This window comes from Litoreibacter albidus (assembly GCF_900107015.1).
Classification (GTDB): Bacteria; Pseudomonadota; Alphaproteobacteria; order Rhodobacterales; family Rhodobacteraceae; genus Litoreibacter; species Litoreibacter albidus.
This window is the reverse complement of sequence record NZ_FNOI01000005.1, coordinates 168,209-223,494: the sequence shown is the minus strand read 5'-3', so window position 1 is coordinate 223,494 and position 55,286 is coordinate 168,209. Positions and strand designations below refer to the sequence as shown.

At 61.7% G+C, this 55,286-nt stretch carries 58 protein-coding genes and 1 tRNA gene (2 of these 59 running past the window's edge); 37 read left to right on the top strand and 22 right to left on the bottom strand.

Translation table 11 applies throughout. The annotated features are described in order from the left end of the window. The 4 genes from BLW66_RS13255 to panB all read right to left on the bottom strand — a co-directional run. Window positions 1-610 carry the 5' portion of an aminodeoxychorismate synthase component I gene (locus tag BLW66_RS13255; RefSeq protein ID WP_089947637.1) on the bottom strand. It extends 509 nt beyond the left edge of the window, so only the first 610 of its 1,119 coding nucleotides appear in the window; it begins with the start codon at window positions 608-610; the stop codon falls past the left edge of the window. Between the two features lie 5 nt (window positions 611-615). Next, entirely contained in the window at window positions 616-909 is a 294-nt protein-coding gene (locus BLW66_RS13250; RefSeq protein ID WP_089947636.1) for a Dabb family protein, read from the bottom strand. Between the two features lie 109 nt (window positions 910-1,018). Further along, the gene (panC, locus tag BLW66_RS13245; RefSeq protein WP_089947635.1) at window positions 1,019-1,864 is read right to left on the bottom strand and encodes a pantoate--beta-alanine ligase; all 846 of its coding nucleotides are present in this window, start codon (window positions 1,862-1,864) and stop codon (window positions 1,019-1,021) included. Then, window positions 1,861-2,694 (bottom strand): 3-methyl-2-oxobutanoate hydroxymethyltransferase, encoded by an 834-nt coding sequence (panB, locus tag BLW66_RS13240; protein ID WP_089947634.1) that lies wholly within the window; start codon window positions 2,692-2,694, stop codon window positions 1,861-1,863. Before panB ends, panC begins: the two co-directional genes overlap by 4 nt. 159 nt (window positions 2,695-2,853) lie before the next feature. On the opposite strand from panB, the gene BLW66_RS13235 reads away from it, so the two are divergent. From BLW66_RS13235 to BLW66_RS13180, 12 genes are all read left to right on the top strand, one after another. Further along, window positions 2,854-4,326 carry an ABC transporter substrate-binding protein gene (locus tag BLW66_RS13235; RefSeq protein ID WP_089947633.1) on the top strand — a complete coding sequence of 491 codons (1,473 nt, stop codon included), beginning with the start codon at window positions 2,854-2,856 and terminating at the stop codon, window positions 4,324-4,326. A gap of 22 nt (window positions 4,327-4,348) precedes the next feature. Next, on the top strand, window positions 4,349-5,293 hold the full coding sequence (locus BLW66_RS13230; RefSeq protein WP_089947632.1) for an ABC transporter permease: 945 nt from the start codon (window positions 4,349-4,351) through the stop codon (window positions 5,291-5,293). Further along, window positions 5,290-6,099 carry an ABC transporter permease gene (locus tag BLW66_RS13225; protein WP_089947631.1) on the top strand — a complete coding sequence of 270 codons (810 nt, stop codon included), beginning with the start codon at window positions 5,290-5,292 and terminating at the stop codon, window positions 6,097-6,099. The genes BLW66_RS13230 and BLW66_RS13225 overlap by 4 nt, the downstream gene beginning before the upstream one ends. Continuing rightward, window positions 6,096-7,649 (top strand): ABC transporter ATP-binding protein, encoded by a 1,554-nt coding sequence (locus BLW66_RS13220; RefSeq protein WP_089947630.1) that lies wholly within the window; start codon window positions 6,096-6,098, stop codon window positions 7,647-7,649. Before BLW66_RS13225 ends, BLW66_RS13220 begins: the two co-directional genes overlap by 4 nt. A gap of 12 nt (window positions 7,650-7,661) precedes the next feature. Next, window positions 7,662-9,116, top strand: a complete 1,455-nt coding sequence (locus tag BLW66_RS13215) for an aldehyde dehydrogenase family protein (RefSeq protein ID WP_089947629.1) — start codon at window positions 7,662-7,664, stop codon at window positions 9,114-9,116. Window positions 9,117-9,145: 29 nt separating this feature from the next. Beyond that, complete coding sequence (locus tag BLW66_RS13210; protein ID WP_089947628.1) at window positions 9,146-9,886, top strand: SDR family oxidoreductase; 741 nt, start codon at window positions 9,146-9,148, stop codon at window positions 9,884-9,886. After that, a complete protein-coding gene (locus tag BLW66_RS13205; RefSeq protein ID WP_089947627.1) occupies window positions 9,886-10,857 on the top strand; it encodes a P1 family peptidase in 972 nt (323 codons plus the stop codon). The genes BLW66_RS13210 and BLW66_RS13205 overlap by 1 nt, the downstream gene beginning before the upstream one ends. Window positions 10,858-10,909: 52 nt before the next feature. Beyond that, entirely contained in the window at window positions 10,910-11,671 is a 762-nt protein-coding gene (locus tag BLW66_RS13200) for an SDR family oxidoreductase (protein WP_089947626.1), read from the top strand. Further along, window positions 11,672-12,169: a gluconokinase gene (locus tag BLW66_RS13195; RefSeq protein ID WP_244508647.1), complete on the top strand. Its 498-nt coding sequence runs from the start codon at window positions 11,672-11,674 to the stop codon at window positions 12,167-12,169. It abuts the gene before it with no gap. Between the two features lie 83 nt (window positions 12,170-12,252). Continuing rightward, window positions 12,253-12,924, top strand: coding sequence for a CDP-diacylglycerol--glycerol-3-phosphate 3-phosphatidyltransferase (pgsA, locus tag BLW66_RS13190; protein WP_089947625.1), 672 nt, complete (start codon window positions 12,253-12,255; stop codon window positions 12,922-12,924). Continuing rightward, a complete protein-coding gene (gene moaD, locus BLW66_RS13185; protein WP_170833478.1) occupies window positions 12,921-13,169 on the top strand; it encodes a molybdopterin converting factor subunit 1 in 249 nt (82 codons plus the stop codon). Before pgsA ends, moaD begins: the two co-directional genes overlap by 4 nt. 2 nt (window positions 13,170-13,171) lie before the next feature. Further along, on the top strand, window positions 13,172-13,615 hold the full coding sequence (locus BLW66_RS13180; protein WP_089947624.1) for a molybdenum cofactor biosynthesis protein MoaE: 444 nt from the start codon (window positions 13,172-13,174) through the stop codon (window positions 13,613-13,615). Here BLW66_RS13180 and BLW66_RS13175 read toward each other — a convergent pair. The 3 genes from BLW66_RS13175 to ubiA form a co-directional block, all read right to left on the bottom strand. Continuing rightward, the gene (locus BLW66_RS13175; protein WP_089947623.1) at window positions 13,612-13,941 is read right to left on the bottom strand and encodes a hypothetical protein; all 330 of its coding nucleotides are present in this window, start codon (window positions 13,939-13,941) and stop codon (window positions 13,612-13,614) included. The two genes, BLW66_RS13180 and BLW66_RS13175, sit on opposite strands and share 4 nt — an antisense overlap. Further along, on the bottom strand, window positions 13,934-15,796 hold the full coding sequence (locus tag BLW66_RS13170) for an OmpA family protein (RefSeq protein WP_089947622.1): 1,863 nt from the start codon (window positions 15,794-15,796) through the stop codon (window positions 13,934-13,936). The genes BLW66_RS13175 and BLW66_RS13170 overlap by 8 nt, the downstream gene beginning before the upstream one ends. 71 nt (window positions 15,797-15,867) lie before the next feature. Continuing rightward, the gene (gene ubiA / locus BLW66_RS13165; RefSeq protein WP_089947621.1) at window positions 15,868-16,833 is read right to left on the bottom strand and encodes a 4-hydroxybenzoate octaprenyltransferase; all 966 of its coding nucleotides are present in this window, start codon (window positions 16,831-16,833) and stop codon (window positions 15,868-15,870) included. A gap of 12 nt (window positions 16,834-16,845) precedes the next feature. Between ubiA and BLW66_RS13160 the strand changes: the two genes are divergently transcribed. Genes BLW66_RS13160 through BLW66_RS13150 form a run of 3 tightly spaced genes read left to right on the top strand, consistent with a single transcriptional unit; the run spans window position 16,846 to window position 19,521 of the window. Further along, window positions 16,846-17,571, top strand: a complete 726-nt coding sequence (locus BLW66_RS13160; protein WP_089947657.1) for a 16S rRNA (uracil(1498)-N(3))-methyltransferase — start codon at window positions 16,846-16,848, stop codon at window positions 17,569-17,571. Next, window positions 17,568-18,092 carry a hypothetical protein gene (locus tag BLW66_RS13155; protein ID WP_089947620.1) on the top strand — a complete coding sequence of 175 codons (525 nt, stop codon included), beginning with the start codon at window positions 17,568-17,570 and terminating at the stop codon, window positions 18,090-18,092. The genes BLW66_RS13160 and BLW66_RS13155 overlap by 4 nt, the downstream gene beginning before the upstream one ends. A 58-nt stretch (window positions 18,093-18,150) precedes the next feature. Further along, entirely contained in the window at window positions 18,151-19,521 is a 1,371-nt protein-coding gene (locus BLW66_RS13150) for a glutamate--cysteine ligase (RefSeq protein ID WP_089947619.1), read from the top strand. On the opposite strand, the gene BLW66_RS13145 is transcribed toward BLW66_RS13150, so the two are convergent. From BLW66_RS13145 to BLW66_RS13125, 5 genes are all read right to left on the bottom strand, one after another. After that, entirely contained in the window at window positions 19,518-19,946 is a 429-nt protein-coding gene (locus BLW66_RS13145) for a DUF805 domain-containing protein (RefSeq protein WP_089947618.1), read from the bottom strand. The genes BLW66_RS13150 and BLW66_RS13145 overlap by 4 nt on opposite strands. Window positions 19,947-19,951: 5 nt before the next feature. Continuing rightward, entirely contained in the window at window positions 19,952-20,563 is a 612-nt protein-coding gene (gene plsY, locus BLW66_RS13140) for a glycerol-3-phosphate 1-O-acyltransferase PlsY (RefSeq protein ID WP_244508646.1), read from the bottom strand. Continuing rightward, a complete protein-coding gene (gene pyrC, locus BLW66_RS13135; RefSeq protein ID WP_089947616.1) occupies window positions 20,556-21,851 on the bottom strand; it encodes a dihydroorotase in 1,296 nt (431 codons plus the stop codon). The genes plsY and pyrC overlap by 8 nt, the downstream gene beginning before the upstream one ends. After that, window positions 21,844-22,386, bottom strand: coding sequence for a hypothetical protein (locus BLW66_RS13130; protein WP_089947615.1), 543 nt, complete (start codon window positions 22,384-22,386; stop codon window positions 21,844-21,846). Before BLW66_RS13130 ends, pyrC begins: the two co-directional genes overlap by 8 nt. Before the next feature lie 104 nt (window positions 22,387-22,490). Further along, on the bottom strand, window positions 22,491-23,447 hold the full coding sequence (locus BLW66_RS13125; RefSeq protein ID WP_089947614.1) for an aspartate carbamoyltransferase catalytic subunit: 957 nt from the start codon (window positions 23,445-23,447) through the stop codon (window positions 22,491-22,493). Window positions 23,448-23,560: 113 nt separating this feature from the next. On the opposite strand from BLW66_RS13125, the gene BLW66_RS13120 reads away from it, so the two are divergent. The 4 genes from BLW66_RS13120 (at window position 23,561) to BLW66_RS13105 (ending at window position 29,838) form a co-directional block, all read left to right on the top strand. Beyond that, window positions 23,561-24,334, top strand: coding sequence for a uracil-DNA glycosylase (locus tag BLW66_RS13120; protein WP_089947613.1), 774 nt, complete (start codon window positions 23,561-23,563; stop codon window positions 24,332-24,334). A gap of 28 nt (window positions 24,335-24,362) precedes the next feature. Continuing rightward, a complete protein-coding gene (gene moaB, locus BLW66_RS13115; RefSeq protein WP_089947612.1) occupies window positions 24,363-24,905 on the top strand; it encodes a molybdenum cofactor biosynthesis protein B in 543 nt (180 codons plus the stop codon). 88 nt (window positions 24,906-24,993) lie between these two features. Next, window positions 24,994-26,448 carry an efflux RND transporter periplasmic adaptor subunit gene (locus tag BLW66_RS13110; protein WP_089947611.1) on the top strand — a complete coding sequence of 485 codons (1,455 nt, stop codon included), beginning with the start codon at window positions 24,994-24,996 and terminating at the stop codon, window positions 26,446-26,448. A gap of 3 nt (window positions 26,449-26,451) precedes the next feature. Next, a complete protein-coding gene (locus BLW66_RS13105) occupies window positions 26,452-29,838 on the top strand; it encodes an efflux RND transporter permease subunit (protein ID WP_089947610.1) in 3,387 nt (1,128 codons plus the stop codon). Here the strand turns inward: BLW66_RS13105 and BLW66_RS13100 are convergent. After that, entirely contained in the window at window positions 29,835-30,659 is an 825-nt protein-coding gene (locus tag BLW66_RS13100; protein ID WP_170833477.1) for a protein-disulfide reductase DsbD domain-containing protein, read from the bottom strand. The genes BLW66_RS13105 and BLW66_RS13100 overlap by 4 nt on opposite strands. Before the next feature lie 124 nt (window positions 30,660-30,783). Here BLW66_RS13100 and BLW66_RS13095 point away from each other — a divergent pair, with 124 nt between their 5' ends. Then, window positions 30,784-31,353 (top strand): YqgE/AlgH family protein, encoded by a 570-nt coding sequence (locus tag BLW66_RS13095; protein ID WP_089947656.1) that lies wholly within the window; start codon window positions 30,784-30,786, stop codon window positions 31,351-31,353. Here BLW66_RS13095 and BLW66_RS13090 read toward each other — a convergent pair. Further along, a complete protein-coding gene (locus BLW66_RS13090; protein WP_089947608.1) occupies window positions 31,330-32,286 on the bottom strand; it encodes an L-threonylcarbamoyladenylate synthase in 957 nt (318 codons plus the stop codon). The genes BLW66_RS13095 and BLW66_RS13090 overlap by 24 nt on opposite strands. Before the next feature lie 142 nt (window positions 32,287-32,428). Between BLW66_RS13090 and BLW66_RS13085 the strand changes: the two genes are divergently transcribed. The 5 genes from BLW66_RS13085 (at window position 32,429) to BLW66_RS13065 (ending at window position 36,454) form a co-directional block, all read left to right on the top strand. Continuing rightward, window positions 32,429-34,135: an acyl-CoA dehydrogenase gene (locus BLW66_RS13085; protein ID WP_089947607.1), complete on the top strand. Its 1,707-nt coding sequence runs from the start codon at window positions 32,429-32,431 to the stop codon at window positions 34,133-34,135. Further along, on the top strand, window positions 34,132-35,163 hold the full coding sequence (locus tag BLW66_RS13080) for an MBL fold metallo-hydrolase (protein ID WP_244508645.1): 1,032 nt from the start codon (window positions 34,132-34,134) through the stop codon (window positions 35,161-35,163). Before BLW66_RS13085 ends, BLW66_RS13080 begins: the two co-directional genes overlap by 4 nt. Before the next feature lie 3 nt (window positions 35,164-35,166). Beyond that, complete coding sequence (locus tag BLW66_RS13075) at window positions 35,167-35,625, top strand: DUF6173 family protein (protein WP_089947606.1); 459 nt, start codon at window positions 35,167-35,169, stop codon at window positions 35,623-35,625. A gap of 88 nt (window positions 35,626-35,713) precedes the next feature. Next, window positions 35,714-35,848, top strand: a complete 135-nt coding sequence (locus tag BLW66_RS13070; RefSeq protein WP_089947605.1) for an aa3-type cytochrome c oxidase subunit IV — start codon at window positions 35,714-35,716, stop codon at window positions 35,846-35,848. Between the two features lie 12 nt (window positions 35,849-35,860). Beyond that, the gene (locus tag BLW66_RS13065) at window positions 35,861-36,454 is read left to right on the top strand and encodes a hypothetical protein (RefSeq protein ID WP_089947604.1); all 594 of its coding nucleotides are present in this window, start codon (window positions 35,861-35,863) and stop codon (window positions 36,452-36,454) included. Between the two features lie 290 nt (window positions 36,455-36,744). Here BLW66_RS13065 and rpsU read toward each other — a convergent pair whose 3' ends face one another. Next, window positions 36,745-36,951 carry a 30S ribosomal protein S21 gene (gene rpsU / locus BLW66_RS13060; RefSeq protein WP_073145071.1) on the bottom strand — a complete coding sequence of 69 codons (207 nt, stop codon included), beginning with the start codon at window positions 36,949-36,951 and terminating at the stop codon, window positions 36,745-36,747. 111 nt (window positions 36,952-37,062) lie between these two features. Between rpsU and BLW66_RS13055 the strand changes: the two genes are divergently transcribed. Together BLW66_RS13055 and BLW66_RS13050 are read left to right on the top strand one after the other, a co-directional pair. Further along, window positions 37,063-37,746: a COQ9 family protein gene (locus BLW66_RS13055; protein WP_089947603.1), complete on the top strand. Its 684-nt coding sequence runs from the start codon at window positions 37,063-37,065 to the stop codon at window positions 37,744-37,746. A gap of 9 nt (window positions 37,747-37,755) precedes the next feature. Continuing rightward, window positions 37,756-38,745, top strand: a complete 990-nt coding sequence (locus BLW66_RS13050) for an NAD(P)H-quinone oxidoreductase (protein ID WP_244508644.1) — start codon at window positions 37,756-37,758, stop codon at window positions 38,743-38,745. Between the two features lie 290 nt (window positions 38,746-39,035). Here the strand turns inward: BLW66_RS13050 and BLW66_RS13045 are convergent, their stop codons facing one another. Further along, a complete protein-coding gene (locus BLW66_RS13045) occupies window positions 39,036-39,668 on the bottom strand; it encodes a ribonuclease T2 family protein (RefSeq protein WP_089947602.1) in 633 nt (210 codons plus the stop codon). Between the two features lie 140 nt (window positions 39,669-39,808). Between BLW66_RS13045 and BLW66_RS13040 the strand changes: the two genes are divergently transcribed. Further along, window positions 39,809-40,564 carry a DUF1013 domain-containing protein gene (locus tag BLW66_RS13040; protein WP_089947601.1) on the top strand — a complete coding sequence of 252 codons (756 nt, stop codon included), beginning with the start codon at window positions 39,809-39,811 and terminating at the stop codon, window positions 40,562-40,564. A gap of 158 nt (window positions 40,565-40,722) precedes the next feature. Next, window positions 40,723-42,681 (top strand): bifunctional 2',3'-cyclic-nucleotide 2'-phosphodiesterase/3'-nucleotidase, encoded by a 1,959-nt coding sequence (locus BLW66_RS13035; protein WP_089947600.1) that lies wholly within the window; start codon window positions 40,723-40,725, stop codon window positions 42,679-42,681. A gap of 9 nt (window positions 42,682-42,690) precedes the next feature. Here the strand turns inward: BLW66_RS13035 and BLW66_RS13030 are convergent, their stop codons facing one another. The 3 genes from BLW66_RS13030 to clpS are packed head-to-tail and all read right to left on the bottom strand — an operon-like array spanning window position 42,691 to window position 44,890. Further along, window positions 42,691-43,497, bottom strand: a complete 807-nt coding sequence (locus tag BLW66_RS13030; protein ID WP_089947599.1) for an SDR family NAD(P)-dependent oxidoreductase — start codon at window positions 43,495-43,497, stop codon at window positions 42,691-42,693. Window positions 43,498-43,536: 39 nt separating this feature from the next. Continuing rightward, window positions 43,537-44,547, bottom strand: coding sequence for a class I SAM-dependent methyltransferase (locus BLW66_RS13025; protein WP_089947598.1), 1,011 nt, complete (start codon window positions 44,545-44,547; stop codon window positions 43,537-43,539). Window positions 44,548-44,569: 22 nt separating this feature from the next. Continuing rightward, window positions 44,570-44,890 carry an ATP-dependent Clp protease adapter ClpS gene (gene clpS, locus BLW66_RS13020; protein ID WP_089947653.1) on the bottom strand — a complete coding sequence of 107 codons (321 nt, stop codon included), beginning with the start codon at window positions 44,888-44,890 and terminating at the stop codon, window positions 44,570-44,572. A gap of 113 nt (window positions 44,891-45,003) precedes the next feature. Between clpS and BLW66_RS13015 the strand changes: the two genes are divergently transcribed. Continuing rightward, window positions 45,004-45,705: an HAD family hydrolase gene (locus tag BLW66_RS13015; RefSeq protein WP_089947597.1), complete on the top strand. Its 702-nt coding sequence runs from the start codon at window positions 45,004-45,006 to the stop codon at window positions 45,703-45,705. On the opposite strand, the gene BLW66_RS13010 is transcribed toward BLW66_RS13015, so the two are convergent. Next, a complete protein-coding gene (locus tag BLW66_RS13010; protein ID WP_089947596.1) occupies window positions 45,702-47,108 on the bottom strand; it encodes an FAD-binding oxidoreductase in 1,407 nt (468 codons plus the stop codon). The two genes, BLW66_RS13015 and BLW66_RS13010, sit on opposite strands and share 4 nt — an antisense overlap. Window positions 47,109-47,219: 111 nt before the next feature. Here BLW66_RS13010 and BLW66_RS13005 point away from each other — a divergent pair. Next, window positions 47,220-47,296, top strand: a tRNA-Met gene (locus BLW66_RS13005). Window positions 47,297-47,344: 48 nt separating this feature from the next. Here the strand turns inward: BLW66_RS13005 and BLW66_RS13000 are convergent. Together BLW66_RS13000 and BLW66_RS12995 are read right to left on the bottom strand one after the other, a co-directional pair. After that, window positions 47,345-48,205, bottom strand: a complete 861-nt coding sequence (locus BLW66_RS13000) for an SMP-30/gluconolactonase/LRE family protein (protein WP_089947595.1) — start codon at window positions 48,203-48,205, stop codon at window positions 47,345-47,347. 44 nt (window positions 48,206-48,249) lie between these two features. Next, on the bottom strand, window positions 48,250-49,161 hold the full coding sequence (locus BLW66_RS12995) for a 2-dehydro-3-deoxygalactonokinase (RefSeq protein WP_089947594.1): 912 nt from the start codon (window positions 49,159-49,161) through the stop codon (window positions 48,250-48,252). 155 nt (window positions 49,162-49,316) lie between these two features. Here BLW66_RS12995 and BLW66_RS12990 point away from each other — a divergent pair, with 155 nt between their 5' ends. The 6 genes from BLW66_RS12990 to BLW66_RS12965 all read left to right on the top strand — a co-directional run. Further along, window positions 49,317-50,303, top strand: a complete 987-nt coding sequence (locus BLW66_RS12990; RefSeq protein WP_244508643.1) for an aldose epimerase family protein — start codon at window positions 49,317-49,319, stop codon at window positions 50,301-50,303. 6 nt (window positions 50,304-50,309) lie between these two features. Further along, the gene (locus BLW66_RS12985) at window positions 50,310-51,752 is read left to right on the top strand and encodes an NAD-dependent succinate-semialdehyde dehydrogenase (RefSeq protein ID WP_089947592.1); all 1,443 of its coding nucleotides are present in this window, start codon (window positions 50,310-50,312) and stop codon (window positions 51,750-51,752) included. A gap of 51 nt (window positions 51,753-51,803) precedes the next feature. Beyond that, window positions 51,804-52,355, top strand: coding sequence for a hypothetical protein (locus BLW66_RS12980; RefSeq protein ID WP_089947591.1), 552 nt, complete (start codon window positions 51,804-51,806; stop codon window positions 52,353-52,355). Window positions 52,356-52,472: 117 nt separating this feature from the next. Then, on the top strand, window positions 52,473-53,780 hold the full coding sequence (hisD, locus tag BLW66_RS12975; RefSeq protein ID WP_089947590.1) for a histidinol dehydrogenase: 1,308 nt from the start codon (window positions 52,473-52,475) through the stop codon (window positions 53,778-53,780). 191 nt (window positions 53,781-53,971) lie between these two features. Continuing rightward, window positions 53,972-54,760 (top strand): CDP-alcohol phosphatidyltransferase family protein, encoded by a 789-nt coding sequence (locus BLW66_RS12970; RefSeq protein WP_089947589.1) that lies wholly within the window; start codon window positions 53,972-53,974, stop codon window positions 54,758-54,760. Between the two features lie 68 nt (window positions 54,761-54,828). Further along, on the top strand, window positions 54,829-55,286 hold the 5' portion of the coding sequence (locus tag BLW66_RS12965; RefSeq protein ID WP_170833476.1) for a phosphatidylserine decarboxylase. Its footprint extends 235 nt past the window's final position; only the first 458 of its 693 coding nucleotides appear in the window; the start codon lies at window positions 54,829-54,831; the stop codon falls past the right edge of the window.

Sequence of the window (55,286 nt, the reverse complement as noted above, 5' to 3'; positions counted from 1 at the left end):
GTGTGGCCCCGCGCGGCGCGGTGCCTTTCATCGGGCGGGCGGTCAACTCACCCGTGGAGGACAGCGCGAAGAACATCTCTGGGGAGCGAGACAGCAACGCCGTCTCCCCCAAGTGCACCAACGCGCCGTAAGGCACGCTTTGGCGGGCAGATAACGCGGCATAAAGCGCCTCTGGCGGGCCACTTAGCTGTGCGTGCAGTGGGAACGTCAGGTTCGCCTGATAGATGTCGCCCGCCTTGATGAACTCATGCACCACGCCAAACGCTTGCGCATAGCGCGCGCGATCCCATGCGGGTTTGGGCGGTGTTAGGGTCGAATTTTCCGTGTTTAGCGCGCGGGCAGGGGTCGGGGCGTCAAACACACCGAACTGCAATAACGGCAACTGCCGCGCATCTGGAAGCAACCCGTGCAGCTTGCGCGACATCAGGTAGCCCAACTCGTAAGACGCAAAGCCTGCCAGCCAATGCCCTTGCGATTGTGCCTCCTGAAGCGCCGCAAAGGCGCGAGGCACATCGTCCGGCGTCAGGGCGGTGATAACATCGCGCGCGTTTTCAAACGCTGTGCCTGTGCCCAGCGGTCCGTGGTCAAAACGCACCATGGGGGCGGTCATTGGGACTAGAAGTCCGCAGCGATCCGTAACTCGCGCAGGGGGCGAACCACGGCAATTGCATCTTGGTAAAGCTGGTGCGACTTATACGCCCGCAGCGCGTCGTCGCTTTCAAACTCGGCGTAGACGACCACATCAACCTCACCCGACAACGCGTCGACGTTCTTGTTCTCTACAACCTCGAAGGTCTGCGAATGAGGGATGTCGCGCAGCATGCTCAGCCCGTCACGGATGCGGGCGATGTCCCCTTTGTCCTTCGCGCTGAAGAAGACAACGTGGCGAATGAATGATCGGTCGGTCAAGCGGTGTCCTATCACGGTAGTGGGCGTTTGATCTGCGTCTGAGACGCCTTTTAGCGACTCATTGCAACTCACAATGGTGCGAAATCCGGCATTTTAGAGCAGGTTTCAACTACCCCACGGCTATATTGTCGATCAACCGGACGCCAGCCAGCCATGCGGCGGCCAATAGTCGCGCGGGTCGGCTTGGGGTCTCCAGTAACTCCAGCGTGTCGCAGGCCCGAAGGTCCAGATACTCCACCTCGGTAAAGCCTGCCCGTTCGATCTGCGCGACGGCCTTTGCCCGCAACGTGGCCATGTCGCCGCCCGCCAGCAGCCCTTCGGCCATTTCTTCCATCGCGGTGTTCAGCGCAGGGGCCCAGACCCGCGCGCGGTCCGACAGCAGCAGGTTACGCGATGACATGGCCAACCCGTCTTCCTCGCGGATCGTCGGGCAGCCGACCACCTTGATCGGGATGTCCAGATCGGCGGCCAGCCGCGTGACCACCTGCAACTGCTGAAAGTCCTTTTCGCCGAAATAGGCGCGGTCGGCCTGCGTTTGCAAAAACAGCTTGCTGACGACCGTGGCAACCCCGTCAAAATGCCCCGGACGGTGCGCGCCACACAGCACATCCGTCAGCCCGCCGACCGACACATTTGTGGCAAAGCCATCAGGGTACATTGTCGGCCCGTCCGGCACATAAACCGCGTCCACGCCAAAGGGCGCCAACTTGCGGGCGTCTTCCTCTTCGGTGCGCGGGTAGTTGTCGTAGTCGGCGGGGTTGTTGAACTGCTTGGGGTTAATGAAGATCGTCACGATCACACGGTCACAACCGTCTTTTGCGGCTCTAACAAGGCTTAGGTGGCCCTGATGCAGCGCCCCCATCGTCGGCACCACGCCCACGGTCTCGCCGCTTTGCTTCCATCCCGACACCATGGCGCGAAGCTCGCTTAGCCCGCGAACAATTGGCGCGCTCATTTGGAGGGCTCCGGCGCGGTTTGGGCGAATGTGTGCTCCGCCGCGGGGAAGCTGCGGGACTGCACTTCGCCCGCGTAAGCCTGAATTGCGGCGCGGGCATCGTCGCCCAGATGGGCGAAGCGTTTGACGAATTTCGCCTTGAACGCGGTGAACAACCCCAGCATGTCGTCGACCACCAAAATCTGCCCGTCGCAATTCGCCGACGCCCCGATGCCAATCGTCGGGATGGCCACGTTTGCGGTAATCTCATCGGCCAGCGCGGCGGGCACCTTTTCCAGCACCACGGCAAACGCGCCTGCATCTGCCACCGCTTTGGCGTCCGCCATCAACGCCGCCGCCTCCGCGCCGCGCCCTTGCACCTTGTAGCCGCCCAGCGTGTTGATGGATTGCGGCGTCAGGCCAATATGCGCCATCACCGGAATGCCCCGCGCCACAAGGAAGTTGATGGTGTCGGCCATGCCGACCCCGCCTTCCAGCTTCACCGCACCCGCGCCGGTTTCGGCCATCATGCGGGCGGCGTTGCGGAACGCCTGTTCGCGGCTTTCCTCGTAGGATCCGAACGGCATATCCATCACCAGCATTGAGGTTGTCAGCCCGCGCCGCACGGCTTGTCCGTGCAGGATCATCATCTCCATCGTGACGCCCACAGTCGACGGCAGCCCGTGCAGCACCATCCCAACGGAGTCGCCGACCAGCACAAAATCGCAGATGCCATCCATCATTTCGGCCATGGGCGTGGTGTAGGCGGTCAGGCTGACCAGCGGTGTGCCACCTTTGCGCGCAAGGATATCTTGCGGCATGGGGGCGGTTTTACGGGCAGTGGCGCTCATCAGCGTGGGACCTTCTCGCAATAAAGTTGCGCAGGGATTACCAATTTAGCGACAGCGTTACCAGTGGCCCCCGCGTCTTGGGCTTGCTTACGTTACGATTCCGTTTCAGACTTCAAGGTGACGGTGCGGCAACCGCGCCACTCAGACGGAGGATACCCAATGACCCGCTGGATACTAGGTTCCGTGGCCGCGACCGCGCTGCTCACGGGCGCTGCAATCGCTAAAACAGATGTCACCATCGGCCTGCAGCTAGAGCCGCCGCACCTTGACCCGACATCCGCCGCCGCTGGCGCGATTGACCAAGTGCTATACGCCAATGTGTTCGAGGGGCTGATGCGCTTCGCCTCCGATGGCTCCGTGGTGAACGGGTTGGCGAAGGATTGGGACATCTCCGAGGACGGCAAAACCTACACCTTCACCTTGCACGAGGGCGTGAAATTCCACGACGGTACCGATCTGGATGCCAGCGACGTTGTCTTCTCGCTGGATCGCGCCCGCGCAGAGGACTCGGTGAACGCGCAAAAGGCGCTTTTCGCCAATATAGACACTGTGGAGGCCGTTGATCCCACCACCGTCAAGGTCACGCTGGCGGCCCCTCAGGGCAGCTTTTTGTTCAATATGGCGTGGGGTGACGCGGTGATCGTGGCCCCCGAAAGTATCGACGACATCAAGTCCATGCCCATTGGCACCGGCGCGTTCAAATTCGATGACTGGAAGCAAGGCGACAGCATCACCCTTGTGCGCAACCCCGACTATTGGGGCGACGCCGCGACGCTGGAGAAAGCCACCTTCAAGTTCATCTCCGAACCAACAGCCGCGTTCGGCGCGATGATGGCCGAGGATGTGGATGCGTTCTACAGCTACCCCGCGCCGGAAAATCTGGCACAGTTCGAGGCCGACCCACGCTTTACCGTGCTGGCTGGCAACACGGAGGGCGAGACGATCCTCGCCATGAACAACAAGCAACCGCCGTTCGACAACAAGCTGGTGCGCCAAGCCGTGAGCCACGCAATCAGTCGCCAAGCGGTGATTGACGGCGCGATGTTTGGCTACGGCACGCCCATCGGGTCCCACTTCGCGCCGCACAATCCGGCCTATGTCGACCTCACCGGAAACTCCGATTACGATCCCGAAAAAGCCAAGGCCCTTCTGGCCGAGGCTGGCCTGCCCGACGGCTTTAAAACGACCCTAAAGCTGCCGCCGCCGTCCTATGCGCGGCGCGGCGGGGAGATCATCGCAGCCCAATTGCGCGACGTCGGAATAGAGACAGAGATCAGCAATCTGGAATGGGCACAGTGGTTGGAACAGGCCTTCCGTGGCAAGGATTTCGGTCTGACAATCGTGTCCCATACCGAGCCGATGGACATCGGCATCTATGCCCGCCCCGACTACTACTTCCAGTACGACAACGCGGAGTTGCAAAAGCTGATGGCCGACTTCGATGTCGAGGCCGACGGCGAGACGCGCAACCAGATGCTGCAAACCGCGCAAACGATAATTTCCGAGGATTACGTCAACGCGTATCTATTCCAGCTTGCCCTCACCTCCGTGGTAAATGCCAAGCTGCAAGGCATCTGGGCCGACGCCCCGACCCAAGCAATTGATCTGACCGGCGTAAGCTGGTCCGAGTAGAAACGGGGCATAGCGAACCAATATGCTACGCTATGCCATCAAACGGTTAGGCTCGCTCGTGATCTCGCTGATCGTGGCGAGCCTTGTCATTTTCGCCTGTATAGAGGTGATCCCCGGTGACCCCGCGTCCTTCATGCTGGGCATCAACGCGCAACCGGATACGGTGGCCGCCCTGCGCGAAGAACTGGGGCTGAACGCATCACTCTCCGCGCGCTACCTGTCGTGGGTCACGGGCATGATGTCGGGCGACTTCGGCACGTCCTACACTTACCGGACCCCCGTTGCGGAGATCATCGGCGAACGCCTCTGGCTGTCTCTGCCGCTGGCCCTCATCGCGCTGGGGCTGACGGTTTTGGTCGCATTCCCCGTTGGCATCCTCGCCGCCACCAAGCGCGGATCGTGGGCGGATATGTCCGTGATGGGGGCCACCCAGCTTGGCATCGCGGTGCCCAACTTCTGGTTCGCTATGCTGATGGTCGTGTTGTTCGCCATCAACTTGCGCTGGTTTTCCGCAGGCGGCTTTCCAGGTTGGGAAAACCCCGCCGCCGCGCTCAAGGCGCTGACCCTTCCGGCCATCGCGCTGGCGTTGCCGCAAGCCTCCATTCTCGCGCGGGTCATGCGCTCCGCCCTGCTTGATACCCTGTCGGAGGATTACATCCGAACCAGCCGCGCAAAGGGTCTAACAAGGCGTCAATCGCTCTGGCGACATGCCTTGCGCAACGCGATGATCCCCGTTCTCACGATCATCGGGTTGCAATTCTCGTTCCTCCTCGCGGGGGCCATCATCATCGAAAACGTCTTCTACTTACCCGGCCTCGGGCGGCTGGTTTTTCAAGCCATTTCGCAACGTGATTTGATCATGGTGGAAAGCGTCGTGTTCCTGCTCGTCTTCGCGGTGATCATGGTCAATTTTGCCGTCGATCTGGCCTACGCATGGGTCGACCCACGCCTTCGGGGCCGCGCATGAGGAACCTGATTTTCGGCCTCACGCTGACCGCCATTTTCGCGCTGGGTGCCGCGCTGTCGTTCTTGTGGACGCCCTATGACGTCACAGTGCTGGACATCGCCAACAAGCTAAAGACACCGACCGCCGACCACTGGTTTGGCACTGACCATTTCGGGCGCGATATCTTCTCGATGATCATGGTTGGCGCACGCACGTCCATCGCCGTGGCGATCGTGGCGGTGGTCATCGGTATGGGGCTCGGCGTGCCGCTTGGCCTCACCGCCGCCGCGCGCAAAGGCTCGCTGCTGGATGAGGTCATCATGCGTGGCAACGACCTGATCTTTGCCTTTCCCTCGCTGCTCATCGCGATCCTGATCACCGCCATTTTCGGCCCCTCTGCCATCAACGCGATCATCGCCATCGGCATCTTCAACATCCCCGTTTTCGCCCGCCTCACACGCGGCGCCGCGCTGTCTCTGTGGACGCGCGATTACGTGCTTGCCGCGCGGGTTGCGGGCAAGGGTGCGGTGCGTATCTCGGCGGAGCATATCTTGCCAAACCTTGCCAACCTGCTGATCGTGCAAGGCACGATCCAGTTCTCCTTGGGCATTCTGGCAGAGGCGGCCTTGTCCTACGTCGGCCTCGGTGCGCAGCCGCCCACGCCCTCATGGGGCCGCATGTTGGCAGACGCCCAAACGCTCATCGCATTGGCCCCGCATGTGGCCCTGTTTCCGGGCTTCGCGATCCTCTTCACCGTCTTGGGGCTGAACATGGCAGGGGACGGCATTCGCGACGTATTAGACCCTAAACTGCGGGTGGAGCGATGACTCTCCTCTCTATCGAACAGCTGAATCTATCAATCGGCGACCTGCCGATCCTGCGCGATGTGTCGCTATCTGTCGGCGCGGGAGAGGTCGTGGGCGTCATCGGAGAAAGTGGCTCCGGCAAGTCGCTCACCGCGTTTTCAGTCATGCAACTTCTGCCGCGCGGTGCGTCGTGTCAGGGACGGATTTCGCTGCTGGGGCGGGACGTTTTGACAATGACGGAACCGGCGCTCTGCGCCATGCGCGGGCGCGATGTCGGGATGGTGTTCCAAGAACCTATGACCGCGCTTAATCCGGTTCAGACTATCGGTGCCCAAGTGGCTGAAACGATCCTGATACATGAGCCGAAAACCAGTAAATCGGAAGCCCTTGAGCGCGCAAAACAGGCTCTAACACGCTGCGAATTGCCCGCTGACAAATTTCCGCTTAGCCGCTATCCGCACGAACTCTCAGGCGGCCAGCGCCAGCGCGTTGTGATTGCGATGGCGATTGCCTTGCAGCCGAAGCTGTTGATCGCGGATGAGCCGACAACGGCCCTTGATGTCACCACGCAGGCAGAAATCCTCGCCCTTCTTGCCAGACTGGTGCGCGAGGACGGGATGGGCCTTTTGCTCATCTCGCATGACTTGGCAGTGGTCAGCGACATGGCGGACCGCATCGTCATCATGAAAGACGGCGCGGTGGTCGAGACTGGTGCGGCGGACCTTCACCGCACGATGACCCACCCCTACACCAAAGCTCTGTTCGCGGCATCCGGCCACCAACCCGTCAGATCGGCAGAGCCGCAGGAAATCCCATTATTGCAGGTGCAAAATGCCACAAGGGATTACACCCTTCCGCGTCGGTCCCTGTTCGGTCCCGTGGATACGTTCCGCGCGGTAGATGGCGTCAGTTTTGAGATCAAACGCGGCGAAAGCCTAGGCCTCGTCGGTGAAAGCGGGTGCGGAAAATCGACCCTAACACGGGCCATTCTGGGCCTTGATCCTTTGCAGGGCGGCAAAATTCTGTTGGACGGCGAACCCGTGGGCCCCGCCGTGCGCCGCAAAATGCAGGTGGTGTTCCAAGACCCATACGGCAGCTTCAACCCGCGCCACAAAGTCGGGCGCTTGGTGGCGGAGCCGTTTCACCTGCTCAACCGCAAAGCCACCGCCGAAGAGGTCGACGCCGCTCTCATTTCTGTGGGTTTGACCCCGCCCGACAAGCATAAATTTATCCACGAGTTCTCCGGCGGCCAGCGGCAGCGCATCGCCATCGCACGGGCGCTGATAATCAAACCAGACCTTATCGTGTTGGACGAAGCCGTGTCCGCGTTAGACGTGTCTATTCGCGCCCAAATCCTTGATCTGCTCGCGGATTTGTCGGATCAGTTCGGCCTGACCTACCTGTTTATTTCCCACGATCTGTCCGTCGTGCGCGCCATCACTGACCGCTGTTTGGTGATGAAGGCCGGAAAGATCGTAGAGGAAGGCGCGACGGAGACCTTGTTTACCGCGCCCTCCCATCCCTACACTCGCACTCTGATCGCAGCCGCCCCCCAACTTCCCGCCGCATAGAAAGGCCACCGTATGAGCACAGAAGACATTTGGTTTGATCCCTCCCTTTGCTTTATCGGTGGCGCGTGGGTCGACCCCGTTGCGGGGCAAACGCTGGACCTTGGCAACCCGTCCGACGGCACGGTGATCTGCCAGATTGCACGCGGCGGGCAGGAGGATGTCGACCACGCCGTTGCCGCCGCCGAAGAGGCATTGCACGGGCCGTGGGCCCGCATGACCGCGCCGGAGCGGGGGCGCATTCTGGCAAAGATCGGCCAGCTGGTTTTGGACAACGCCGACACGCTGGCCCGCCTCGAAGCGATGGACGTCGGAAAGCCTCTAAAGCAGGCAAAAGCCGACGCTTTGGCCTTGGCGCGCTACATGGAATTTTACGGCGGCGCGGCGGATAAATTGCACGGCCACACTATCCCCTATCTGGACGGCTACACCGTCTACACCCTGCGCGAACCGCACGGCGTTACCGGCCACATCATCCCGTGGAATTATCCGATGCAGATCATCGGCCGCTCCGTCGGGGCGGCCTTGGCGATGGGCAACGCAGCCGTCCTGAAACCTGCGGAGGAAGCCTGCCTGACCGCGCTCGCCTTCGCCGATCTGGCCCGACAGGCGGGGCTGCCGGAAGGCGTGTTGAACGTGGTCCCCGGTCTTGGTGCGGAGGCGGGCGCGGCCCTGTCCGCCCACGCGGGTGTTAACCACGTGTCATTCACCGGCTCCGTCGGGGTCGGCAAATTGATCCAGCGGCAGGCGTCGGAAAACATCGTGCCCGTCACGTTGGAGCTGGGCGGTAAATCCCCGCAACTGGTGTTCGATGACGCCGACATTGACGCCGCCTTGCCGTTCTTGGTGAACGCTGGCGTGCAGAACGCGGGGCAAACCTGCTCCGCGTCATCGCGTATCTTGGTGCAACGCGGCGTTTTTGACGAGGTGCTGGACCGCATGGCCGCCCGCTACGGCGACCTGCAAGTCGGCCCCGCAATGGCAGATCTGGACGTGGGGCCGCTGATCTCCGCTCGCCAGAAGGACATCGTCGAAGGCTTCATCGCCCAAGGCGCATCGCTTGAAAAAGCCGCGCAGGGGCAGGTGGTCACCGACGCGCCGGACGGCGGCCACTACGTCGCCCCCACGCTGTTTGCGGGCGTAAGTCCGGGGCATGTTCTGGCTCAAGAAGAAATCTTCGGCCCCGTTCAGGTGGTCATCCCCTTCGACGATGAGGCCGAAGCGCTCTCCATCGCGAACGGCACGCAGTTCGGCTTGGTGGCCTCCGTCTGGTCGCGCGAGGGCGCGCGGCAAATGCGGCTCGCCAAGGCGTTACGCGCGGGGCAGGTGTTCTTGAACAACTACGGCGCGGGTGGCGGGGTCGAGCTGCCATTCGGCGGCACGGGCCTATCCGGTCACGGGCGCGAAAAGGGCTTCGAGGCCCTCTACGGCTTCTCCACATTAAAGACCGTCGCAGCACTTCATGGCTGACCAGAATTCACATCAAAGGGAGGCCGCACATGCGTCTTGAGGGAAAAACAGCAATCGTCACGGGTGGCGCGTCAGGGTTCGGTGCAGGCATCGCGCGCAAGTTCGTGGCAGAGGGCGCGAACGTCATGATCGCGGACCTGAATTTGGCCGAAGATCTGGCGATAGAATTGGGCAGTAGCGCCCGCGCAGTGATCACCAACGTCGCGCAAGGTGCGAGCGTTAAATCAATGATTGAGGCCACGTTAGAGTCTTTTGGCAGCATCGACATCCTGATTAACAACGCCGGAACAACCCACCTTCCAGCCGCGATGGAGGACGTCAGCGAAGAGGACTTCGACAAGGTCTTCGCGGTGAACTGCAAGTCGGTTTATTACACCGCGAAACACCTTGTCCCGCTGTTCAAAAAGCAAGGCTCCGGCGCGATCTTGAACGTGGCGTCCACCGCAGGCGTTAGCCCGCGCCCGCGTCTGAACTGGTACAATGCCTCCAAGGGCTGGATGAACACCGCGACCAAGGCGATGGCGGTGGAGCTGGCCCCTGACGGCATCCGCGTGAACGCGATCAACCCCGTCGCGGGCGACACCCCGCTGCTCAAAAGCTTCATGGGCGAAGATACCCCAGAGGTTCGTGCGAAGTTTCTATCGACCATCCCGCTGGGCCGCTTTTCCACGCCGGAGGATATGGCAAACGCCGCCTGCTTCCTCTGCTCGGACGAGGCGTCAATGATCACCGGCGTTTGTATGGAAGTCGACGGCGGGCGGTGCATTTGATGAAAGCTGGTCCCCGCAATTCGATCACGGACATCTCAGCCCTGCGGGTCGGCCACGCGCAGGATGATGCGCTGAAATCTGGCGCGACTGTTCTGACCGCCGATGCGCCGTTCATAGCGTCCGTGCACATCATGGGCGGCGCCCCCGGAACCCGCGAAATCGCCTTGTTAGACCCTGATAAATCCGTGGAGGGCGTCGATGCGCTGGTGTTGTCCGGCGGCTCCGCCTTCGGGCTGGACGCGGCATCTGGCGTGCTGTCGGGCCTGCGGGCCCAAGGGCGCGGCTTTGCCGTCGGGGATATGCGCGTGCCGATTGTGCCCGCTGCAATCATCTTCGATCTGCTCAATGGCGGTCAGAAGGATTGGGGTGATAACCCCTATGCCGCCCTTGGTCGCGCGGCGCTGGATGCGGCGGGCGAAGACGTCACCGAAGGCTCCGTCGGGGCGGGCACAGGGGCAACGACCGCGACGCACAAAGGCGGGCTTGGCACCGCGTCCGTGGTGCTGGACGACGGGGTCACCGTCGCGGCCCTTGTTGTTGCAAACCCGATCGGCACCGTTGTCACCCCCGCCGGAAAGTTCTGGGCGGCCCAGTCCGAGTTTGGCGAGGAATTCGGCGGCCTAGGCGGCGATCCCGCCTCCTACGGCGCGACGCGGCTCCCGCTCAAAACCGACGTGGGGGAGGGGGCGAACACCACAATCGCCATCGTCGCCACTGACGCCAAGCTGACCAAGGCACAGGCCAAACGCATGGCCGTCGCGGCGCATGACGGCATGGCGCGCGCGATTGTTCCGTCGCACACGCCGATGGACGGCGATCTGGTGTTTGCGGTGTCCGCGGGCGACAAGCAGGGTGATCCGCTAATGGTCGGCCATGCCGCCGCCACCTGTCTGGCCCGCGCCATTGCCCGCGCCGTGTTCATGGCGACGCCCGCAGATGGTGATGTGCTGCCGTGCTTTCGCGCGCTATGAAACCGTGCCAATATGATCCCTCTAACAGTTCACTAAATTTAAGGATGTCACCATGACCAAGGGCGCTGCTCTATTCGACCTCACCGGCAAGCGCGCACTTGTCACGGGCTCCTCGCAAGGGATCGGCTACGCGCTGGCGAAAGGCCTGCAAGAGGCAGGCGCAGAGGTGGTCTTAAATGGCCGCGATCAGGCCAAGCTCTCCGCCGCTGCAAAGGCTCTAAACACGCCTCATACGCTTGCTTTTGACGCGACAGACCACGACGCCGTGCGCAAGGCGGTGGATGATTTCGAGGCCAACGTCGGCCCCATCGACATCTTGATCAACAACGCTGGCATGCAGCACCGCACGGAGCTGGAAAACTTCCCGGCCGATGCGTTCGAGAAGCTGTTGCAAACCAACGTGGCGTCCGTCTTTCACGTGGGCCAAGCCGTCGCCCGCCACATGATCGCACGCGGGGCGGGCAAGATCATCAACATTGCCTCCGTGCAGACGGCTTTGGCGCGGCCTGGTATTGCGCCCTATACCGCCACGAAAGGCGCGGTGGGCAACCTGACCAAAGGCATGGCCACGGATTGGGCCAAACACGGGCTTCAGTGCAATTCCATCGCGCCGGGTTATTTTGACACACCGCTAAACGCGGCACTGGTGGCGGATGATGAATTCTCCGCTTGGCTGGAAAAGCGCACGCCAGCGGGCCGTTGGGGCAACGTCGATGAACTCGTCGGTGCGGCGGTGTTCTTGGCGTCGCCAGCCTCCAGCTTTGTGAACGGCCACACGCTCTATGTGGACGGCGGCATCACGGCGTCCCTCTAGGTGTTGAAAGCGATTGTCATGGGGGTCGCAGGCTCCGGCAAGTCTTCCGTCGGGCTTGCCGTGGCGGAGCAGTTGGGCGCTGTCTATCTGGACGGTGACGACCTGCACCCGCAAAGCAACATCGACAAGATGGCGGCGGGTCGGCCCTTGCAAGACGACGACCGCGCCCCGTGGCTGGATAAGGTCGGCGATGTGCTGGCACATGCGGCGGTGCCAACGCTCATCGGCTGCTCTGCGCTAAAGCGCAGCTACCGCGACCGGATCAGGCAGGCCTGCCCGCGGGTGGTCTGCGCACATCTGGTAGGGGCCCGCAGCGTGATAGAGGCCCGCATGGCCGCGCGGACGGGCCATTTCATGCCCGTGAGCCTGCTCGACAGCCAGTTCGCCACCCTGCAACCCCTAGAGCCCGACGAGGCTGGCGTCGCCGTCGACATCGCGCAAGACTTGGACGCCGTCGTGGCAGAGCTGGTCGCGCGTCTGACCGCACAGCACCTATAGCGCCCGCACCGCTGTAGTTTAGGCGACAACCCCGCCTAAAGTCCTCACTTCCCACTGGGGCAGGGCTCCGCTACACATGGCGCATGACGTGGAATATTCCCAATATCCTGACGCTGTTGCGTCTGTTGGCGGCCCCGGGTGTGGCGGTCATGTTTTTGTATTTTCAGCGGCCTTGGGCCGACTGGTTTGCGCTGATCCTTTTCGTGGTCGCGGCGCTGACGGATTGGATCGACGGCTACCTTGCCCGCGCATGGAAGCAGGAAAGCAAATTCGGCGCGATGCTGGACCCGATTGCCGATAAGGCGATGGTCATCATCGCGCTGCTGGTGATCACCGGATTTTCCGGCATGAACCCTTGGGTCCTGCTGCCCTCCACCTTGATCCTGTTTCGGGAGGTCTTCGTGTCGGGCTTGCGTGAATTCTTGGGCGATACCGCAGGTTTGTTGAAGGTCACGAAGTTGGCCAAATGGAAAACCACCGCGCAGATGACGGCTATTGCGGTGCTTTTCGCCACCGGCTTGTTTGAACATGAGTTCATCGACCGCACCTCCGGCATGGACGACCTTATGGTGGAGGCCATCGTGTCCGGTGCGTCAGATGATCCGCTGGGCCTGAACGGGCTGGCAACCGCCGCGAATGTGACGTTCAAGCTGGGCGTTGTCCTGCTGTGGGTCGCGGCGCTGCTGACGCTCATGACGGGCTGGGACTACCTGCGCAAAGCGATGCCCTTCCTGCGTGAGGAGGCAAAGCCGTGATCAACGTCTTGTACTTCGCATGGGTCCGCGAACGCATCGGCCTGCCGAAAGAGCAGGTTGAAACCGCCGCCACCACCGTCATGGATCTGGTGGAGGAGCTGCGCGCCCGCGAGGAACGCTACGCTTTGGCGTTCTCCGACCTCAGCGCGTTGCGCGTGGCGCTGGATCAAGACCTGTCCGACTTCGACGCCAGCTTGGACGGTGTGCGCGAGGTCGCGTTCTTCCCGCCAATGACGGGCGGCTAGGGATGCGGGTTGTCGTTCAAGAGGCCCCCTTTGACGCGGGTGCAGAGCTGAACGCCTTCGCCAAGGGCGATACCGACATCGGCGCGGTCGTCAGCTTTACCGGCGTGACGCGCGATGTGTCCGGCGGGCTGGCCCGCATGCAGATAGAACACTACCCCGGCATGACCGAACGCGCGCTGACGCAAATCTGCGAAGAGGCATGCGCGCGCTGGGCGCTCGCCGATGTGCTGGTGATCCACCGCTTCGGCACCATGGAGCCGGGCGACAACATCATGATGGTCGCCACCGCGTCGCGTCACCGCGCGGATGCCTTTGCAGCAGCAGATTTCTTGATGGATTATCTAAAGTCGCGCGCGCCCTTCTGGAAGAAGGAAGTCACCGCAGACGGCGCCGATTGGGTCGCCGCAAAAGACAGCGACGAAGACGCGTTGGACCGCTGGTCCTAGGCGCCTTGGTTGGCGCGCTCGATGTAGCCGCGCAGCTCTTCCGCCTCGTGACGCGCATCACGCAACCCGTCCATTGCAGCCCGCAACTCGGCCTCTGTCTGGGATAGTTGGTTGGTCAGTTCGGCTTCGCGTTGTTGCAGGTAAGTGATGGCCTGATCGCGGGTTTCTTCCGCGTCGTGCAGGGCCTTCGCCATTTCATCAAGCTCCGCCACATCCGCTGTCGTTACGCGGCTGAACCGCTGAACCAGCCAGCAGGCGAACCAGCCAGCGCAAAACGCCAGAAAAAGGATAAATGCGGTGGCGATGATGAATTCGGATCTATTCACTAGGTGTCTCGGTTTCTGCTTCGGGCTTGTCTGTGGCTGCCGCACGCGCGTCTGTCAACAGCTTGAACTCGATACGTCGGTTTGCCTCGCGGCCCTCAGCGGTATCATTGTCGGCAATCGGGTCGGTTTCGCCGTAGCCCTTGGCGGTAATGCTGCCCGTTAGAACGCGGCGTCCCTGCAAGGCGGCGCGCACCGCGTCGGCACGTTTCTGGCTCAGCGCGGCGTTCATTTCTTCGCGCCCTTGGCTGTCCGTGTAGCCGCCGATCTCCATGCGAACCCGTTCGCATTGCTTGGCGATCTCGGCGATTTTGTCGATGGTGCGCCCTGCGTCTTCCGTGATCTCGGAAGAGGACGGCTCGAACACAATTTTCGATGCGTTCAGGATCTGGTTGATCCGCGATACGCATTCTTCCGGCGTCGGAATGTTCAACGTGGTGTCCAGCATCACGTCGTAGCGCACGTTGACCTCGAAGTTTTCCGCTTCGCCCAGCTTGTCGGCCAGTGTTCTGGAAATCGTGTCGGATGCGGTTTTCTCACCGCTCACGCCGCGGATTTCCACGTAGTCCTTTTGCACGACCGCGCTGCCGCTTTCTAGGCTGCCCAAAGCTTCCAGCGCCGCCAGCACCCGTACCGACCAGTTTTGCGGCAGGGAGGAATCGTCGCGGGTCGCCAGATAAACGTTGGCCGTGCCAAATTGCGCGCGGGCAAATGATCCGACGATCTGCTCCGTGCTGTCATCGGGAAGGCGGCCGCGGAGTTGCACCAAGCCCTCTGGGCTGCGCGTGGCGACGAACTCAATCGCGGCCTCCGCGCCAGTGCCGTCTACGACGACTTTCTCCGGCAAAACCGCATGCATGGAAAACACATCCGGCAGCGCCGCGTCCACTTCCCCGACCACGCGGTCAAAGGTGCCTTGGCTGGTGGTGTCCAGCGCGACCATGGTGATGTCCGCGTCCGAGAAGGTGAGGGAGCCGCCGCCCATGTCCTTCAATCCCGCCATCGCGACTTCCACCGCTTTGGTCCAGTTCGGCGATGGGACGCCCAGACCGATTGCGCAGTCGGGGCTTTCAATCGTGCCGGTCAGGCTGGCGGCGCGCAGAATGCGGGTCTTGCTGTCTTCCGTATCGGCAGAGCACGCGTCGAAGGACGCTTGGCCCTCCGCATCCAGCGTGAAGCGCAGGGTAAACGGCGTGATCACAGGGCGCGGCGCGGAAATATCCAGAACCAACCGCACGCCGCTTGGCACATTGCGTGCCAGTTGCGCCTCAATGCGGCGCTTGCTTTCAGGGCTGTCGGAAATGGCGGTGATCTCAACTTGGCTCGCAGAGACCGAAATCTTGGATCGCTCCAGATCGCGCAAGGCCTCAATTGAAAACTCCAACGCCTCCACCCAGTTTTCCGGCACGGGGTAGTTGGCGGTCTCCAGCAGGTCGGTGATCTGCGCGCCTTTGGCGATGTCGCCCAACTGCGCGGCGATGCCTTCGCCTTCGTCCATCGGGGGGATCAGGCCGATCAGCGAGACCCCTTCGCCATTGCGCAACATCTCCACAGAGAAGCGCGGCGCTTCAATCCGCTCGCGCGGCTTCACGTCCATATTGTCTACGATTCGGTCAGGGTCGACCACGGTACCCACGGCAGAGACCACACGAAAGCGCGTCGCCTCGTCAGGGGCTTCGCCGCCCAATGCAACCAGCAATCCGTCGGTCGTCACGCTGGTCCAGTCGTGCTGGCCGTCTATCAGCTTGGAGTTTACAACCTCAGCCGAACGCGCCTCAATCCAACCCGCAGCAAGCCACGCGCCGCCCACGGACAGCACAGCAGCGGAACAAAATGCGGCAATTGTCTTTAGTCTCATACGGTTCGTCTACCATTGGAGGTGCGGCAAGGCGCTTGCACCCTCCTAACGGGCGCGGCGCTGTTGTTCAATCACAGCAAGGCCGCAGCGGCAAGAAACAGCGCAAAAACAAGCCCCGCATCTCGGTTGGAGCGGAACAGCCGCATGCACACGGTCCAGTCCTCTGTGTCCAACCGGCGCAGCTGCCAAACCATGTGCCAGCCAAACGCCCATGCGCCACAGAGTGCCAGCGTCAGCACCATGACATTCGCCTCCGGCACCAGCGCCACGATGATGGCAAAGGACAGTAGCGCCACCGACGCTGCCAAAAACAGCCGCAGCCACCAGATGGAGTTGTCCCCGAACAGCCGCGCGGTAGATTTGATGCCGATCAGCGCGTCGTCTTCTTTGTCCTGATGCGCATAGATGGTGTCGTAAAAGAGAGTCCACGCGATCCCCGCAAGGTACAGTACCACGGGGGCAAGGCTCAGTGATCCGGTGTGCGCAGTCCACGCCAGTAACGCGCCCCAGTTGAATGCAACGCCCAAAAATACCTGCGGCCACCATGTGAACCGCTTGGCGAAGGGATAAATAGCAACCGGAAGCAGCGCTAAGACGCCAAGCGCAATAGCGGCGGTGTTAAACGTCAGCAAAATGCACAGTGACACCAGCGCTTGCAGGGTCATCCACACCACAGCGCCTTTGACGCTGACCTGTCCCGACGGCAGCGGGCGCGATTTGGTCCGCGCCACTTGGGCGTCCAGCTTGCGGTCAGAGATGTCGTTCCACGTACATCCCGCCCCGCGCATCAAAAACGCACCCAAGGCGCACCCTGCCATGATCCACAGGTCAAACAGGCCCAATCCCGCAGGGTTCGACGCCGCCGCCAGCAACACGCCCCACCAGCACGGCAACAGCAACAACCATGTCCCGATAGGGCGGTCCGCACGGCTTAGGCGCAGGTAGGGACGGGTGGCGACGGGCGCCCATGTATCAACCCAGTTGCGATCAACCGCATCAATGACTTGGCCCTCTGGCATTTGCCGTGTCTCGGTCATATGTTCAGCCTCATGGAACGCGCAAAAATCAGGTTGTTTGTAGAGCACGCATTAGGGCAGGGCAATTCCGTCCCTATGACGCAGCCGCAGGCGAATTATCTTTTCAACGTCATGCGCCTTGGCGTGGGCGATGTGGTGGCTCTTTTTAACGGGCAAGACGGCGAATGGACCTGCCGCGTGGTGGACGCCGCCAAACGGCGCGGCATGGTCATCTGCGAGACCCAAACCCTGCCCTTGCAAACGCCCCCCGACCTGTGGCTGCTGTTCGCGCCCATCAAAAAGGCCCGTACGGATTTCATCGTGGAGAAAGCCGCCGAAATGGGCGCGTCGATGATCTTTCCCGTGCAAACCGAATACACCAATTCCGACCGCATCCGCCAAGACAAGCTGCAAGCCCACGCCATCGAGGCGGCGGAGCAATGCGGCGGCACCTATGTGCCCGAGGTCGCGAATATCCAAAAGCTATCCGCCATGCTCGATGCATGGCCCGAAGGCCGTCACCTGCTGTTCTGTGACGAATCCATGGTGGGCCAACCCTCCAACCTGAAAGACTTACCGTCTGGCCCGTGGGCCATCGTCATCGGCCCCGAAGGCGGCTTCTCCGACCGTGAACGCGAAATGCTGCGCGATCACCCCAGCAGCCACGCTATCAGCCTCGGCCCCCGCATCCTGCGCGCCGATACCGCCGCCGTTGCGGCGCTGGCCCTGTGGCAAACCACCTTGGGCGACTGGACATGATACGCCCCGAGGTCCGCGATATGTTCTGGCGGTACTTCGAGGTTCTTATCGGCGCGGCCATCACCGTTATGGGGGTGATGATCTTCAACCTGCACGGCCTGTTGTGGCAGGGCATCGGCGGCATCTTTGCAGTGGCAGGGCTTGCGATTGCATGGACCGCATGGCGGCGTGTGCGCCTCACGGCCACAACCCACGACGGCCCCGGCGTGGTGGAGGTGGACGAACGCCAGATCACCTATTTCGCGCCCTTGGGCGGCGGTGCGGTGTCGATCAACGATCTGGCCCGCGTGACCATCCTGACCAACGACCAAGGCCCGTTCGCAGAAGACGTGCATTGGCTGCTGGAGGAAAACGGCGGCTCCCGACTTTTGATCCCGAATTCCGCAGAAGGGGCCGCGCAATTGTTCGATGCGCTCTCCCCGCTCAAGGGCGTTGATTTCGAGGCGGCAATCCGCGCTATGGGATCAACAAGCAATGACAGCTTTGTGATTTGGGCAAAAGAGCCCGCGCGCCTGCATTGACATCCCCCGAAATTCGCCGCACCCCTAAACATCTCAGTAGCCAGACGGAGCCAGCGACATGTCCATTCCTCAATCCGGCGGCGGTCTGATCACCGACCATTCCCAACTCGCGCAATTGCTCGCTGACGGCTGTAAGCCCAAGGAAGACTGGCGCATCGGGACCGAACACGAGAAATTCGGCTACTGCCAAGACACTCACAAACCGCTCCCCTATGAAGGCGAACGCTCCATCCACGCCGTGCTGTCCGGCTTGCGCGACCGCTTCGGCTGGGCGCCCGTGGAAGAAGGCGGCCACCTGATCGGCCTGACCAAAGAGGGCGCGAATGTTTCGCTGGAACCCGGGGGCGCGCTGGAGCTGTCCGGTGCCCCGTTGGAGACCGTCCACCAGACATGTGACGAGGTGAACTCCCATCTGGCAGAGGTCAAATCCGTCTCCGACGAGATCGGCGTGAAATTCATCGGCCTCGGGGCCGCGCCCGAATGGAGCCATGAGGAAATGCCCCTCATGCCCAAGGGCCGCTACAAGCTGATGAACAACTACATGGAAAAAGTCGGCACCATGGGCACCGCCATGATGCGCCGCACTTGCACCGTGCAGGTCAACCTCGACTTCGGGTCAGAGGCCGATATGGTCCAGAAAATGCGCGTCGCGCTGGCGTTGCAGCCGGTGGCGACCGCGCTGTTCGCCAACTCCCCGTTCTTTGAGGGCAAGATCAACGGTCACAAGTCATGGCGCTCGCGCATCTGGCGCGCGCTGGACGCCGACCGCACCGGCATGCTGCCTTTCGTCTTCGATGAGGGCATGGGCTTTGAGGCATGGGCCGAATGGGTGCTCGATGTGCCGATGTACTTCGTCTACCGCGATGGCAAATACATCGACGCGCTGGGCCAGTCCTTCCGGGACTTCCTCAAGGGCGAACTCCCCGCGTTGCCGGGCGAAAAGCCGTTGCTGTCCGATTGGGCCGACCATCTGACCACCGTGTTCCCCGAAGCCCGTATCAAGCAGTTCATGGAAATGCGCGGCGCGGACGGTGGCCCTTGGCGTCGCCTCTGCGCGTTGCCCGCGTTCTGGGTCGGGCTGTGCTACGACCAAACCGCCCTTGATGCGGCGTGGGATGTGGCCAAAGGCTGGGACGCGGAAACCCGCGAGGCATGGCGCGTCGCGGCCTCCGTTGATGGCTTGGCGGCAGAGGTAAACGGCATGAAAATGATCGACCTCGCCCGCGAAGTCGTGACCATCTCCGAGGCAGGCCTGAAAGCCCGCGCCAAACCCGGCGCTGGCGGCTTGGTCCCAGATGAGACCCACTTCCTGAACGCGCTGAAGGAAAGCATCGAGACGGGCCAAACCCCCGCCGATGAATTGCTGGCCAAATACCACGGCGAATGGAACGGCGACCTCAGCCGCATCTACGACGAATACAGCTATTAATCCTTGTCGCGCACCAGCGGCACGCGGGACCGGCCATAGGTTAGCCCCTCCGGTGCGGGGCGGCCCAGCGGGTCATCACCGTATCCGTTCGGGCCTTCGTCCCCGCGCAAAACCGCAAGGATCAGCAGCGCAAGCTGCCCGAAGGGCACGAACCCCAACAGCAGCAGCCACGCGGTCAGCCCTTTGTCGTGCAAGCGACGCACAAAGGCCGACAGAAACGGGAAGAACATCACCACGAAGTAGGCCACAAGCGGCCCGCCCTCACCGTCCCCAAGGCCTTGCGCGGTGGCGATGTAGAGCACCACCAACGCGGCAAGCCCGCCGTAATAGATTGCGGTGAACCACCAGAACTCCGACCGTGATGCGCGCCCCTTCCAGCGGAAGGATTTGGAAATACAGCTGCGAAGCGCTTGGATCGGTCCCAAAGGGTTTACCCTTTCTTAAGCTGGATTTTCTTCTCGGTGCCTCTCAGGATCCGGCGGATGTTGCCTGCGTGGCGCATCCAGATCAGCGCGCCCAGCAGCGCCGCCAGCATCACGTAGTCAGGCAGCCCCAGCAGATGCAACCACAGTGGCATCAGCGCCGCCGCTGCCAAGGCAGCAAGGGACGAAATGCGGAACAGTAGCGCGAAGGCCAGCCATGTCATGCAGGCCGCGAAGCCCGCCACAAACGACAGCGCCAAAAGCGTGCCCAGATAGGTGGCCACGCCCTTGCCGCCGTTGAAATTCAGCCAGACCGGAAAGATGTGCCCGATGAACGCCGCCAGCCCCGCCAATTGCGCCGCGTCCTCGCCCACAAAGTACCGCGCGAGCAGCACCGCAATCCCGCCCTTGCCCGCGTCCAGCAACAGCGTTGCCAAAGCCGCAGACTTCGAGCCGGTGCGCAGCACATTCGTGGCCCCGATGTTGCCAGAGCCGATTTGGCGTAGGTCGCCCAACCCCATGACGCGGGCGATGACCAGCCCGAAAGGGACGGAGCCAAGCAGGTAGGATGCAACGGCCACAAAGATCAGCAGATAGGGCGCGGTAATGATTTCAGGCACGGGCGTAGACCTCCTCGCCGCCAACAAACGTCCGGAGCACGCGACCTTGCATGCGCTGGCCATCAAACGGTGTGTTTTTGGATTTCGACTTCAGGGTTTCGCGGTCCATCACGAAAGGCGCGTCCGGATCGAACAACACCAAATCGGCGGGGGCACCTGCGCTTAGGCGTCCGCCCGCCAGCCCCAGCCGTTTGGCGGGGTTCAGCGACAGGGCGCGCCATAGGGTCGGCAGGTCAATGGCCCCCGCATGCAGCAAGCGCATGGCGGCGGGCAGCAACGTCTCCAAGGCCACCGCGCCGGACGCGGCCTCCTCGAACGGCAGGCGTTTGCTTTCTTCGTCTTGCGGCGTGTGCATGGAGCAGATCACGTCGATCAAGCCGGAGGCCACGGCCTCGACCATGGCGACGCGGTCATCCTCGGAGCGCAGGGGCGGCTTGACCTTGAAGAAGGTGCGGTAGTCGCCCACGTCCAATTCGTTCAGCGTCAGGTGGTGGATAGAGACACCTGCGGTGACGTCCAGACCTTGCGCCTTGGCGCGTTCCAGAACCGGCAGGGACACCGCGCTGGAAATCTGGTCCGCGTGGTAGCGCACGCCCGTCATCTCAACGAGGGCCAGATCGCGTTCCAGCCCCATGCGCTCCGCCATCGGTGACACGGCTGGCAAGCCGCGCAGGGAGGCGAATTTGCCCGACGTTACCGCGCCACCTTTGGACAGCACAGGGTCTTGCGGGTGGCCCATCACCAGCGCCCCGAGGGAGCGCGCGTAGGTCATCGCACGGCTGAGCACCTTATTATCGGCCACGACGTTGTCGCCGTCGGAAAACGCCACCGCGCCCGCATCCATCAAGAAGCCCATCTCGACCATCTCGCGCCCCGCGCGTTCTTTGGTCAGCGCGGCCATCGGCGCGATGCGCACGGGGGCCATCTCTGCCCCGCGCCGCTTGGTGAATTCCAGCGTTTCCGGCGTGTCGATTGTGGGGATGGTGTCGGGGCGTGTGACCATCGTGGTCACGCCGCCTGCCGCCGCCGCCAGCCCTGCGGTGCGGAAGCTTTCCTTGTGCCGCTCACCGGGTTCGCAGACCTTCACGCCGATGTCGATGATGCCAGGGGCAAGGCACTTGCCGCCGCAATCCACGACGTTCCCCGCGGGGAACCTTTTGTCATTCAGATCAACATCTTGCGGTAATATTTCGTTAATCCGCCCGTCCTTGACAAGAACGGAGCCGAAGGTTTCGGTTCCCGCCTCAGGGTCGATCAGTCGCGCGTTGGTCAAAAGCAGATCAGCCATCAGAGAACCCTATGTAATATGCGTAGATCACGGCGGCGGCGATGAACATGGCGACCACCGCCATCAGCGCCAGTCGCGCGCCCAAGCTGCGCTCGGTCGGGGGCGGTGCGGCGGGTGTTAGCACCCCTTGCGCGGCGTCACTTTCAAGCGGGGTGAATTGCGGCGCGGGGGCTTTGCCCTCGGTGAAGGTGGCGACCAGCGTAGCCTTCGCGGACTGCATCAACGTCACCGCACCCCCGCCAAACGCGGCGGAGCGCACCAGCGCCACGTCGGTCTCCAACCCGTCAAGGCGGGCCGCGTCGTCAAAGCTGGGGGTGATATCGTAGCCTTCACGAACCAAGCCGCTTAGCCCCAAGTCGCCCAAGGTATTCGCAGGTACGATTTGTACGTCATCCGGCGATGTGATCTCCACCCCCAACGCCACGCCCAAGGCATCAAGCGTGCCGGTGTGGTCCAGCGTGGCGGACAGGTCAGGGCTGAGCGAGAACACCCGCAGTTTGCCATGTTCGGTGGCGCTTATGGACAGATCAGACATGCGCTACCCCCCGAGCCAGATCATCAGTGCGGTGAACACAAAGATGCCCAGCAACGCGTAGGTCGCGATTTTGCCGGACATGCGTGGGTCTTTGGGGTCTTCACTCATGCCATCACACCCTGTTCTGCCGCTGCTTCGCGCCGTGTGCGCACCAGCAGCTCCATCGCGGCCATGCGGACGGCGACTCCCATCTCGACCTGCTCTTGGATCACGCTGCGGTTGATGTCGTCGGCCAGCACGCCGTCGATCTCCACGCCGCGGTTCATCGGGCCGGGGTGCATGATGATCGCGTCGTCCTTGGCGTAGGACAGCTTCTCTGGGTCCAGCCCGTAGCGGTGGTAATATTCGCGCTCTGACGGGATGAAGCCGCCGTCCATGCGTTCCTTCTGGAGGCGCAGCATCATAACCACGTCGACGTCCTGCAAGCCTTCGCGCATGTCCTCGAACACCTCGACGCCGAATTCCTGCATGCCGGAGGGCATCAGGGTGGGCGGCCCGATCAGGCGCACGCGGTTTTCCATTTTGCCCAAAAGCATAATGTTGGACCGTGCCACGCGGCTGTGCGCGATATCGCCGCAAATGGCGATGGACAGGCGGTGCAGCCGCCCCTTGGCGCGGCGGATGGTCAGCGCATCCAGCAACGCCTGCGTGGGGTGTTCGTGCCGCCCGTCGCCCGCGTTCAACACGGCGCAATTCACCTTCTGGGCCAGCAAATCCACCGCGCCCGAATGCGGGTGGCGCACGACCAGCAGGTCGGGGTGCATGGCGTTCAGCGTCAAGGCGGTGTCGATCAGGGTTTCACCCTTTTTCAGCGATGAGGCCTGCATCGCCATGTTCATCACATCCGCGCCAAGGCGCTTGCCCGCGATCTCGAAACTGGCCTGCGTTCGGGTGGAGTTCTCGAAGAACATGTTGATCTGGGTCAGACCGGCCAGCGTGTTCGTGTGCTTCACGTCGCGGCGGTTCAGGTCGACATATTGGTCGGCCAGATCAAGCAGTGTGGTGATTTCATCGGGGCCAAGATGTTCGATCCCTAGCAGATGCTTCGCGCGGAATGTCATGGGGGCCCTCATGGTAATTTTATCGGGTTATAGGGGCGTGTGCGCAGTCGGGCAAGCACCCTGCGACCGTTATGCCATTGTGGGGGCAGGGCGGCCAGACTAGGTTTAGCCCTATGGAATCGGGACTAGACTTTTACACGGCCAAAGCGCTGTTGGACTGGCATGTGGACCTTGGCGCTGACGAGGCGATCGGGGACCTGCCAATCAACCGCTATGAGGTGCCGAAAGAAGCGCCCAAGATGCCCAAAGCCAAGCCCGCCGAGGCCGCGCCTGTGGCGCAGTTCAAAGGCCCCGAGCCCGTCGAGGTGGCCCGCCAGATGGCGCGCGACGCACAAGACCTTGAAGGGCTGCGCGCGGCCATGGCGGCCTTCACCCATTGCCAACTGAAAAACGGCGCGCGCAATCTGGTGTTTGCGGACGGCACGGCTGGGGCGCGGGTGATGGTCATCGGCGACGCGCCAACCCGCGAGGAAGACCAGCAGGGCAAACCGCTGGTCGGGCCAGCGGGGCAGATGCTGGACGCGATGTTTGGCGCGATCAACCTTGGCCGCGATATCGCTGACGCGCCGATTTATGTCACCAGCGTTTTGCCGTGGCGCGCCTCCCAGACGCGCGACCCGTCGCCGGACGACGTGACGATGATGCTGCCGTTTCTGGAGCGTCACATTGCCTTGGCCAACCCCGACGTGTTGGTGCTGATGGGCAACCAAGCCTGCGAGGCGCTGCTGGGGGTTAAAGGCATCACCAAACTGCGCGGTACGTGGGGCGAGGCGCTGGGCAAACCGGCGTTGCCGATGTTGCACCCCGCATATCTGTTGCGCACCCCGCAAGCCAAACGCGAGGCGTGGGCCGACCTGCTCAGCCTGCAGGCCAAGCTGCGCGGCTAACCCGAAACGTATCACAGGAGACGCCACCATGACCCGCATTGATGAAACGAAAGACTTCGTGCCGGTGCGCATCGCCGTGATGACGGTATCGGACAGCCGCACGGTGGAGGATGACAAATCGGGCACCACCTTGGTGGACCGCTTGCAAGGCGCGGGGCATGTGTTGGCCGACCGCATGATCCTGCGCGACGAGCGCGAGGAGATCGCGGCGCAACTGCGCACGTGGTGCGCCAACCCCGAGATTGACGTGATCCTGACCACCGGCGGCACCGGCCTGACGGGCCGCGACGTGACCGTCGAGGCGCACCGCGACGTCTACGAGAAAGAGATCGAGGCGTTCGGGACCGTGTTTACCATTGTGTCGATGAACAAGATCGGCACCTCTGCCGTGCAAAGCCGCGCCACGGGCGGGGTGTCGAATGGCACCTACCTGTTTGCGCTGCCCGGAAGCCCCGGCGCGTGCAAGGATGCGTGGGACGAGATTTTGGTGATGCAATTGGACTACCGCCACCGCCCTTGCAACTTTGTGGAGATTTTCCCGCGCTTGGACGAGCACAAGCGACGGAAATGACGCGGTCTCACGTTTAAGCAAGGGACATTGGACGTAGGGGGCTTTGCGCTCTACATATTGCATGTGATTTTCCGGAGCCCGTGACCCTATGCGTTTTTTCCGCCGAAGCCTTGTAGGTTTGTTCCTGATGGCCCTGACAGTGGGCCTGCTTTTCGTTGGCGGACACTCCATCTACAGCGCCCTGCAAGACAAATGGGCGCGCGAAAGCACGCCGCGCACGGCGCGGGAGCGGGTGTTTTCCGTCAATGTGGTGGCGCTGGAGCCTGCGACCGTTACCCCCGTTTTGACCAGCTTTGGCGAAGTGCGCGCGCGGCGCACGCTGGATTTACGCGCGCCAGTGGGCGGCACGGTGGTGGAGCTGTCGCCGGATTTTCAAGAAGGCGGCACCGTGCGCAAGGGGCAGCTTTTGGCAAGAATAGACCCTGCTGACGCGCAAACCGCCGTCGATGTGTCGCGCACAGATTTGGTAGAGGCGGAGGCCGATTTGGGCGACGCCCAAAACGCGCTGGCACTGGCGGAGGACGATTTGGTCGCGGCGCAAGATCAACTGGCGCTGCGCACACGGGCGTTGCAGCGGCAGTTGGATTTGAAGACGCGGGGCGTGGGCACGGAGGCCTCCGTCGAGACGGCGGAGCTGGCGCAAGCGGCTGCCAAGCAATCGGTTTTGACCCGCCGCCAAGCCATCCAGCAGGCCGAAGCCCGCGTGAACCAAGCCCGCACCCTGATCGAGCGCCGCCGCATTAACCTGACCAATGCGGAGCGCCTTTTGGCCGATACTGAGGTTTTCGCCGCCTTCGACGGGCGGTTGTCGGGGGTGACCACGACGCAGGGCAGCTTGGTCGCCAACAATGAGCAACTGGCGGAATTGATCGACCCTGATGCGCTGGAGGTGGCGTTTCGCGTCTCAACCGCGCAATACGCGCGGCTGTTGGACGACGCTGGCGCGCTGACGGTGGCCCCCGTGACTGTGACGCTGGACGTGCTGGGCACGGATTTGAGCTTTGAGGGCCGCCTGACCCGTGAAAGCGCAGCGGTCGCGGATGGCACAACGGGGCGGCTGCTTTTCGCGGAGTTGAGCGATCCGCAAGGGCTGCGTCCGGGTGATTTTGTGACGGTGGCCATTGAGGAGCCGGTTCTGGAGCGCGTGGCCGTGATCCCGTCGACCGCCGTGGATGCGGCGGGGGCGGTGCTGGTGCTGGGTGAGGACGACCGGCTGGAGAACGGCGAGGTTATTGTGCTGCGCCGCCAAGGCGACGATGTGATTGTGCTGGCCCGTGGGCTGCGCGGGCGCGAAGTTGTGGCGGAACGCTCGCAACTGCTGGGCGCGGGGATCAAGGTGAAACCCATTCGGGCGGGACGTCCCGCCGAGGAAGCCCCAGAGATGGTCGAGCTGGACCAAGACCGCCGTGCTAAGCTGATCGCCTTTGTGGAGGCGAACGGGCGTCTGTCCAAAGAGATGAAGGCGCGCATGCTGGCGCGCTTGGGTGAGGCCAAAGTGCCCGCCGACATGGTGGAGCGGCTGGAACGCCGCATGGGAAGCTAGGCGATGCGCGGGGTGATCGCGTCTAAGACGGGCGGGGTGCTGTCTTATTTCACCCGCCACCGCACCGCCGCGAACCTGCTTTTGGTGATGATGATCGCCATCGGGGCCGCCGCCGTGCCGCGCATGAACACGCAATTCTTCCCCGATGTGGTGATTGATAGCGTCTCTGTCAGTGTTCAATGGGACGGGGCCGGCGCGGATGACGTGGACGGCGCGATTGTGCAGCTTCTGGAGCCTGCCTTGCTGTCGGTGGAGGGGGTGGAAAGCTCCAACTCTCAATCGCGCGAAGGCAGCGCCAGCATTCAACTGGAGTTCGAACCGGGCTGGGACATGTCGCGTGCGGCGGACGATGTGCAAGTGGCCGTGGACAGCGTGAACAACCTGCCCGACGACGCCGAGGAGCCGAACGTGCGGCGCGGCGCGTGGCGCGACAGGGTGACGGATGTGGTGATCTCCGGCCCTGTGTCGGTGGACCAATTGGGCCGCTTTGCCGATGAATTTGTGACCCGCCTGTTTGCGGCGGGGGTGACCCGCGCCACCATTCGCGGCGTTGCCGCGCCGGAGACCATCGTTGAGGTGTCATCCCTGTCGCTGATCCGCAACGACGTGACGATGGCGCAGATTGCCGAGGCCATTCGGGGCGAAGCCTCCGCCGATCCTGCGGGGGACGTGGACGGGGCCAATGCGCGGGTGCGCACGGGCGTGGCGAAGCGCAGCGCGGACCAGATCGCGGACATTGTTTTGCGCTCCAACGCGGACGGGGCGAAGCTGACGATTGGCGACGTGGCGACAATTTTGGTGGAAGGCACGGACCGCGAGCGGGCGTATTTCGTGGGCGATAACCCTGCCGTTTCGGTGCGCATTGACCGAAGCAGCCGTGGTGACGCGATTGCCATTCAGGCGCAGGTCCAGAAGGTGGCGGAGGACATGGAACTGTCGCTGCCGCAGGGCACCAAAGTGGAACTGATCCGCACCCGATCAGAGGCCATATCGGGGCGCTTGAACATCCTTCTCGACAACGGGTTGGTGGGGCTTGGGCTGGTGGTGCTGCTTTTGTTTTTGTTCCTGAACGCGCGCACCGCATTCTGGGTGGCGGCGGGCATTCCGGTAGCCATGCTGGGCGCCATTGCGTTGATGTATGCGGCGGGGATCACCATCAACATGGTCTCGCTGTTCGCCTTGATTATCACGCTGGGGATCGTGGTTGATGATGCCATCGTGGTGGGGGAGCACGCGGATTTTCGCGCCACCAAACTGGGCGAAGACCCCGCCACCGCCGCCGAGAACGCGGCGCGGCGCATGGCGCAGCCGGTGTTCGCGGCAACAATCACCACGGTGATCGCGTTCTTCGGGCTGGTGGCCGTGGGCGGGCGTTTTGGCAACCTGATCGCCGACATTCCGTTTACGGTGATCGTGGTGCTGCTGGCGTCACTGGTGGAGTGCTTCTTGATCCTGCCGCACCACATGTCGCACGCCTTGGCCGCGCAGTCGAAAGAGCGGTGGTATGACTGGCCGTCGCGCACGGTGACGCGCGGGTTTGACTGGTCGCGCGAGAAACTGTTCCGCCCGTTTGTGGCGGGGGTCATTTGGGCGCGGTATCCGGTGATGGCGGGGGCGTTGGTTTTGCTGATGTCGCAGGCCGCGTTGTTCATCAAGGGCGACGTCACGTGGCGGTTCTTCAACGCGCCGGAACGCGGCTCTATTTCAGGGAATTTCGCTATGTTGCCGGGGGCGACACGTGCCGACACCCTTGAGATGATGCGCGAGATGCAACGCGCCACCGAGGAACTGGCGGCGAAATATGAGGCCGAACATGGCCGCAACCCGATTGACTATGTGCTCGCCGAAACAGGCGGCACCACGGGGCGCGGATTGGCGGGACAGGAGACCAAGGACAAGGATCAGCTTGGCTCTATTGCGATTGAGTTGATTGACGCGGATTTGCGCAGCTATTCGAGCTTCCAATTCGTGGGGGAATTGCAAGACGCCGTGCGCCGTCATCCGATGTTGGAAACGGTGAGCTTTCGCGGCTGGCGGTCCGGTCCGGGCGGTGACGCGCTGGACGTGCAGCTGTATGGCGCGGATGCCGACACGCTGAAACGGGCCGCCGAAGGGTTGAAAACCGCGCTTGCGAAATTCCCCGAAGTGTCCGCGCTGGAGGACAACCTTGCCTATGACAAGGAGGAGTTGATCCTTGATCTGACGGCGCAGGGGCAGGCGCTTGGCTTTACCATCGACGGCTTGGGACGGGTGCTGCGCAACCGGCTAAACGGCATTGAGGCGGCGACTTATCCCGACGGCCCACGCTCCGCCGCGATCCGTGTGGAGCTGCCCAAGGGGGAGCTGACGGCGGACTTTCTGGAGCGCACGTTCCTGCGCGCGCAATCGGGCGAGTATGTTCCACTGAGCGATATTGTGGCGGTGGTGCGCCAGTCCGGCTTTTCGACCGTGCGCCGCGAGAATGGCGTGCGGCTGGTTTCCGTGACGGGGGACTTGTCGGAGGATGATCCGGTGCGCGCCGAAGAGATCATGACCGCGCTGGAGACCCGTATTTTGCCCGAGATAGAGCAGGATTTCGGCGTCGCCACGACGATGTCGGGCCTTGCAGAACAGGAGTCCGACTTTTTGAGCGACGCGGCACTGGGCTTCGCGTTTTGCCTGATCGGTATCTACCTGACGCTGGCGTGGGTGTTTTCCAGCTGGACGCGGCCGCTGGTGATTATGCTTATCATCCCGTTCGGCTTGGTCGGCACCATCTACGGTCACAACGCGTGGGATGTGCCGCTGTCGATGTTCACGGTGGTCGGGCTGATTGGCATGACGGGGATCATCATCAACGACTCAATCGTTTTGGTGTCGACGGTGGATGAATACGCCCAAGAACGCGGGCTGATACCGGCGATCATTGACGGGACATCGGACCGCTTGCGGCCTGTACTATTGACCACGCTGACCACGGTTCTGGGCTTGGCGCCGCTGTTGTTCGAGCAATCCTCGCAAGCGCAATTCCTGAAGCCCACGGTCATCACGCTGTGCTACGGGCTGGGCTTCGGGCTGGTGCTGGTGCTTTTGGTGGTGCCGTCGCTAATGGCCATGCAGGCGGATGTGTCGCGGCAAGTGACGGCGTTGCGGCGGGCGATTGGATCGGGCGGCGGATTGCGTTGGGTGGTCGCGGGGATGTGCGCTGCGGTGGTGGCCGTGTTCGCGGCGACCTTGGGCGCGGCCATTGTGACGGGCGGGCTTCCGGCGCCCTTGGCGGGGCTGGCGCTTGGGGGATCGGCGGTGACGTCGGGCTTCGTGCTGTTTGTTCTGGGCACGGCGCTGCTACTGATATCGGGCTGGCTGGTTGCGGCGGTGCTGCACCTACAGGCACGGGGCAAGCAGGCCTAAGCGCAGCCCACGATCTCCACCGCGTTTTGCGTTGTGATGATGGTCATGCGGACACGGTCCATGTCTACGCGAAACGGCGTGCCGCCGCGCGCGGCAAGTTCCGCAGTGGCGCGAAGGGTGTCGCCGGAGCGGGTCAAGAACGGCTCCCCGACCCAGAGACGCGGATCAGCGACTTCAAGGACCATAGCCTCCCCGTTGCCTTGAAGGGGCGGCATGTCGATCTGCATATCTATGCGCGCGCGTTTGTCGCCGTAGCTGATCGTGCATTCAACGTGGCGCACGCCCGCCTGTGCTGCGGTGATAGGCTGCTTCTGGATCGCGGTGGCGATTTCCTCGACGTTGTGGGTCTCATTGGGGGGGAGCAGCGTTGCCAGATCAAGGCTGACGGGCAGGCAAATTTCAGAGCAGACGCCGAACTCTAACTGACCGTCCAGCGCAATGGGGCCGTCATCATGGGCGGTGAAGGCGACGGGTAACACGAAGTCACCGCTGTATCCGACGGAGCGTAGCCCGTTCTGGCGAAAGACCTGCGGCGTGGGCCACAAAACCTGTGCTGCGTCCAAATTGCCGGAGGCGGACCAATCCATGCGCGTGGGCACCCCGCCATCACCGGGCGCGCGCCAATAGGTTTTCCACCCCGGGGCCATTGAGAATTTGAGGGCCGCGAAATGCGTGCCGTCGCCGCTGCGCCAGCCGGATAGCAGCGTCACGTTCACCACGTCGGAGACGTCATTGGACAGCACTTGGCCAGCCGCCGGCGTCGTGAGCGGCAGGGCAGTGGCCAAAGCGGCAAGCAATGATGTGAAACGGGTTCGTGTCATAAGGGTGGGATAACGCCTTCCCATCTCACAATAAACTCACGTTTGAGCGAGACGCTGACACAAGTTGGCGGCTGCGGCCCTTGTGCCGCTTGAATGCACCGCGGCAAGTCGCCAGTTTGGGGGCATGAGTATTGATTCTACGTCGCTGGCAGGAAAGCTGCTAATCGCCATGCCTGACATGGGCGACCCACGTTTTGAGCGGTCGGTTATTTTCCTGTGCTCGCACTCCGAGGAGCGCGCGATGGGGTTGATCGTGAACAAAGGTGCACGCGATTTGCGGTTTAACGACCTGCTAAAGCAGCTGGATATCCCTGTCGCGCCGCCCTCGCGGGAGATCAGGGTGCATGTTGGCGGACCGGTGGATTACGGACGCGGATTTGTGCTGCACACGCCCGACTATCACAGCCCCGACAGCACGCTGGAGATTGCGGGCGACTACGGGCTGACGGCGACGTTGGATATTCTGGAAGACATTTCCACCGGCGACGGGCCGGAGCAATGCCTGCTGACCATGGGGTACGCAGGTTGGGGGCCGGGGCAGCTGGAGGAAGAGATCCAGCACAACGGCTGGCTGATTTGCGACGCGGATAGCGATCTGATTTTCAAGGGCGTGAACGAGGCCAAATGGACCGGCGCGCTGGACCTGATGGGAATCGATCCGCTTATGCTGTCACCCGGTGGTGGCTCCGCCTGACCGTGGGGCGGCGGCGCGGCTGAGGCGGTCGTTGATCGCAAGGCCCAGACCCGTCATCGGGATCGGGGCCACGCTGATCAGGGTGTCGCCATCGGCCATATCGTCGATCTGGCGCATCATGGAAAACAGGTTGGCTGCGGCCTCTAGCAGATCACCGCTGCGCGACAGGTTCAGCGCGCCGTCCACGGGGCCAAAGCCCAGCACCAACGCACCGTCTGTCTGGTTCAACCGCATCTGCGCGCGCGGCGCGTAGTGGGACGTCAACTGACCGGGGGCGCTGGGCTTGTCGGGTGTCAGATCACGGCCAAGCGGGTGGCCCAACGCGGCCTCCAACGCCTCCACGGGTAGGCCACCGGGACGCAGAAGGCGGGCGGGGTTCGTGGCGACGATGGTGCTTTCCACCCCGACGGCACAAGGTCCGTCGTCCACCACTCCGTCGATACGCCCTTGCAAACCCGATAGGACATGCGCGGCGGTGGTGGGGCTGATCTGGCCCGACAGATTGGCCGATGGCGCGGCCACGGGACAACCTGCGAGGGTCAGCAAGTCGCGCGCAAGGGCGTGTTCGGGGACGCGGATGGCGACGGTATCAAGGCCAGCGGTCACCAAGGAGGACAGCCCGTGCCCCGCCTTAAGCGGGGCGACGAGCGACACGGGGCCAGGCCAGAACGCCTGTGCGAGCGCCAGAGCGTCATCGTCGAAATCGGCCAGTTCCTGCGCGGCCTCCAGCGAGGGGACATGCACGATCAGCGGGTTGAAACTGGGGCGGCCCTTGGCGGCGTAAATCGCGGCAACGGCGGTGCCGTTGCGGGCGTCTGCGCCAAGGCCGTAGACCGTCTCTGTGGGAAAGGCGACAAGCTTGCCGTCTTGCAACATCTTGGCAGCCTTAGCCAAATCCGCAGCGCTTAGGGTCTTGGTAGATATGTTGACCATGGTACACAGACCCGATTCTGACGTTGCGTTTTGCTTGATGCTGCGACGTTAGGGCGGCTATCTAAGCGGGATTATTGCCCGACCCTTTATCTGATCCTGCGGCACCTTGCAAAGCCGCGCGATACCCAAGCGAGGACAGACCATGCCATACCGTGCGCCATCCGCCGATTACCAATTCCTGCTCGACCACATTGTGGGCTTCGACAAAGTCGCCGCCACGGAGCGGTTTGAAGAGGCGACCCCTGACATGGTGTCCGCGATTCTTGGCGAGGCGGCGAAGATGTCCAACGAGGTGCTGGCTCCGTTGAATCGCAACGGCGATTTGCAGCCTGCCAAGTTGGAGAACGGCGTTGTGCGGACCTCCCCGGGGTTTGGTGATGGCTACAAGGCCATCGCGGATGGCGGCTGGATCGGCATGGCGGCCAGTCCGGAGTACGGCGGCATGGGGTTGCCGTTCTCGGTGCAAAACGCGGTGAACGAGATGATGGGCGGCGCGTGCCTGTCGCTGCAACTGAACCCGTTGATGTCGCAAGGTCAGATCGAGGCGCTGGAACACCACGCCTCTGACGCGATCAAGGATTTGTATTTGCCGAAACTTATCTCTGGCGAGTGGTGCGGCACGATGAACTTGACGGAACCGCAGGCGGGCTCCGACGTGGGGGCGTTGAAATCCAAGGCCGAGGACAACGGCGACGGCACCTTCGCGATCACTGGCCAGAAAATTTACATCAGCTGGGGTGACAACGACTTTAGCGAAAACGTGTGCCATCTGGTTTTGGCGCGCCTGCCGGACGGCGCACCGGGGACGAAGGGCATTTCCCTGTTTATGGTGCCGAAGCTGATCCCTGATGAGGCAGGCAATCCTGGCGTGGCGAACAGCCTGAAAGTGGTGTCGCTGGAGCATAAAATGGGGCTTCACGGCTCCCCCACGGCGGTGATGCAATATGACGGCGCGACCGGCTGGATGGTTGGCAAGCGCGGCGGCGGCATGGCCGCGATGTTTACCATGATGAACAACGCCCGCGTGGGTGTTGGCGGGCAGGGCATCGCGGTGGCAGAGGCGGCGTACCAACACGCGCTGGCCTACGCGCAAGACCGCAAGCAGGGCAAAGCCCCTGTGGGCGACACCATTTTGGGCCACGCGGATGTGCGCCGGATGTTGTCGCAGATGAAGGCGGATGTGTTTACTGCCCGCGCCATTGCTGCGTCCTGTGCGGCGGCGATTGATATGCAAACAGCCACTGGCGCGCCGGAATGGTCCGCCCGCGCGGCTTTGCTGACGCCAATCGCCAAGGCGTTTGGCACCGATACGGGGATTGAGGTGGCGCAGCAGGGCATTCAGGTGCATGGCGGCATGGGCTTCATCGAGGAAACCGGCGCGGCGCAATACCTGCGCGACGTGCGGGTGACCGCGATTTATGAGGGCACCAACGGCATCCAAGCGATGGACCTTGTTGCGCGTAAAATGATGGACGGCGGCGAGGCGGCTTATGCGCTCATCGACGAGATTGAAGCCTACGCGGAGAAGACCAAATCCACGATCCCCGACTTGGCTGGCCCTGTTTTCGCGGCGGCCGAGACTTTGCGCGAAACCACCGAATGGATGGTGGAGCAGGACATGAACGAGCGCTTTGCGGGGGCTGTGCCCTACCTGCGGTTGTTCGCGCGTGTGTTGGGGGGGTACTTCCACCTTTGCGCCGCGAAGGCTGCCGGATTGGACAGTGGCCGCGGACGATTGGCGACGGTCTACATCCAGCGCCTGTTGCCGGAGCACGCCAGCCTTGCGGAGCAATCGCGCCAAGGTGCCAGTGACTTGTATGCCCTGAGCGACGAGGATCTGGTCGCTTGAGCCAAAAGCTCGGCTATCCGTTCCCAGACATCCCGAGTGAGGGCGAGGCGATAGAGGTTGCGCAGGGCATCTTGTGGATGCGCCTGCCGCTGCCGATGAAGCTGGACCACGTCAACATTTATGCGCTGGATGACGGCGACAGCTGGACGATTGTGGACACGGGCTTCTATTCCAAGCGCGGCGTGGCGATCTGGGAAAAGCTGCTGGCGGGGCCGCTGGGCGGCAAGCCTGTTTCGCGTGTTATCGTGACCCATCATCACCCCGATCACATTGGCATGGCGGGGTGGTTCCAGACGGCACATGGCGCGGAGCTAATCACCACACGCACGGCGTGGCTGATGGCGCGGATGCTGGTGCTGGACAACCAAGACCGGCCAACGGCGCAATCGCTGACCTTCTGGAAGCGCGCCGGAATGGACGCGGAGATTTATGCGCAGCGGGCGCAAGAACGCCCGTTCAATTTCGCGGACTGCGTGGCCCCGCTCCCCTTGGGGTATCGCCGTGTCCGCGAGGGCGATGTGCTGCACGCGGGCGGGCGCGACTGGACGGTAAGGATGGGCAACGGCCACGCGCCGGAGCACGCGACGCTGTGGGCGGACGGCGTTGTTCTGGGGGGCGACCAGCTGTTGCCGTCGATCAGCCCGAACCTTGGCGTCTACCCGACGGAGCCGGACGCTGACCCCGTTGCCGACTGGCTGGAGGCGTGCGAGCGGTTGAATGCGCATGCTACGCCGGATCAGCTGGTGTTGCCGGGGCATAAGCTGCCCTTCACGGGGCTGCCGCTGCGGATGCGTCAGCTGATCGACAACCACCACGGCGCTTTAAAACGGCTGCTCGATTTCCTTGATACGCCCAAATCCGCGCATGAATGTTTTCTACCGCTGTTCAAGCGCGACATTCGTGGAGGGGAGTACGGGTTGGCCTTGGTGGAGAGCGTGGCGCATTGCGCTCACCTTTATTTGGCTGGACAAGCCGTGCGTTCTTTGCGTGAAGATGGGGCTTACACCTACCAGCGCAAAGGGGCCTGAGCCATGGATGACAAGATTGAGACAACTGCCGAAGCCGTCGAATCCTACGCGCTGCGCCGTGCGGGTGTTGTTCATGTCAAAGATTGCGCGCCAACGCCGGAAGACCAGCCGCTGCCGGAGGCGATGAGCAAAACCCCGATTGAGAAGAAGTCACCGGCGGAATGGGCCTACGAGCGGCTGATCTTGTATATCAAGAACTTTGAAGAGCAGTTGGACAATGACCACGAGATCGCCATGGGCTTTGTCGGCGGGGATACGGGCGTTATGCGCATTGAAGGCGTGGGGTTTTACGCGCCCGATATCATTACGTTCTACGGCTCCGACCCCAGCGGATCGCGGACGCAGCAGATACAGCATGTCAGCCAGTTGAACGTGCAGCTTCGTACCTTGCCCAAGCACGTGGACCAGCCAGAGCCGAACCGCATCGGCTTCCGACTGGTGCAGGATTTAAACGAGACCTAGATATTGCGCGCCCCCGCGTCCCCCTGACGCGTGACAGCGGGAAAAGAATCCGCTAGGTCACCCCAAACGCCAACAATGGAGAGACATCATGGCTGAGCATAAACACGGGTCCATGGACGTCACCGAGCACGAAAAGATGTTCGCTGGCTTTGCAAAATTCACAACCTACGCCGTGATCGGCATCATCGTGTTTCTGGTGCTTTTGGCACTGGTAAACGGCTAAGCGGTTTCTTCGATGGCGCGGCTGTTGTTGTCACTGTGGATGGTCGCGCTGTTGTCAGCTTGCGGGGCGGAGTCTGTTTGGGCGCCGGACGAAGACATTCGCGCCAAAGCCTACCGCCACAACGGCCCCGCGTCGTTGACGCTGATCACCGTGATCAGCAACCGGTCGGGCGCGGGCGGGCACACGGGCCTGCTTATCAATGGATCGCAACGTGTTGTGTGGGATCCCGCGGGTTCTTGGTACAGCCCGAACGCGCCGGAGCGGAACGATTTGCACTACGGCATGACCGACCGCATGGTTGACGTCTATGTCGACTACCACACCCGCGAAACTTACCACACGGTGCTGCAAGAACTTCAAGTCCCGCCGGAAGTGGCGGAGCTGGCGCTGAAAGAGGCGGCGGCCTACGGGGCGGTGTCCAAGGCCGCGTGCTCGCAGTCCACCAGCACGATTCTAAGCCGCTTGCCGGGATTTGAGAGCATAAACGCCACATTCTTCCCGAAGCGGACGATGGATGCGTTTGCCAAGTTTCCAGGGGTGAAAACCCGCAAAGTGTTCGACAATGATCCCGATGATAACTCTGCGAAGCTGCCTGCCGGCGGCTGAGGAACGGGTTTTTCACGGTTTATGCACGCGCATGACGCAGCGTAAGAACGTATACTGACTTCACAAACGAAGTAGCGAGTACCCTGGGGGATGTTTGCAAAGCGCTTCAACGAGTACGTGGATTTAGTGAGTTTAGTTTCCGGATTTTCTGCAGCTTAGATGGCGGGCCTTTTGTGCAAGGTCTTCCGACGCCCCCCAATATTATCAGTACCTTGTTGGTTCCCGGCCAACAAAAAACCCCCGCGGCTTGCGCTGCGGGGGTAATTTATTTCGTGCTTGAAAACCCGGACTTAACCGCCGTTTTCGCGCTGGAGCTTTTTGCGAGCCAGCTTGCGGGAACGGCGAATTGCTTCGGCTTTCTCGCGTGCTTTCTTCTCAGACGGCTTTTCGAAATGTTGCTTGAGCTTCATTTCACGAAAAACGCCCTCACGCTGAAGTTTCTTCTTCAGTGCGCGGAGAGCCTGATCGACGTTATTGTCGCGAACGCTTACCTGCATGTGGTGTCACCACCTTCCTAGGTTAGATTTTGCAAGATTGCAGGAGGTCGCCGTATAGCAAAGCCGTCCTAACTTGTCTACCATGAAGAAAGCCCCCGAAAGGAGCCTGACATGGACGATGCAAAGACCAAAATTCTTGACGCGAGCCTGCCGCATGTGACCTTCGACGGATGGTCCAAGGAAACCTTTGATGCGGCCGTTCGCGACACCGGTATCTCGGCGGCGCAAGCGCAGGCCATATACCCGCGCGGCGCGGTTGATTTGGCGGTAGCCTTCCACAAACGCGGTGATGCGCAGATGGTGGAGCGCCTGACATCTGCAAGCCTGTTGTCGATGCGCTTTCGGGACCGGATCGCCGCTGGTGTGCGCTACCGGCTGGAGGCCGTGGCGGGCGACAAGGACGCGGTGCGCCGTGGCACGTCGCTGTTTGCACTGCCGACCCATGCGGCGGAAGGTGCGAAACTTATCTGGGGCACTGCGGACGCCATCTGGACGGCGCTGGGTGACGACTCCCAAGATCACAACTGGTACACAAAGCGCGCGACCCTATCGGCGGTTTACGGTGCCACCGTGCTGTTCTGGCTGGGCGACGACAGCGAAGACCACGCGGCGACATGGGCGTTCTTGGATCGCCGCATCGACAACGTGATGCAGGTGGAAAAGGTCAAGGCGCAGGTGAACGCAAACCCATTGGCGTCCAAGCTGATGGCGGGGCCAAACTGGCTTTTGTCGCAGCTCAAAGCACCGGGGTCGGGGTTTTCCTCCGACTTGCCGGGGCACACGAACTCTAAATAAGGATCAGTCATGGCGCTTCCACAGATGATGCGGGCGGTGGAAATCACCACGCCCGGTGCCCCAGATGTATTGCAAGCGGCGACCGCGCCAGTGCCCGCCCCGCGGCGCGGGGAGGTGTTGATAAAGCTGGCCTATGCTGGGGTGAACCGCCCTGATGCCTTGCAGCGCGCGGGCTTGTACAACCCGCCCGAAGGTGCGTCGCCCTTGCCCGGCTTGGAAGGGGCGGGAACGGTGGCCGCGATCGGTGACGGTGTCACGGGGGTGGCGGTCGGCGACGATGTTTGCGCCCTGTTGCCGGGCGGTGGTTATGCCGAATACGTCCGCACCCCCGCCGCGCATTGTTTGCCAATACCCACGGGGATGAGCATGGCGCAAGCGGCGGCGCTGCCGGAGACATTCTTTACCGTCTACTCGAACGTGGTCATGCGCGGCGGGCTGACAGCGGGGGAATTGTTCTTGGTGCACGGCGGATCGTCGGGCATCGGGACAACCGCGATCCAACTGGCCAAAGCGATGGGCGCGCGGGTGTTTACCACCGCCGGTTCAGACGAGAAATGCGCGGCGTGCCTGCGCCTTGGCGCGGAGCAGGCGATAAATTACCGCGAGGCGGATTTTGTCGACGTGATCAAAGCCGAGGGCGGCGCGAACCTGATTTTGGACATGGTGGGCGGGGAGTATCTGCCGCGCAACGTCAAGGCGTTGGCGGACGACGGGCGACTGGTGCAGATCGCCTTTCTGGAAGGTCCGAAGGTGGAGCTGAACTTTGCCCAGCTTATGATGCGTCGCCTGACGATCACGGGATCGACCCTGCGCCCGCAAAGTGACGCGGCGAAGGCAGGTATTGCTGAGGAGTTGCGGCGTGTCGTCTGGCCGTTGCTGGACGACGGCAAGATCGCGCCAGTGATGGATAGCGAGTTCGCGTTAGAAGACGCGGCGCGGGCGCACGCGCATATGGAAAGCTCTACCCATATCGGGAAAATTGTTCTGAAGGTGGAGTAGAAGTGAGCCGGGTCGGGGGCGACCCGGCTCTAACTATTTACTGGTAATGCAAACTACAAACTCGTGACCCCGCCCGATATCAGCTATCAGGCGTCGGACATGGGACCTGCGCTAAACACGAGCGCAACTTGCCTAATCCGACTGATACAAACACATATGCTTCCTTCCCCCAGGAAGTACCGCACAGGTAAGGAATACCCTACCTTTGCGGCAATTTTGAGGGGAAACTTGAAAAAGTTGGCTCAATTTTAAATGAGTTTTGTCCCATTTTTCGGTTTTTATCCGTGTTTTCAACGGATTGGATCAAGGAGGGCATTGCTCATGGAACAGTCATTTATCACGTCTTTTCCGCAGCGGCGGGGGTCCAAATCCTTGGTCAGGCAGATTCGCACCTCTTGGATACGGCGATTCTTGCAGGTGATGGTCACCATATCGGCGACGAGATCGGGATTCGATTCGAGGAATGCCTCCTCCACGACCTTGGCGGGGAGCTTCACCGCATCTTGGAGTTTGCGAAACACCGCAGGGCGCTTAACCGACGTATAGGCGGCGCGGGATGCGTCGAAGTAGTCCGCAGCGGACAGGCCGGAACAGCGCCCGTGCTTTTTCCACTGGTGCCACGCCAACCCGCCGGACCCCATGATATCTGTCATAGCGCCCGTTTGCCCACGGGAGGCATCGCGGTGGGATGTGCGGCAGTAGGACGGCCAGCCGCGTTCATTTTGGGGCCACAGGCCGTGTAGCGTCCAGCCGTAGTCGTGGCGGTCGTCGCATTGATCTGCGCCGCGTGCATCGCCTTCCAAAGCGCACCACGTGGGCGACCAGCTGAGCGCCAGAACGTAGTAGTCAAAGGCGCCTGCGCGCTCCCCCTTGGCCCAAACCGGAGCGGCCCACAGCATCAGCCCAAGTAACAACTTTCGCATTTTCTCTTCCCCTACGCTCAATCCGCCTCTATATAGCGTCCAAGTTCCCCAACATCACGAACTTGTTCCAATCGGGACAGCCCCTAAGCCGGGTGACGGGGAAGTTGTGTCCGCAGTTGCGGCAATTAGGAGAAAGCACAATGGCACTACCCATTATGGCGAAAGCCACCGCCGTCTGGCTCGTGGATAACACCACATTGACCTTCATGCAGATCGCCGAGTTTTGCGGCCTGCACGAGTTGGAAGTCCAAGGCATCGCCGACGGCGATGTTGCGCAAGGTGTGAAGGGTTTCGACCCGATTGCGAACAACCAGCTGACGCAAGAAGAGATCGACAAAGCCGAGCAAAACCGCAAGCACCGCTTGCAACTGAAATTCAACGCTGCCGCCGAAGGCGAGGAAGTGCGCCGTGGCCCACGCTACACGCCGCTGTCCAAACGTCAGGACCGCCCTGCGTCCATCCTGTGGCTGGTGAAATTCCACCCAGAGCTGACCGACGGTCAGGTGTCCAAGCTGGTGGGTACGACCAAGCCGACGATCAACGCGATTCGTGAGCGCACGCACTGGAACATTGCCAACATCCAGCCGATTGATCCGGTTGCCTTGGGCCTGTGTAAGCAGTCCGAGCTGGACGCCGCTGTCCAAAAAGCCAACGCCAAGCGCCTGAAAGAGGGCACCGCGCTGAGCGACGAAGAGCGCCGCAAGCTGGTCTCCACAGAGCAATCGCTGGGCCTGCCGCAGGAGCCTGAACTGCCAACCGCGATTTCGGGTCTGGAAACCTTCACGCTGTCTGGCAACGCGGATGACGACGAGGAAGAGGACGACAACCTGCTGGTTGACGCCGACAGCCTGTTCAACCTGCCCGACGCCCCAAGCGCGGATGAAGACGACGATTAAGTTGTCTTAAGGCTTATGATTGATGCGCCGCTGCCCTTTGGGTGGCGGCGTTTTTTGTTGGTGCCTCTTTCGGAGGAGAAAGTATTCTTTGTTAGAATTCTGTTGTGGGACTCGGGTAAACTGTTGCTCAATAAGGCAAACACAACGGGGAGACCGATATGACCAAGCTGACATTTGACCGCCGCCATTTCTTGATGGGGACCGCCGCACTGATTGCGGTGCATCCGTTTTCTGCCCGCGCGGCTGGCAATCAGGCCCACCTGCGGATCATGGAAACGACTGACTTGCACGTGCATGTGTTCCCCTATGATTACTACGCCGACAAGCCGGTCGACACTGTCGGGTTGGCGCGCACTGCGTCCATCATCGGGGAGATCCGTGCCGAGGCGACGAACTCCATGCTGATCGACAACGGCGACTTCCTGCAAGGCAACCCGATGGGCGACTACATCGCCTATGAGCGCGGGATGAAGGACGGGGATATGCACCCTGTCATCCAAGCGATGAATGCCGTGGGGTTTGATGCCTCCACGCTGGGCAACCATGAATTCAACTACGGGCTGGAGTTTTTGAACAAGGCGCTGGCTGGCGCGAACTTCCCTGTGGTGTCCGCCAATATCGTCAAGGAAATGGGCGCGGAGCCGACCAAGGACAAAACCTTGCTGCCGCCGTTCGTGATCCTTGACCGCACGGTCACGGACGGGGACGGCAACAGCCACCCGATCAAGGTAGGCCTTATCGGGTTCGTGCCGCCACAGGTGATGAACTGGGACCGCAAGCATCTGGAAGGCAACGTGCAGGCGCGTGACATCGTGGATACTGCCAAGGCGTATGTGCCTTTGATGAAAGAGCAGGGCGCCGATATTATCATCGCACTTAGCCACTCCGGCATCGGGGCGGCGGACCACACGGACGGGATGGAGAATGCCTCAGTTCCGTTGGCAATGGTGGACGGGATCGACGCGATCCTGACCGGCCATAGCCACCTTGTGTTCCCCGGTCCGAAGTTTGCGGACATCGGCGGCGTTGACGCCGAAAAAGGCACGATCCACGGCAAGCCCGCTGCAATGGGCGGGTTCTGGGGGTCGCACCTTGGGGTGATCGACCTGATGCTGGAACGCTCCGGCAACGAATGGAAAATCGTGTCGCATATGTCGGAGGCGCGCCCGATCTCCAAGCGCAATGAAGACCGCTCCACCACCGCGCTGGTGGAAAGCGACGACGCGGTTCTGGCCTCCGTCAACAAAGAGCACGAAGAAACGCTGGCCTATGTGCGCCGCGCCGTGGGCAAGACGGACGCCGCCTTGCACAGCTACTTTGCCTTGGTGGCGGATGACCCGTCGGTGCAAATCGTGTCCAACGCGCAAATCTGGTACATCCAAGAGCAGCTGAAGGGTACGGAGCACGAGGGCTTGCCGATCCTGTCCGCCGCCGCGCCGTTCAAGGCTGGTGGCCGTGGCGGGCCGGAGTATTTTACCGATGTTCCCGTGGGCGATGTGGCGATCAAGAACGTGGCTGACCTGTATCTGTACCCCAACACGGTCCGCGCGGTGCGTGTGACGGGGGCGCAGGTAAAAGGCTGGCTGGAACGCTCTGCGGGGATGTTCAACCAAGTGACCGCAGGTGAAGCGGATCAGGTGCTGCTTGATCCGGAATTCCCAAGCTACAACTTCGATGTGATCGACGGGGTGGAGTACCAGATCGACCTGTCGCAACCGTCGATGTTTACGGCCAAAGGGGAGCCGCTGAACGAGGGCGCGAACCGGATCGTGAACCTGACGTTTGAGGGCAAGCCGATTGACCCCGCGCAGGAGTTCATCATTGCGACGAACAACTACCGCGCATCGGGTGGGGGCAGCTTCCCAGGCACTGGCGACACCATTGTGTTTGAGGGGCCGGACACCAACCGTGACGTGATCGTGCGCTACATCGTTGATAAGGGCACGGTTAGCCCGCGTGCGGATGCCAACTGGACGTTTGCGCCGCTGGAGGGCACGTCCGTGCTGTTCGACACGGGACCAGCTGCGACCAAATACATCGGTGATGTTACAAGCGTGAAGATCGAGGCCGCTGGTGACGGCCCCGACGGTTTTGCGCGGTTCCGTATCGCGCTGTAGAAGCGCGGGTTAGTGCGCTGCTGTGCCCACAGGGTCGAGCAGCGCACGGCCACCATCCACTGTCATGATCTCGCCGGTGATAAAGTTCGCGGCGGGGGAGCAGAGGAACTGAACGGCCTCGGCCACCTCTGACGCGGGGGCGATGCGGCCCATGGGCGTGTGGGCCACGATGTCTTCGCGCAGGTCGTCGGTTTCCTTGAGCGAGTTCTTCAAGCTGGCACTCATCACGGAGCCGAACGCGACTGCGTTCACGCGGATACGTTGGGGCGCCAATGCGATGGCCATGGTGCGCGTCATCTGGTCCAGCGCCGCGCAGGAGATTGAATAGCCCATCAGCCCCGGACGCGAGCGCCGCGCGGCGATGGACGAGAGGTTGACGATGGAGCCTGCCATTTCGCCTTCTTCGGCGTCTTCGGCCTGCTTGATCATCCGCTTGGCAATCAACTGGCTGAGGCGGAAGCCGGACATCAGGTTCTGTTGCAAAAGCTGCTCAATAGAGTCGTCTTCGTCGTCCATCGGGTCCGTGGCGAGCACCTGACGGGAGGCGTTGACCAAGATATCCACGCGGTCAAAGGCGTCGATGGTTGCGGACAGCAGGTTTGCCTGAGACAGCTTTTCGCGCAAATCACAGGAGAACAGGCGCGCAGGGCCGTCTTCACCAGCGACGTCGCCCATCTCGGCGCGGAGCTGATCCTCGTCGCGGTCCGCCATCATGACGTTCGCGCCCTCGGAGATGAAGTGGCGGGCGATAGCGAGGCCGACCCCGTTTGCGGCGCCGGTAACAATGGCGGTCTTACCAGAAAGGGAAAATGACATTGGCATGCCTCCGGTTGGTTAGGGTCAAACTAGGGTGCTTTAGCGTTTCGAGCGAGCGCTTTGCGCCGCAGTCATCGGACGGCGGGCACAGATCACTTTGAAGCCTGCGGTTTGGGCGATGGTGTCTACCTGCCCGAACCGTTCGTTCAGCGTTTGCTCATAGGGGAGGTTGCGGTTGGCAACCATCCAGAACTGGCCCTTGGGCATCAGCATATCAGCGGCGCGGCGGATGAACATTTGCCCCAGCTCCGGCGCGGGTTTGCGGCCGATGTGGAAAGGCGGGTTCGAGACCACGGCGGCGTAGTTACTGCCAACATGATAGGTCACATCGCCCCAATGGAACGCCGCGCGCGGGTCTGTGATGTTGCGTTTGGCGGCTTCCAGCGCGTGGTGGTCAGCCTCGACCAGATCAAGCGATTTGACCCCGTCCGAGGTGAGAATTTTGCGTGCCAGATAGCCCCAGCCCGCGCCAAGGTCGGCAACAGGTCCTTTGAGGTCCGGCAGATGCTCGGCCAAGAGCGCGGAGCCTTTGTCGATGCCATCGGCTGAGAACACACCCGGATAGGTGCTAAAGCCGCCCTCAAGCGCGATGGGTTTGGCGACCCAATCCGACATGTCGGGCAGGGTTTCGGGGCGGGCGAACCAGAACAGCTTGCCGTGGGCTTTGGGATAAACCTCTACACCATCAAAGCGTGCGCGCACGGCTTTCAATACCGATTCCGCGCCATCAGTCTTGGCGCCTTCAATAGCGACGATGCCGCCGGTGGCGGTTTGCTCTACGGCGCGGGCGATCAGGTCGAAGGTGGCGGGTTTGGCGCGGTGGCACATCACAAGGCTGGTCGTGACGGACGCGGGCGTATCAACGCTGACGTTGAAGCCACGCGAGGCCAATGCTTGGTGGTCCGGATAGAAGCTTTGGTTCAGATGCAGCTTGCCCGCATCGGCAAAGCTGAGGTCCATGTCGCCTGCGGGATTTAGCACGGCGACGTCACCTTCGGGTAGGCTCAGGAGGTCTTGGTCCAAAGCCAGTGAAAAACGGGTATCTGTCATAAGGGGTTGGCAGGCGCGGGGCCTACTCTTTCTCCATCGTGCATTGCAGTGGATGTTGGTTGCGGCGTGCGGATTCCATCACCTGCGCAACCTTGGTTTCGGCAATTTCAAAGGCGAACACGCCAACAACGGCCAGCCCCTTTTTGTGGACTGTCAGCATAATCTCGACCGACTGGGCGTGGTTCATCCCGAAGAATTTTTCCAGCACCAAGACAACGAACTCCATCGGTGTGTAGTCGTCGTTCAGCAGCATCACCTTATACATCGGTGGCCGCTTGGTCTTTGGCTTGGTCTTGGTGACAACGGAGGTATCCCCCTCGGCGTCGTCATCCTTGTCAGACATGATGGTCTCAAACGGGGTCACTTTTGGCTTTCCCTTGCGGCGACAGACTTTCGATTGGCGAGGCCTACTATATAAGCGACACTCGAGTCCAGAAAAGGGGGACGCTGCGTGAAATGAGTCACAATATCACCACGATCGGCTTCGATGCTGACGACACGCTTTGGCAGAACGAGGAATTCTTCCGCCTGACGCAAGATATTTTCTACGATCTGCTGCGCGACTATGCCGACCCCGACCACCTTGCGGCGCGCCTGCTGCAGTCGGAGCGCAAGAACCTTGGCCACTACGGGTTTGGCATCAAGGGCTTTATGCTGTCCATGATCGAAACCGCGATTGAGGTGACGGATGAAAAGGTGCCTGCGACGGTTATCCAGACCATTATCGAGGCTGGGCAGGAGATGCTGCGCCATCCGGTGAACCTGCTGCCCCACGCGCAGGAGGCGGTGGAGGCCTTGGGGCGCGACTACAGATTGGTGCTGATCACCAAGGGGGATTTGCTAGATCAGGAACGCAAGCTGGCGCAATCGGGCTTGGGAGAGATGTTTGACGCCGTTGAGATCGTCGCCGACAAAACCCCGCGCACATATATCCGCGCTTTCATGCGCCACGGGCACGGGCCGGACCGCGCCATCATGGTGGGGAATTCGATGAAATCGGACGTCGTGCCCGCCATTGAGGCGGGCGGCTGGGGCGTGCATGTCCCGTCGAAATACGAGTGGGAAATGGAACGTGCCGACGCGCCGGTCGATCACCCGAAGTTTCGGGTGATGAAAGACCTGAGCGAGTTGGAGGCGTTGGTCGCCGAGTTGGCCTAGGGCAAAACCTTGCCCGGGTTCATGATGTTATCGGGGTCGATTGCGGCCTTCACCGCCCGCATCACACCAAGGGCCACCTTGTCTTTGCGCCGCGCCATGGACGGCTTCTTGGTCAGCCCGATCCCGTGCTCTGCAGAGAAGCTGCCGCCGAGAGACAGAACGACTTCCTCCACGGCCTCGGTCAGGAGATCGACAAGACCGGCATCATCTTTGGTGGGGAACACCAAGAAGTGAATGTTGCCGTCGCCAAGGTGGCTGACAGAAGAATAGAGCGCCTTCGGGTCGAGGTCCGCCAAGCGCAGGTCGATGCGTTCAAAGAAGGTGGCGACCTTATCGACGGGCAGGCAGATGTCGTTGTTGATCATCGGTTTGCGCAAAAGCATGACCTCGCCAGCGGCCTCGCGGCGCTCCCACATCTCGCGACGCTGGGTCTCGTTTTGGGCGACAATGGCATCCAGAATGCGCCCGTCTTCCATCATCGGGGCAAGCGTTTCTTCAAGCAGCGATATGAGCGGTACGGTCCCGTCGGGTTGCACATCCGTCAGGCTGGGCGCGGTGGCGCCAATCTCGACCATGATGTTGATGTCATGGGCGTCGGCGAAGGGCGTGCGGGCTTTGGGATACATCGTCAGGTAGTCCGTGATGTAGAGCGCATCCATGTATTCAAACGCCTCGACCAGCCCGCCAGTGGCGGCTTGCAGGTCGTTGAGCAGCGTCAGCGCGTCCGTCAGGGCGGGGACCGCGACCATGGCCGTCGCATAGGCGCGGGGCTTCGGGAACAGCTTCACCACGGCGGAAGTGATCAGGCCAAGGGTGCCTTCGGCCCCGATCATCAGGTTTTTCAGATCATAGCCGGAGTTGTCTTTGTGCAGCTCACTCATCAGGTTCATGATTTGCCCGTCGGGCAACACGACCTCTAGGCCAAGGCAAAGGCCACGGGTGGAGCCATAGCGCACCACGTTAGAGCCACCCGCGTTGGTGCTGAGCGCGCCGCCGATCATCGCGGAGCCTTTGGCCCCGAAGGTCAGTGGAAATACCAGATCATGCGCGTCGGCGGCGTCATGAATCGACGACAGAACCGCCCCCGCACCAACGATGGCGATACGGGCGTCAGGGCGGATTTCACGGATATCGTTCAAGCGCTCCATTGAGATCATGACGGCGTCTTTGGCGTAGGTGCCGCCCGCGAGGGAGGTGTTGCCGGACACGGGCACAATAGCGGTTTTGGACGCGGCGCAGGCTTTGACGACGTCGCTGACCTCTTGCGTGGAGGCGGGACGGATGACGGCGATTGGCGTGGCTTTATATTTTCCAGTCCAGTCGTGGTCGTATTTGCCGGTGTCGGCATCCGTAAGCACATGGGAATCACCCACGATTTCGCGCAATTTGGTCAGCAGTGTCATGAGATCCTCCGTATTTTGCGCGAAGTTCTCTCGCAAAGGACGCAATGGCAAGCGCTAAACCCAATATTCGCGCTTGACCCCGACGCCGTGTTTTCATATCCCCCGCCCATTGGCGTTATAGCTCAGTTGGTTAGAGCGAACGACTCATAATCGTTAGGTCGGTGGTTCAAGTCCACCTAACGCCACCAATAAACCCGCGGTCGCTTCAAAGCTTCCGCGGGTTTTTTGTTGCGCATTTAGCTGTCGGGCAGAAGGACTTGCGGCGCAGGCGTACCGCGCAGAGGCGTCTCAATGGCAAAGGTTTTTCCGGCGTCCGGCTGGGCCGCGCGGGCTTCCGGTGAGAGGCCTTGCTGCGCCGTTGTCACAAATAGTGTTGATAGCTTGGGGCCGCCAAGGGCGGGGCAGGTGATATGCGCCGTTGGCAAATCGAAGGTGCCGCGCAGGTTGCCGAAGGGGCCGTAGTGAGCAACGTTCGACGCCCCCCACTGCGCAATCAGCAGTTCGCCATCGGCGGTCGTGATTGCCCCGTCTGGGTTGAAGCCTTCTTTGCTGAGGTCCAGAATCCGCGAGGGCGGGGCGCAGGGCCAACCGTCAGGATCAAGCGCGACCTTCATCACACGGGCGTAATAGGTGTCGGTGAAATAGGCGTAGGCCCCGTCGGGAGTGAAGCAGATGGCATTGGAGATGGTGATGGGCGCGAACAGGCGACGCAGCTCCCCTTTGTAGTAGCGGTAGATAGCGCCCGCGTCCGGCTCCGTGTTCTTACCCATCGTGCCGATCCAGAAACCGCCGTATGGGTCCGCGCGCCCGTCGTTGGAGCGGGTGGCGGGATTGTCGGCTTCCAGCGGGCACACGGTTTGTCGGGCCTCCGTCGTGAGATCGAACGTGATCAACGCGGTCTCTGTCGCGATGAGCAACACCGTTTCACTGACCCAGCCGATCGCGGAGACATGTTCGTTGAACTGCCACGCGCGGCCATCGTCGCACAACATGCGGCGACCAATGATGTCGACCCAAAACAGTTTGTTCAACAGCGGGTGCCAGAAAGCCCCTTCGCCCAGAATACAGGCGCGATCGTCGTGGATTGTTGCACTCATAACGTTACCATTTTTCTTGGCGCGCGGTGAGACGCGCGCATGTGTTATCCCGTGGAAAGGGTTTTGTAAGCGAGACCGAGACCTTGCAGGGTCGCGGTGTCGATGTCGTGGTGCGTCGGGGCGACGCCTTGGGCGGACAGGGCTTTGTCATAAAGGGCGGTCACGGCGGGCGGACCCATCAGGGCGACCGGCTGACCTAGCCAATAGGGTCGTGCGGCGGCCAGTTCCAACCCCAGCAAGATGCCGGACAGGCGCGCGCGGGATACGGATGTCTGTGCGGTGTGCAACACATCCACAGCGCGAATTTTGAAGAGCTGCGTGGCCACGGCTTCGGGGCGGCTGATGGTGTCTGCTATCGCGCCGGTGAAGGCTTCCTGGTCGATGCCGCCGCCCTCACCGATGGAGTGGCGCAACATTGAGGCGCGGCTGAGCAGGTCGAAGAGTTCTCCGGTCATGAAGGTCTGGAACGACACGATTTCACCGGCGCTGATGTGCGCCCATTTCGTGTGAATTCCGGGCAGACAAATGATGCCGTCGTAATCCGCATTCTGCGCGAGGAAACCCGCGATCTGCGTCTCTGCCCCGCGCATAATATCGGCGGAGCGTTCCTGCATTAACCCGGGCAGAATGTGCATGGAGATGCGGGCATCGCGGCAAGTTACCGTTTGTGGCGTGCCCAGGGGCGCGCAGGGCACCGCGCGGTGGGGCACCTGCGCCCAACCGTGCGCAGCCCCGACCATGCCGCAAGCAATCACAGGCGTGTGGTCACGGCCAAGCCAAGGGGCGATGTGGGTCAGCAACGTGACCTCGAAGTCATCCGGCGCGGTGTCATCCGTGCCTTGCCCCGAGTGGTTTTGTGCCAAAACGGTGCCGTCCGCGCCCATAGCCCAAACCTTTAGGCTGGAGGTGCCCCAGTCGACGGCAATCCAATCGGGAAATGTAAGCTGTTCTGACATGCATCGGTTAGTAGCACACAAATGGCGCGGGCCAAGCCCCCCCTGAGCGGATCAAAACAGGGTCACATACCGGAACGTTGCTTGCAGCTTGCCGCAGGGTCGGCTTTGGTGCGTCGGAACACTGACTGCGCGTCAAAGCAAAGAGGATCGATCTGTTGAGTTTTGGACAAATGCCGGACGGGAGCGCGGTATCGCGCCACCGCATTGAAGGCGGCGGATTGGTTGCGCATGTGATGTCGTTCGGGGCGACATTGCAGGACTTGCGGCTGGACGGGCACGCGCCGCCACTGGTGCTGGGGTTCGACAGCTTCGCGCCCTACCTGACGGACAGCTCCTACTTTGGCGCGATTGTCGGGCGCAGCGCCAATCGAACGGGCGAGGGACGCTTCGAGCTGGACGGCGTGACCTATCAACTGGACCGGAACTTTGAGGGACGCCACCACCTGCACGGCGGCGCATTGGGGGCCGGAAAACGCAATTGGACGGTGGCGGACGTGCAGCCGGACCGGATCACGCTGCGCCTTGATCTGGCGGACGGCGAAATGGGCTACCCCGGAAATATGACCGTGCGTTGCACCTACGCCTGCCTTGCGGGCGGGGTGTTGGATATCAAGATCGAGGCCACGACGGACGCGCCGACTTTGTGCAATTTTGCGCATCACAGCTACTGGAACTTGGACGGCGCGCCGTCCACTGCCGCGCATGTAATGCAGGTTGACGCGGACCGGATGAGCGTGGTGGACGAGGGGTTTATCCCAACGGGGGAGGCGCGGGACGTCACCGGCTCCCGCTATGATTTCCGCACAGAACGCCCGATCCATGACGACGTTTTCATTGACCACAACCTGTGCCTGTCTGATGCGCGCCGACCGTTGCGGCGGATCGGGTCGCTACGGTCGCTCATGTCGGGGGTGTCGATGGAGATGCGCTCGACCGAGGCGGGGCTTCAGGTCTATGATGCCTTCAAAATGGCGGTTGAGCCGGTTGGGCTGGGCGGGCGGCGCTACGGCGCGAATGCCGGCGTGGCGCTGGAGCCGCAAGTCTGGCCCGACGCTATCAACAACGAAGGGTTTCCCACGGCTGTTTTGCACCCGGGCGAGACCTACATACAACATACGCAATTCGCGATTTCTAAAGGATAACAGGGTATGAGCTACGCAAAATACATGAAAGAAGCCAACTTCATCAACGGCGAATGGGTCGGCGCGGACAGTGGCGACACTATCGACGTGACCAACCCCGCGACGGGCGAAGTGATTGGCACGGTTCCTGCCTGCGGCGACGTTGAGACGCGCCGCGCGATTGATGCGGCGTCGGCTGCGTTTGACGGGTTGGCGGGCATGGCGCTGATGGAGCGGGTCGGCCTGCTTTGGAAACTGCACGACGCGTTGATGGACAACCAGAAGTCGCTGGCGGAATTGCTGACCGTGGAGATGGGCAAGCCAATGGCGGAGGCTATGGGCGAGATCGGGATCGGCGCGCAGTATGTGCGCTGGTTCGCGGAAGAAGTGCGCCGCGCCAAGGGGGAGATTGTACCCGCGCCGACGAACGGTCGCCGGTTCTTGGTGACCAACCATCCGGTGGGGGTCGTGGGTATGATTACACCTTGGAACTTCCCGTCGTCGATGCTGGCGCGCAAGATTGCACCGGCGCTGGCTGTTGGTTGTACGGTCGTGGCGAAGCCCGCCACCGCGACGCCCTACAGCGGTTTGGCGTGGGGGGCTTTGGCCGAAGAGGTCGGATATCCTAAAGGCGCCGTTAACGTGGTGACGGGCTCCGCGCGCAAGATCGGCGGCGCGATTATGGACGATGCGCGCGTGCGCAAGGTGACGTTCACCGGCTCTACCGAAGTGGGCAAAGAGCTGATCCGCCAGTCCGCCGATACGGTGAAGAAAGTGTCGATGGAGTTGGGCGGCAACGCGCCGTTCTTGGTGTTCGACGACGCGGATGTGGACGCCGCCGTGAAGGGCGCGATGGTGTCGAAGTTCCGCAACTCTGGCCAAACTTGTGTCTGCGCGAACCGTATTTATGTGCAATCCGGCGTCTACGATGAGTTCGTGGAAAAGCTGAAGGTCGCTGTTGAGAACCTGAAGGTCGGTGACGGCCGCGAGGACGGCGTGGAGCAGGGTCCGCTGATCGACATGGACGCAGTCGCCAAGGTGGAAGAATTCGTGGCCGACGCCACCGCAAAAGGCGGCAAGGTTGTGACCGGTGGCAGCCGCCACGGGAAGGGGCATAGCTTCTTTGAACCCACGGTTGTGACCGAGGCCACGCAAGACATGAAATTCGCCAAGGAAGAGATTTTCGGGCCACTCGCGCCGGTCTTTCGCTTTGAGGATGAAGACGACGCGATTGCGTGGGCCAATGACACCGATTTCGGATTGGCGTCCTATGCTTACACGCGCGATGTGGGCCGGATTTTCAAGCTCAACGCGAAGCTGCAATACGGGATGATCGGCGTGAACTCCGGCTTGATCACCACCGTGGAAGCGCCGTTTGGTGGCGTGAAGGAAAGCGGGCTTGGCAAGGAGGGCGGCAGCCAAGGGCTGGCCGACTATATGGACGTCAAATACACGGCGGTGGATTTTTAAGCTGCTGGAAAACCAACATGGGGCGGCGCTGCCGCCCTGTGCTGACGCGTCATGAGCTGGATCGACGAGTTTTTGGCGGATGGTCCCGAGTACGTGGCTGAAGCCCGTTCGGTTCAGGACATCCAAGACTTACTGCTGCGCGCAGGCCTAGGTGTGAAGTTGCCGTTGGACATCGCAGCGGATTTTGCGGGTATGGCGGCGCTGTTGATGAGTGACCCGTCACTTTTTGCGATGGCTGTGGCGGCGCTGGAAGGCCCACATTTGCCGGTGCGCGTTGAAGGTACGCTGGAGCATAAAGTCATCGACGGGGCGAGCATCGTGATGGCGGCCCCGCAGCTTAGTGCGGCATTTGTAGACGGGGCCACGCGGGTTGTCCTGCACGGGCTGGCGTGGCCGCAGCTTTTGTGGCCGCTGCTGCTGCGTATAGAGCAGGTTTACGGCTTTGCGTCGCAGGTCAGCCGACCGGATGCGCATACGGTTATGGTGTCTAAAACCGCCACGGGGATGGCGCGGCTGGCTGCGCCGCAGCCGGTTCCGTTGATACCCTTGGCCCGCCTGAAAGTGCTGGCCGTTGATGCTCCCGACGCTGAGGGGACGGGCTAGATGAAACCTTGCCTTCGGGTTTCTTGAAAGTTGCGCAGATTCTCCGATTATTGTTTGCGCGACGTGCGGCGCTGCAACATGCCTTGATCTAACGATCACAAGAGCGAGGCCGCACCGATGCAACATCTCAAATCCCCGCAAGTGGACAAGCTGGACGCTGACCGCAAAACACGTGCCATTGTTGAAGACATGCTGGCGAACATCCGCGAGAACGGTGAAAGCGCCGTGCGTGGCTACGCCAAAGACCTTGACGGGTGGACGCAGGACTTCGCCCTATCGGATGAGAAGAAAGCCAAGCTGATCGCGCAGGTGTCCGAGCAAGCCAAGCAGGACATCCAGTTCGCTCACACCCAGATCATGCGTTTCGCGAAAGCGCAGCGCGCCAGCCTGACCGACTTTCAGATCGACACAGAGCCGGGTGTGACCCTTGGCCAGCGTTGTGTGCCTGTGGACTGCGCGGGCTGCTATGTGCCGGGTGGACGGTATGCGCATGTGGCCTCCGCGTTGATGAGCGTGGCGACGGCCCGCGCCGCAGGTGTGCCGTTTGTCGTGGCCGCATCGCCACCGCGGGGCGACGCGATCGACCCCGCCGTCGCCTATGCGATGGATTTGGCGGGCGCTGACCTGATCTTGGAGATGGGCGGCGTACAGGCGGTGGCTTCTATGGCAATGGGGCTGTTCGGGGCCAAGCCCGCAGATATTCTGGTCGGACCTGGGAATGCGTTCGTGGCAGAGGCGAAGCTTCAGTTGTTCGGCGGTGTTGGCATCGATTTGTTCGCGGGCCCCACCGAAAGCGCGGTCATTACAGATGACACAGCAGACCCCATGACGGTGGCGATTGATCTGTTATCGCAAGCGGAGCATGGCACGACGTCTCCGGTGTGGCTGTTCACAACCTCGGCAGAGCTGGCCGAGACGGTACACCGTATCCTGCCGCAGATCGCCAAGGACTGGCCCACGGGCGAAGTCGCGGCAGAGGCGTGGGCGAACCACGGCGAAATCGTGATATGCGACGACCGTGAGCAGATGGCGGAAGTGTCGGACAGATATGCGTGCGAACACTTGCAGGTGCAGGCGGAAGACTTGGAGTGGTGGAAAACGCGACTGCGCAACTATGGCTCGCTGTTCCTTGGTGAAGGCTCCACCGTGACGCATGGCGACAAATGCTCTGGCACCAACCACATTTTGCCGACACGGCAAGCCGCCCGCTACACAGGCGGGCTGAACGTGATGAAGTTCCTGAAGGTTCTGACGTGGCAGGAAATCAGGACAGACGCCGATCCGATGATGTCGAGCGTCGCCTCGCGGTTGTCGCGGACAGAGGGAATGGACGCCCACGCGCGGGCGTGTGACTGGCGGCTTCAGAAGTTTGGTAAAACCGACGACTGGGGCTTTGAGGTCGCGCATCAGGAGCGCGTTGACTAGGCACTCTTTCAGCACGAATTGTACAACACCGGCCAGCGCGCCGGTGTTTTTGGTTTTGCGGCTGTGTTAGTTTGCGGTCACTCAGCGCTAGGCGCGGAGCGAGTGCAATGCTAATGACCTGCAACCCGTTGCCATGCTACAAGTAGAACTCGCATGGATTTTGAACCTCCTAGGTTGAGACCGTAGAAGACATGAGCGTTAAGCAAGACAAGAAAAACAAAGCCTCCCTAGCACCGGTCACGACGGAACGGCGCATCAAGATACGCCACATCGTGCCAAGCCTTGTGACGGTGTTCGCAATCTGTGCGGGCCTGACGTCGCTGCGCATGAGCATCGAGGGTAATATTTCGGCAGCGCTGTATTTGATCATGCTGGCGGTATTTCTTGACGCTGCTGACGGCAAAATCGCCCGCTATCTGGATACCGCCAGCCCGTTCGGCGCGGAGTTGGATACGCTCGCGGATTTCTTCAACTTCGGCATCGCGCCGGGATTGCTGATCTATAACGCGTTCTACCATGCGTCAGACTACCAGAACCTAGGCTGGTTAAGCTGTCTCGTTCTGGCGATTTGCTGCGCTTTGCGTCTGGCGCGCTTTAACGTGGGGCTGTCGTTGCCGCCTGTTGTGGGTCAAAAAGACTACTTCGTGGGGGTTCCGGCCCCCGCCTTGGCGTCCTTGGCGTTGATGCCGGTGTTCATCAGCCTTGTCGGCTGGCGTGACCTCGGGGAACACTCTCATGTTATTGCAATCTATGTGATCGCCATCGCGCTTTTGGCTGTGAGTACAGTCCCCACGTTCTCCATCAAGCACGCCTCGGTGAACAGGAACCTGCTGCCAATGATCGCGATTGGCTCCGCCATTTTGGTGATTTGCCTAATGGTTTACCCGTGGCACACCTTCATTTTCGCAAACTTGATGTATCTGGGGTCGCTGCCCGTGTCCTATATGCGTGAGCGTAAATCGCGGACCGCTAACCCTTAGGCGCACTTGCCCTGCGCCTGCTTTACTGTCACTGACCGTGCCAGCCCCGCAAAGGACAGGATTTAGAAATGAACATGCTCAAGATTGTGGCGGTGCCAATGCACCCCGAAGGCCGCAAATTTGTAACGATATTCGCCATCATCGCCGTGCTGCTCGCTCTCGTTTGGGAGCCGCTTTTCTGGTTGGGATTGGGGGCTACCGTATGGTGCTACTACTTTTTCCGCGATCCGGTGCGCACGGTGCCGCAACGCGCGGGGTTGGTGATGTCTCCGGCGGACGGCGTTGTGTCTTTGATCTCTGAGGTGGCCCCGCCCCCTGAGCTGGGTCTGGGCGATACCCCCGTGTACCGTGTTTCGGTGTTCATGAACGTGTTCAACTGCCACGTGAACCGGTCGCCAATGGACGGCAAGGTCACACAGATCGCGTACCATAAGGGCAAGTTTGTGAATGCGTCGCTGGACAAAGCGAGCGAGCATAACGAGCGCAACGGCCTAGCGATTGAGGGCGCGGAGGGCCACCGCATCGG

Bases quoted from the DNA above. Each gene is read 5' to 3' on its own strand.
- panC (WP_089947635.1), bottom strand. From the start codon at position 1,864: ATGAGCGCGCCAATTGTTCGCGGGCTAAGCGAGCTTCGCGCCATGGTG.
- panB (WP_089947634.1), bottom strand. From the start codon at position 2,694: ATGAGCGCCACTGCCCGTAAAACCGCCCCCATGCCGCAAGATATCCTT.
- BLW66_RS13235 (WP_089947633.1), top strand. From the start codon at position 2,854: ATGACCCGCTGGATACTAGGTTCCGTGGCCGCGACCGCGCTGCTCACG.
- BLW66_RS13230 (WP_089947632.1), top strand. From the start codon at position 4,349: ATGCTACGCTATGCCATCAAACGGTTAGGCTCGCTCGTGATCTCGCTG.
- BLW66_RS13225 (WP_089947631.1), top strand. From the start codon at position 5,290: ATGAGGAACCTGATTTTCGGCCTCACGCTGACCGCCATTTTCGCGCTG.
- BLW66_RS13220 (WP_089947630.1), top strand. From the start codon at position 6,096: ATGACTCTCCTCTCTATCGAACAGCTGAATCTATCAATCGGCGACCTG.
- BLW66_RS13215 (WP_089947629.1), top strand. From the start codon at position 7,662: ATGAGCACAGAAGACATTTGGTTTGATCCCTCCCTTTGCTTTATCGGT.
- BLW66_RS13210 (WP_089947628.1), top strand. From the start codon at position 9,146: ATGCGTCTTGAGGGAAAAACAGCAATCGTCACGGGTGGCGCGTCAGGG.
- BLW66_RS13205 (WP_089947627.1), top strand. From the start codon at position 9,886: ATGAAAGCTGGTCCCCGCAATTCGATCACGGACATCTCAGCCCTGCGG.
- BLW66_RS13200 (WP_089947626.1), top strand. From the start codon at position 10,910: ATGACCAAGGGCGCTGCTCTATTCGACCTCACCGGCAAGCGCGCACTT.
- pgsA (WP_089947625.1), top strand. From the start codon at position 12,253: ATGACGTGGAATATTCCCAATATCCTGACGCTGTTGCGTCTGTTGGCG.
- BLW66_RS13180 (WP_089947624.1), top strand. From the start codon at position 13,172: ATGCGGGTTGTCGTTCAAGAGGCCCCCTTTGACGCGGGTGCAGAGCTG.
- BLW66_RS13170 (WP_089947622.1), bottom strand. From the start codon at position 15,796: ATGAGACTAAAGACAATTGCCGCATTTTGTTCCGCTGCTGTGCTGTCC.
- ubiA (WP_089947621.1), bottom strand. From the start codon at position 16,833: ATGACCGAGACACGGCAAATGCCAGAGGGCCAAGTCATTGATGCGGTT.
- BLW66_RS13160 (WP_089947657.1), top strand. From the start codon at position 16,846: ATGGAACGCGCAAAAATCAGGTTGTTTGTAGAGCACGCATTAGGGCAG.
- BLW66_RS13155 (WP_089947620.1), top strand. From the start codon at position 17,568: ATGATACGCCCCGAGGTCCGCGATATGTTCTGGCGGTACTTCGAGGTT.
- BLW66_RS13150 (WP_089947619.1), top strand. From the start codon at position 18,151: ATGTCCATTCCTCAATCCGGCGGCGGTCTGATCACCGACCATTCCCAA.
- pyrC (WP_089947616.1), bottom strand. From the start codon at position 21,851: ATGGCTGATCTGCTTTTGACCAACGCGCGACTGATCGACCCTGAGGCG.
- BLW66_RS13130 (WP_089947615.1), bottom strand. From the start codon at position 22,386: ATGTCTGATCTGTCCATAAGCGCCACCGAACATGGCAAACTGCGGGTG.
- BLW66_RS13125 (WP_089947614.1), bottom strand. From the start codon at position 23,447: ATGACATTCCGCGCGAAGCATCTGCTAGGGATCGAACATCTTGGCCCC.
- BLW66_RS13120 (WP_089947613.1), top strand. From the start codon at position 23,561: ATGGAATCGGGACTAGACTTTTACACGGCCAAAGCGCTGTTGGACTGG.
- moaB (WP_089947612.1), top strand. From the start codon at position 24,363: ATGACCCGCATTGATGAAACGAAAGACTTCGTGCCGGTGCGCATCGCC.
- BLW66_RS13110 (WP_089947611.1), top strand. From the start codon at position 24,994: ATGCGTTTTTTCCGCCGAAGCCTTGTAGGTTTGTTCCTGATGGCCCTG.
- BLW66_RS13105 (WP_089947610.1), top strand. From the start codon at position 26,452: ATGCGCGGGGTGATCGCGTCTAAGACGGGCGGGGTGCTGTCTTATTTC.
- BLW66_RS13100 (WP_170833477.1), bottom strand. From the start codon at position 30,659: ATGACACGAACCCGTTTCACATCATTGCTTGCCGCTTTGGCCACTGCC.
- BLW66_RS13095 (WP_089947656.1), top strand. From the start codon at position 30,784: ATGAGTATTGATTCTACGTCGCTGGCAGGAAAGCTGCTAATCGCCATG.
- BLW66_RS13090 (WP_089947608.1), bottom strand. From the start codon at position 32,286: ATGGTCAACATATCTACCAAGACCCTAAGCGCTGCGGATTTGGCTAAG.
- BLW66_RS13085 (WP_089947607.1), top strand. From the start codon at position 32,429: ATGCCATACCGTGCGCCATCCGCCGATTACCAATTCCTGCTCGACCAC.
- BLW66_RS13075 (WP_089947606.1), top strand. From the start codon at position 35,167: ATGGATGACAAGATTGAGACAACTGCCGAAGCCGTCGAATCCTACGCG.
- BLW66_RS13070 (WP_089947605.1), top strand. From the start codon at position 35,714: ATGGCTGAGCATAAACACGGGTCCATGGACGTCACCGAGCACGAAAAG.
- BLW66_RS13065 (WP_089947604.1), top strand. From the start codon at position 35,861: ATGGCGCGGCTGTTGTTGTCACTGTGGATGGTCGCGCTGTTGTCAGCT.
- rpsU (WP_073145071.1), bottom strand. From the start codon at position 36,951: ATGCAGGTAAGCGTTCGCGACAATAACGTCGATCAGGCTCTCCGCGCA.
- BLW66_RS13055 (WP_089947603.1), top strand. From the start codon at position 37,063: ATGGACGATGCAAAGACCAAAATTCTTGACGCGAGCCTGCCGCATGTG.
- BLW66_RS13050 (WP_244508644.1), top strand. From the start codon at position 37,756: ATGGCGCTTCCACAGATGATGCGGGCGGTGGAAATCACCACGCCCGGT.
- BLW66_RS13045 (WP_089947602.1), bottom strand. From the start codon at position 39,668: ATGCGAAAGTTGTTACTTGGGCTGATGCTGTGGGCCGCTCCGGTTTGG.
- BLW66_RS13040 (WP_089947601.1), top strand. From the start codon at position 39,809: ATGGCACTACCCATTATGGCGAAAGCCACCGCCGTCTGGCTCGTGGAT.
- BLW66_RS13035 (WP_089947600.1), top strand. From the start codon at position 40,723: ATGACCAAGCTGACATTTGACCGCCGCCATTTCTTGATGGGGACCGCC.
- BLW66_RS13030 (WP_089947599.1), bottom strand. From the start codon at position 43,497: ATGTCATTTTCCCTTTCTGGTAAGACCGCCATTGTTACCGGCGCCGCA.
- BLW66_RS13025 (WP_089947598.1), bottom strand. From the start codon at position 44,547: ATGACAGATACCCGTTTTTCACTGGCTTTGGACCAAGACCTCCTGAGC.
- clpS (WP_089947653.1), bottom strand. From the start codon at position 44,890: ATGTCTGACAAGGATGACGACGCCGAGGGGGATACCTCCGTTGTCACC.
- BLW66_RS13015 (WP_089947597.1), top strand. From the start codon at position 45,004: ATGAGTCACAATATCACCACGATCGGCTTCGATGCTGACGACACGCTT.
- BLW66_RS13010 (WP_089947596.1), bottom strand. From the start codon at position 47,108: ATGACACTGCTGACCAAATTGCGCGAAATCGTGGGTGATTCCCATGTG.
- BLW66_RS13000 (WP_089947595.1), bottom strand. From the start codon at position 48,205: ATGAGTGCAACAATCCACGACGATCGCGCCTGTATTCTGGGCGAAGGG.
- BLW66_RS12995 (WP_089947594.1), bottom strand. From the start codon at position 49,161: ATGTCAGAACAGCTTACATTTCCCGATTGGATTGCCGTCGACTGGGGC.
- BLW66_RS12985 (WP_089947592.1), top strand. From the start codon at position 50,310: ATGAGCTACGCAAAATACATGAAAGAAGCCAACTTCATCAACGGCGAA.
- BLW66_RS12980 (WP_089947591.1), top strand. From the start codon at position 51,804: ATGAGCTGGATCGACGAGTTTTTGGCGGATGGTCCCGAGTACGTGGCT.
- hisD (WP_089947590.1), top strand. From the start codon at position 52,473: ATGCAACATCTCAAATCCCCGCAAGTGGACAAGCTGGACGCTGACCGC.
- BLW66_RS12970 (WP_089947589.1), top strand. From the start codon at position 53,972: ATGAGCGTTAAGCAAGACAAGAAAAACAAAGCCTCCCTAGCACCGGTC.